The organism is Phosphitispora fastidiosa (genome assembly GCF_019008365.1).
Lineage (GTDB): Bacteria > Bacillota > Thermincolia > Thermincolales > UBA2595 > Phosphitispora > Phosphitispora fastidiosa.
On the sequence record NZ_JAHHUL010000009.1, the window covers coordinates 1 to 55,392 of the forward strand.

Consider the following 55,392-nt stretch of genomic DNA (forward strand, 5'->3'; position numbering starts at 1 on the left):
TGGGAGAGAAAACACTATGTTGGTATCGGCACAACTGACGGGAGATACTCTGTGGTTGTGCACATAGACAGTGTTGGCAAAACGGGGCTGAAAATCTGCAAGGAGGATTATGTTACTATTCACGGAGATATGTATGATGATATCTATTCTTCTCCGGATTAACCCTTATGTAATCATAAAAGAGCCCGTGGACTTGCTCCACGGGCTTAGTGTCTTCTTAAAAATTGTTAACACAGGCCTTGCGGCATTCCCAGCAGGTATAGTAATGCCAGCCGCGTGAATGGTAATATATCGCATGACTGCGGCAGGTTTTTTGGTCCACCCGGCCATCCTTAATGGCACTAACAGGACATGCTTTAATGCAGGCGTCACAAGAAGAAGGACATTGTGGCATAATGTCCTTTATGGTAATATCCGTTTCTAAAGCAATATCTGTAATGATAGAAATAAGGTGCACACGATTGCCATACTGAGGAGTCATTAATAGAGTATTCCGACCGATGGCCCCTAAGCCGGCGGCTTCAGCCACATGTTTATGAGAGAGGTCGGGACGTCCGAACATTTCATCAGGGTCCCAGTTTTCATAAGGGATATCAGCGGGAATAGGGACCGCCCTGCCTCCGGTCTGGGCTTCAATATACAGCGCCAGGTTGACTGCTATTGCTTCGAGACGAATATATTCCTGCTTCATAAAGTGGAAATAAGCAGCAGCTCTCTTTACATCTATAAGTCCCTTTGGATATTGTCTGGCAAGAGAAATAACGGATTTTGCCCCTGGGAGGGAATCCTCCGGATGAGACCCTTCCGGTGCCCCTGCCAGCCTATCTGTGGAAGTAATTCCTGCCAAATCGGCTCCTTTATATAGCGCCCAGCGCTTTATTTTTTGCTCTACTGGCATCAGATTAATCACCCGCTTCACAAGTTTGAAATCATGTCCTTTAAGATTTCGTTTGTATTATACTAACAGATAATTATAAAGTGTGTATAAACATTCATTAAAGATATTCGAAAGTTTTCTAAAATACAGTGAAGCGAGGTTTAGGACGTAAAAAGAATCGAGGCTAAGGGAAAAAATAATTGGGAAAATAGCCACTATTTGAGAGGATTGTATCAATATGTGTTGAATTACATTAAATAGTTTTTGTTACAAAATAAGGGGGGTTAATAGTGAGAAAAAGGATTAGGCTAAACTTTGCAATTTTATTGGCAATATGTAGTTTAATGTTCATCTCTGCGGAGACTGCATTTGCCGAACAGATTGCCGGCAGTTATACTGCACCCGACGGCTTGCAAATAATAAGTTACAGCCCGTCTTGGAGTGATGTTGAAAAATTAAACGACTTATATAATGAACTTCTTCTTAACGGTCACGGTGAAGAAATAAAGTTACTTAGTAAAATAGCCATCTACCCTGAAGAAAATCCCGATAACGGTGATTTTGTCGGAACATGGTATGGTGAAACTGACACGGTGAACGGTAAAGTTTATTTAAAAAACGGCTGTACTATAGAACTTTTTAATGGAGATACAAATACTACCGTTGAGAGCTTTGCTCTTAGTTTGGCTCATGAATATGGGCACCATTTTACGTATTATTATTATCTTAAGAATGAAAACAAACTTTGGGAAGATTGGCGTTCCAGTAAATTTGCGGAAGCACGTGGACTAAAAGATCATCCTTTGGTGAATGACCAGGGTGAACAACATATGTGGCTTATCCAGGAAATTGCCGCTGAAGATTATGTGCAATTATATGGATCGCCGACCGTTAAACAAAGTAATTATTATTATGATATTGCTGAAAACCTGGAGAAAAATGCCTATTTCCTTGATTATTATTTTGATGAAAGTTCTTATTATAAAACTTACAATGTACAGCCTCAGGAAAATTTCATTTTACCACTTGCCGGCAACAATAGAGATATCTATGATTATTGGACAAAGGCATCAAATGTAGTTAATACCAACAACGACCCAGATCTTACGTTTCCTCCTGAGTTTGTTGATCTTAGAATTGCGGAAGTAAATCAGACAAAAGGACTGAAACCATTGCAGTATATTTTTACATGGAGTTATGCTAACACATCGATTAAACACGAATACACCCTGGTTAAATATGAAATAGAGCAGGGTAGTGTTGTCAATGTATTTCCTGTTAAGACTACAAGAGCAAAAGAAAAGCAGCGGGCTGTTTACGGCTCGGCAGCAAATAGAAAATGGTATTATTGGCAGCCCGTTCCTCAGGCTGTAGGATATTTCGTTATATATGCAAAAGCTTCAGACAACAGAATATCTTCCTCAAAATTATTAGCCGTAGATTTTACTAACATCTATAAGCCTGATACCATTCTAATTAGTGATGACGATATGTTGAAGGGTAATTTAATCATTCCCAGAGTAAAAGTAGATGGTGAACAGATGGAGTTTTCTGTACAACCTATTGTCAAAGATGGCCGGACATTGGTTCCTATGCGTGCTATCTTTAATAAACTGGGAGCCACCGTTAATTGGGAAGAGGCCACGCAAACAGTTACAGCACATACTTATTACGCAGACGTAACTCTTCAAATTGGCAGCAAGACTGCACAAGTAAACGGAAGAGATGTTACATTAGACATTGCCCCACAGATAGTTGATGGTTCCACCCTAGTTCCTCTGCGATTCATCAGTGAGTCTCTCGGTGCTACCGTTAGGTGGAATCCTAACTTAATGCTTGCAATCATAGAAAACAAAAAAGTCCAGTAAGAATGAGGTTCATCGCACCCGTTTCCGCCTTTTGCGGACCTTTTGATCCGGGTACGTCTCTCGCTGGTTTCTCGAATCTCGCCAGGGGACTTCCGGGAATCTCTTTTCTTCAATATACCGGCCGTCAAGCAATGAATCAACCATGGATATTAGCTGCAGCATTTCTGGTGACCAGTACTTTTAATGTAAACCCAGTATAAAGCCAGACAGCCTTACCGAGCTTCTTGATTTCTCTGACAAGGGTTAAGAGTTCCTTGGCCGGAAGAATAGGGTCGCCACCAAACAGGTATGAGGAATAAGTGGCCGAGGAGGTATTTGTCTGAGAAACTAATCCCGGCCTAAGTATAGCATATATGCCCTTAACGTATGTTGGCCGGGTCTTATGCTCCCAATTTGCACTGAAAGCACCAAAAAAGCCTGTGGATTTTTTCCACAGGCTTAGTGTTTCTAAGAGTTTGGTGCGGTCGAGAGGACTTGAACCTCCACACCCCAATGGGCACTAGAACCTGAATCTAGCGCGTCTGCCAATTCCGCCACGACCGCATCTTGTATTGAGTACATTAACGATAATAGCATAAACGATAGCAAAAGTCAACTGAAAACGTTGCTTACAGACCTCATCATTTGACTGCAATTTGTGGTAATATTGGAACGTATTTTTTACCTGGGATGTGGAAAACTAAACTGCGACAAATTCAGTTTTCATTCAAATAAAGGGGGGATTGTATGGTCCGCAAGGTAGTAGGAAGAATCAGCCGTGAAATGAACCGTGAAATGGTTAACTACAGTGGTCCCAAAACTGCAAGTGGCGCCAAAAACCGCAAGTCAAGAAGGGTATCTGCACCGAGACATGAAGAACTGGGCGTTGTTTACCGGGATGATGAAGATATTTAAGAGGTAACAGTGGTATCTGAATAAAAGGTCAGCTTTAATCCCCAGGAAAGGGGCAGGCGATGTTCTCCGGTTATCATCTGGAAAACGACCTGCCCCTTCATTGCAGAATGACTTATAAAATCAAATAGATCAAAATTCCCCAAAACGCAAAACAAAACAGAACTGCCCCAATTAAACTGTAATTAAGTTTTAGCATACAGTTTCTCACCTCAGTAACAGTATTACTCAGAATTTACCAAACAATACCTGTCACTTCATTAGCAAAAATAAGATAAATTTTAAGGGCTGCTTGTGTATAAATGCAATAAAAAAAACGGCCTGATGCCGTTGTGTTCACTTTTATGGCTGGGGCGGCAGGACTCGAACCTACGAATGGCGGAGTCAAAGTCCGCTGCCTTACCAGCTTGGCTACGCCCCATTATTCAATTGACAATTGTCAATTCCAAATTGTAATATGGTGGAGGGGGCAGGATTTGAACCTGCGAAGGCTGAGCCGGCAGATTTACAGTCTGCTCCCTTTGACCGCTCGGGAACCCCTCCATTATGGCGGAGCAGACGGGAATCGAACCCGCGACCTCCGGCGTGACAGGCCGGCATCCTAGACCAGCTAGACCACTGCTCCTGACTTTTGGTGACACCGTTTTTGGCGAAGTCACAAAACATATTATAGCGAATTATATTATAGCCGTCAAGAGCAAAATCCAAGGAAACAATTAAAAAAAAAGAGTCCAGTGTTTCCACTGGACGGGGAGAGATAGAACTCACCAAAGCGGAGTATTAGTATTATGAGCATACCTGGTAAAAAATATACGCCTGTTTTAAAAATATTTGTGATTCGTTAAGTTTTTCACTAACTTCTTGATGTCACTACGATAGTAGTATATAATAAATAATAATGACTAAAAAATTTGGGGGGATTGGGATGTCGCCGGAAAATACATTAGGTCCTTTGGAAGCCGATATTATGCAGGTTGTCTGGAAACGTCAGATGGCAACAGTGCAGGATGTTTTTGAAACACTTTCGGCGGAAAGGTCAATTGCTTATAACACTGTGATGACGGTTATGTCGAGGCTTGCCCAAAAAGGGATTCTTCACAGGCAGAAACAGGGGCGGGCTTATGTATATTCACCAACCACCACTAAGGCTGAAGTTGCCAAAAGCATGCTTCAGTACGTGGTCGATAAAATTTTCGGAGGCTCCCGGGCACCCGTGTTTTCTCACTTGCTGGAGGACAAGAGCCTTAGTGACGATGAACTGGCTTACCTGAAATCAATTATAGAAGAGAAAAAGAGGGAGGATTAAAACCCCATGGATGTGGCAGCATCACTGATTTACAATAATATATTGCCCAGTATCATCTCCGGGGCAGCAGCTCTGGTTGTGGTCCTCCTGGTAATGTTTATTATTGATATCAGGGGCAGTTCCCTCAGTGCCAATCTCAGGTTTAAACTCCTGGAGCTTCCATTAATAAAGGCTTTTCTCGTTTTGTTGGGATTGAATCTTGCGGGATTGCGTGTTTCCTGGTATACAGTAGCTTTTGTTTATGGCTGGGGAGTGGCCTGTTTTGTTTATCGTTGGATAACCTATGAGAAGTTTAAGACAGAGGTTTTTCACAGCGAAAAGCTCAATGACGGGAGAACCAGGAAAATTGAGCACATGATTGAAAATATTGCCGCAAAAGTCGGTACTAAACCTCCGAAACTGGTCCTGGTAACAAATTATTACCCGTCACCTTTTGTCCTGGGGTTTCTTAATCCCATGCTTGTCCTGCCCCAGCACCTTGCCGACAACCTGAATGATGACGAGATGGAAGCATTACTGGCACATGAGGTTGCCCATATGGCTCGCTGGGATAACCTTTATATATGGCAGGCTGTTCTATTCAGGGATATCATGTTTTTCAATCCGGTAGTCCAGCTGGTTTATACTTACCTTTTAAAAGAAAAAGAAAAGAACTGTGATGATATGGCTATCAGTATCACCGGAAAACCGGTCCAGTTTGCCGAAATGCTGCTTAAGGTCCACAACTTGATGAAAGAACGGACAGCCGCTGAAACCATATTGACAAATACCATTATGCAGAGTCTGGTTGGTTCCAAATCTCTTTTCAGTGAACGTGTCGAAAGAGTCGTTCAGCTTCCCCAAGACTACTTTGAGGTGTCTCCGGGACGCCAGATGATATATTATGTTAAAATAGCGATTGTGTTTTGCGTTACAGTTGCCCTTTTCAGTGTAAATATATTTGGCTGAAAACTATAGTTGGCCTAAATTTGGCGGAAGCCAAATTTTTTTGAGGATAATTACTACAAAAGTAGTAATTATATTTCCGGAGGTGAGCAGGGTGCATTATATATTGGATAACAAATCAATTTTGCTCGGGACCATTGTTATTATTGTTTTCGGAGTATTTATTCCTATGAGTCAGGCTCCTTACTGGTTTAAAGAGACTCCGCTGATTACTTTTCAATTGATTCTGATGCCTCTGATAATTTCCTATTTATATATATTCTCCGGCTCTCATGGGTCGGACTGCACTTCGAGAAGTGAGAGTCCCTATGATTTTTTTGGCAAAGTTTTTGCAGGGTTTTTGGTGTGCTATCTTCCTTATATTTTTATCTGCTATACCGGCCTGTTGACTTTGAACTATGTGCTTTACATGAATGCCGAGTGGCATGGGATATATATGTATTCCCCGCCGGCCTTATTTGCTTTTTTCTTTTGCGGAGCAGCAGCCGTGCTGTTTGGTCTTGGGAGCGGGTACTTTTTCACTTCGTGGGCTGCCGGCCTTAAACAGGCTTGGCTGTTGGGGGCATTCATTTTCATGTTTTCGGGTCTTTTCCTGCTATTTGGGATTTTAGAAATTTCATTTACCTGGTATTTTGTACTATATATGTTCCTGGGTTTGCTTGCAGCAGATATGATCTTACTTAAGCTCACCCTGAAAAAGCTTAAATTGCCGGTTGGCGCGTAAGGCTTCACGGAAGTGGGCAAATATATTCTCTCTTTATTGCCTATACTATATTAATAATATTGAGGGAGGTATATCGTGAAAAACCTGATAAAAAGACCCATTCTTATGGGTATGGGGGCTGTTTCCATTACCAGAGAGAGGGCGGAGAAGTTTGCCCGGGAACTGGAGGAAAAGGGTGAAGTCACATCCGAAGAGGCCAGGCAGTTTGCTGATGAGCTGGTACAAAAGGGAGAACAGGAACGCGCCAATTTTAAAGACACAGTTAAAAGAGAAGTAGACAGCCTGCTTCGTACCGCCGGACTGGTTACTAAAAAGGAATTTGATCAATTGGAGAGCAGGGTTAGACAGTTGGAACTGCAGGAAATTAAGGGAGAAAAAGAAAATGGAGCTGCCGGAAGGGTGGAAAAGGATATTCACCAACAGGTATAGGCACATCGCCCGTTACCGGGAGATAGTGAACATCCTGAGTAAGCACGGTCTCGGACATTTAGTGGAAGCAGTCGGTCTCAGTAAGAGATTAAATTTTATTAACAAAAATCAGAGTGTTGACGAAATACACCTGAATACTGCCCAGCGCCTGAGGGTGGTATTCGAAGAGCTGGGACCAACTTTCATAAAGCTTGGTCAGATCCTGAGCACCAGACCGGACCTGCTGCCGCCAGATTACATAGCAGAACTGGAAATGCTTCAGGATAGGGTTCCAGCCGTGGGTTTTCTCGAAATCATAAATACCATTGAGGCAGAAACGGGATTCCCGGCAGCAGAGGTTTTTGCTTATTTAAATGAAGAACCCCTGGCTGTGGCTTCAATAGGTCAGGTGCATGAGGCCTGTCTTCATACAGGTGAGCACGCTGTAGTCAAGGTGCAGAAGTCGGGAATATACCGGGAAATAGAAACAGACCTGGAGATACTGCATGACATGGCCCGGGTTTTGGAAGCACGTACCAAATGGGGCCGCTTTTATAAGGTTGTGGATTTGGTTGATGAGTTTGCTGCCACGATAAAGGAAGAACTCGATTATAGTATTGAGGCCAGGAACGCAGAAAGACTAGCCGCTAATTGTAAGGATGACCCGGGGATTTATGTGCCCGGAGTTTACTGGGACTATTCTTCGCAACGTGTTCTGGTACTCGAGTATGTTGACGGGATTAAAATAAACTGTGAAGAAAAGCTGGCTGCAGCGGGAATTGACAGGAAGGCACTGGCCCTCAGTGTTGCCAATTCGATATTTAAGCAGCTGCTGGTGGACGGTTTTTTCCATGCTGATCCACATCCCGGAAACCTGGTTGTGGGGACTGACGGCAGGGTGATTTTTCTGGACTTTGGGATGGTCGGAAGGCTTGACGAGTGGCTGAAGGACCGCCTGGGAATGATGCTGTTAAACATTGTCAGAAAAGATGTCGGCGGTGTTGTCAGGGTTCTGTTGGAAATAGGATATGCACAGGAGAAAATTGACAAAAAGAAATTGAGACGCGATATTTACCGGCTCTTTGAAAAGTATTACAACAGGCCGCTGGGTGAGGTTAGAATAGGGGATGCCCTCCGTGAACTATTGGGGATGTCATTTGTTTACCGGATCAGGGTTCCTGTGGAACTGGTATTAATGGTCAGATCACTGGTGCTTCTGGAAGGGATTGTTGAGCGGCTGGACCCGGAGGTCAGTATTATTAACCTTGCCGAACCATTCGGAAGAAAGCTGGTGAAGGAGAAATTTTCACCGGAACACTTATCCAGAGCTGGACTTGAATACTTCCTGGAGATCTCCGGGATTTCTCTTAATCTGCCCCGGCAGGTTAGTGAACTTGTGGAGACAGCGGGGCAAGGTGACCTCAAAATTACCCTGGAACACCGGGATTTTAATAATTTCATTAAAAGACTGGTCCTGGTTGGTAACCGGATTTCCTTCAGTCTGGTGGTGGCTGCCATTATTATCGGTTCTTCCCTGATAGCCCAAAGAAGTCCCAAAACACTGTTATGGCAGATTCCTATTGCTGAGGCTGGTTTTGTTCTAGCCCTCTTTATGGGAATGTGGCTGCTAGTCTCCATCATTCGGTCAGGGAGAATCTGACGAATATTCAAGAGGCCCGCTATCGTAATATTTTTTCGGAAAATAGCATAAACAGGTGTTGTCCCAAATATATTATATTGACATGCTCTGGAGAGGGGGCAACACTTTATAATGAAGCTGCTTAAACGGGTTTTTTTGCTGGTGGTCTTTATCGGCCTGGTTTTCTGTCCTGTTGCTCAGGCTGAAACAGAGGCTGAATCAGACAGGGAAGATGAGGGGCAGCCCGGGGAGAAAACAGTTGAACATGTCATCTTTATTTCTGCGGGCGGGCTCAGCGAGGAAAGGATTAAGTCTGCCTATACACCCAGCCTGAACGGGATGGCGGCCGGAGGCTTGAAGGCTGCGGCAGTAGGAGTTTTGCCCACAAATCAGGCAGTTCTCAGAGCATCACTGTTGACTGGCGCCGCTCCTGATATTCATGGCTTCAACGAAAATAACCGGCAGATAAAAACCGGTTTATTTCCGGAAACAGTAGTCAGGTATGGCAGGAGTTCAGTATATGTCTGCCCGGGGGAATCAGTTTTCCGGGGCCTGTTCACCGGCGGTGGGGGTGTTAAGACTTATACTGTTAAGGGCGGCGGCAATAAAGATGTAATTACCCGGGCTGTTAGCGTATTTCAGAAAGAAAAACCGTATTTTATTGGTATTGAACTTCCCGGTATTGACTCTGACCTGGAAGGTCAGGGAGACAGTAAAAAAACCGCAGCCATAGTTAATGATATTGATGCGCAGTTGGGGCGACTGTTGGCAAATCTGCGGTCAATGGGAGAATTTGAAAGCAGCCTGATTATATTTACCGGAGATTATGGAGTGGATGCCGGCACTGAAGACAGCCTGACGACAAAAGAGCTGACTGTTCCGTTAGTCATGGCGGGTCCCGGGCTGCGGGCAGGGATGGAACTGCCTCCGGTAAAGATTACCGATATTGTACCGACTGTGTCCCTGCTGACAGGAATACAGGTTTCTCACGAGTGTGACGGAAATGTCATCTGGAACGCTATTGCGCCTGGAAGCAGCTTTAGTGAGCAAAATCTGATGTCAAAGAGAATTCGTGACCTGAGTGACGAAAACCTTGAAATAACAGGGATGATCTACAGACTGTCGGAAGAAAAAAGGCTTGTAAAAACTGAAAAAGAAAAGGTTAACAGGGAAAAAGCCCAAATACAGGAAACGATTGCAGCAAGGGACCGGGAAATCAAATCACTTAAATGGAAAAACATGATGCTTCGGTTAGTGGAAGGAGTAACAGTGCTGGTGATGGGTGCAGGTTATGTGGCTGAATATTATTATCTTAAGAAACGATTTCTGATGTTTTGATGATTGATTTGTGGATGTTAAGCTCCGATAGTTCCAAATAACCCCAGAGGGGTCTTTATTTTTGATTAAATGAGGTATAAAAATATTATAGTTGATTTGTGATATTATTCACTTCAATAATTTTTTTAAACACAGAAGGAATTTAGAATTTTCTGTCGAAACCCTTTTATATTCACGAATCGTAAAGAATTGTCAGTATTTAAAATTAAATGTATCCAGAAGGATTTGCATAATTTATGTAGAAAGTTTAAAAAAGTGAGAATCTTTTGAATACCCAAACAATAGGTGATTATGCAGCAAATGTACTTTATGCGCAGCAAATTATTTTAAGGATGGGGTGAAGTTATTGATAAAAATCGCAGTATCAGGAAAAGGCGGAGTAGGTAAAACAACAGTCGCATCTACACTGGCAAAGCTTCTCGCCGAGTCCCACAGAAAGGTTTATGCCGTTGATGCGGATCCTGATGCATGTCTGGCTGCCGCTGTAGGCATACCGGATGAACAGGTCCGTACCCTTAAGCCTCTTGTGGAGATGAAGGAATTAATCGATCAGAAGAGCAGTGGAGGAGGGGCCTTTTTTACATTAAATCCGGATGTTGACGATATTTTGAACGAATACAGCATCCCCATGGGTAATATTAATTTTCTCCGGATGGGTGGCATCAAGCAGGGCGGAACTGCCTGTTACTGCCGTGAGAACTCTTTTCTGCATGCCCTGATGTCCGGACTTTTATTTGACAAAGAATGTGCCGTTATCCTCGATATGGGCGCCGGGATAGAACACCTTACCAGAGGCACGGCAAGAAGTGTGGACATTATGCTGGTGGTGGTTGAACCCAGCAGAAACAGTGTTAATACCGCCCTGTTAGTTGAAAAACTGGCTGATGAGCTGGGAATCCGAAAAGTTAAATTTATCGGCAACAAGGTCAGGAATGAAAAAGAAAAGGAATTCATCCGGAAACATCTGGGAGATGACAAGATTCTTGGATTTATTCCTTTTGATGATTATATATGGGAAAGCTCCATGGAAAGCGGCCCGGCCGCAGAGTTGGGAGGAGTCCTGCTCGGGAGCATGAAAGAAATTCATGAAAAACTACTACGGGAGGTGGATTGATAGAGGGAAGTTTTAGCAGCATATGTTATTAATTGTTTCTTTCCTTTCCTTATAGACCGGGCAAGACTAGAGATAATCCGGCAGAGGGAAGAAAGAGGGGCACAAAATCATTTTAAGGAGGTTAAAGTTAATGCCAAGATTTAAAGACGCAAACCATACCTGCAAACCGTCAGATGCACCCAGGGTATTTGAACCCAAGAACGTTAAGCGTACTTCTGACCCGGCTGCTCTCGAGATGCTTGACAGGGCACAGGAACAAGGTATCATTACTGCCTTTGACCGTGCCGTTGCGCAACAGCCTCAGTGCCAGTTCGGATATAAAGGGACCTGCTGCAGGTTCTGTATGATGGGACCTTGCCGTGTAACTGCTGATACCGGACCTAAGAGCAAGGGGATTTGTGGTGCTGATGCATGGACAATCGCTGCCAGGAGTACCGGTACCATGCTTTTGACCGGCGCTGCTGCTCACTGTGAGCATGCCCGCCATATGGCCCATACAGTGCTTGAAATGGCTGAAGGCAAAGCTTCGGATTATAAGATTACAGATTCCAAGAAGCTTTATAAGGTTGCCAAGAGAGTCGGTGTGGCTACCGAAGGCAAATCTGATAATGATATTGCCAAAGAAGTTGCTAAAATGGCTCTTAATGATTTCCAAATCCTCACTGATATGGGTGAGTGTGTCTGGTGTACTTCTACTATTACTGAAGGCCGTAAGCAGAAGCTTGATGACTGCAGCATTACTCCTAACGGCATCCAGTCAGCGCTGGCAGACCTGCTTGCACAGGCACATGTCGGTCAGGACAATGACCCTGTTAACATCACCTTCAGCGCTTTAAGGGCTGCTATGGCTGACTATACAGGAATGCATATCGGTACCGACTTCTCAGATATACTCTTTGGTACTCCGGAACCGGTTGTTTCTGAAGCTAACCTTGGTGTAATTGACAAGGACAAAATCAATATCATTCTGCACGGTCATAACCCTCTGCTGAGTGAAATGATTGTTGCCGCTGCCCGTGAGCTCGAAGGTGAAGCCAAAGAGGCCGGAGCTGCCGGAATCCAGTTATCAGGTATCTGCTGTACAGGTAACGAAGTACTCATGCGCCAGGGTGTTCCCATAGCAACCTCCTTTAGTTCTCAGGAACTTGCTATTACCACAGGCGCTATTGACCTTATGGTAGTAGATGTCCAGTGCATCATGCCCGGACTGACTACAGCAGCCAAGTGTTTCCATACCAAGATTGTTACTACCCAGCCAATTGCTAAGCTTCCCGGGACCATGCATGTAGCGTTCAGCGTGGAATCAGCCATGGAAGATGCCAAAGAGATTGTCAGGGTAGCTATTGCATCATATAAAGAACGTGACGCTTCAAGAGTTTATGTGCCAGAGCTGAAGAACAAGGTTGTTGCAGGATTCAGCTTGGAAGCCCTTTACGACATATTTGGAACCGTTAATGCTGATAATCCTGTAAAGGTTCTTACCGATGCCATTCAGTCCGGCCAGATTAAAGGGGTTGCCCTGTTTGCAGGCTGCAATAACCTCAAGGGTGTTCAGGACGAAAATCATATCGGGATAGTTAAAGAAATGCTGAAAAATGATGTCTTTGTAGTTGCTACCGGTTGTGCCGCTCAGGCTTATGCTAAGTTGGGCATTCTTGACCCTGCCAACAGGGATTCTCTCTGTGGTGATGGTCTGAAGGCGTTCCTGTCACAGTTTGACGGTAAAGCCAAAGAAAATCTGCCATCAGTATTCCACATGGGATCCTGTGTTGACAATACCCGTGCCTCCGACCTGTTGATGGATATGGCAAATGAATTGGGAGTAGATACTCCGAAGGTTCCATGGGTTGCTTCAGCTCCGGAAGCTATGTCCGGTAAAGCCGTTGCTATCGGCTGCTGGTGTGTAACCCTTGGGATGCCGGTTCATGTCGGTGTTCTGCCTCCGGTTGAGGGCAGTGACCTCTTCTACAGCATCTGTACCCAGATTGCCAGTGATGTTTATGGCGGTTACTTCATATTTGAAGTTGACTACAAGGTTGCTGCAGAGAAGCTGCTGAGTGCGCTTGAATACCGCACATGGAAACTCGGTGTACACAAGAATACTGCCGAGAAATTCGAAACCGATTTATGCCAGAACTACTAATTCGTATTCCGAAATTCGAAAGGAGGAACAAGAATGTCAGAAGAACTCAACTTTGATCAGATATATGCAGATGCGGATAAAGCGATGGAAGGCAAAGAGCCTGTTAAAATGTTCAGGAGAGCTTACAAAGGCGCTATTACCGCAGTCAGTTATGCTGAAATTCTTTTAACCCGGGCTATCCAGAAACATGGTAAGAATAAAGCCGTAGGGTATCCCGATACCGCTTACTTCGTTCCTGTTATCCGCTGCATGAGCGGTGAAGAAGTAAGGACACTCGGGGACATGGTTCCAGTCCTGAACAGGATGCGCAACCAGATCACCGAGAATCTTACCTTCGAGCAGTACAGGTTAAACGGCGAATCAACCTGGTATGCTGCGGATATTATTGAGGTTATCAGATATATCGACTATAGTCCCGAGCAACCGCTCCATGTTGCCCCCTGGACCGGTTTCCTCACAGACCCGGTAGTCCGTTCCTATGGTATCAAGATGGTTGACTGGACCATTCCCGGTGAGGCCGTTATTGTGGGCCGTGCTAAGGACAGCAAGGCAGCAGCTAAAATTGTTGCTGATATGATGGGTAAAGGCTTGATGCTCTTCCTCTGTGATGAAATAATTGAGCAACTGCTGGAAGAAAACGTTAAGCTGGGTATTGATTATATTGCTTTCCCGCTGGGTAACTTTACTCAGGTTGTGCACGCTGCCAACTATGCTCTCCGGGCCGGGATGATGTTCGGTGGGATTAAGGCCGGACTCAGGGATGCTCAGAGAGATTACCAGCGTCGTCGTGTTCTCGCCTTCATTCTCTATCTGGGTGAGCATGACTTTGTTAAGGATGCTGCCTGTGCAGGCGCCATCTGGACCGGTTTCCCGGTTATTACTGACCAGCCCATGGCTGAAGATGAGCAGATTCCTGACTGGTTTATTTCCGAACCAGATTATGAAAAGATTGTTCAGGTTGCTCTCGAAGTACGTGGTATCAAGCTTACCAACATTGATATTGACATCCCCATCAACCATGGTCCTGCCTTTGAGGGTGAGACTGTCCGTAAGGGAGACATGTACTGCGAGTTTGGCGGTGGTCGTACTCCTGGTTTCGAATTGGTTGAAATGGTTGGAGACGATATCGAAGACGGTAAGATTACACTTATTGGTCCTGATATTGACACACTGGGTGAAGATGGCGGTAGACTGCCTCTCGGAATCCATGTCAGAATTTATGGACGCAAGATGCAGTCAGACTTTGAGCCTGTTCTGGAGCGCCGGATTCACTATTTCACCAACTATGGTGAGGGTATCTGGCACGTTGCTCAACGGGATTTGAACTGGCTGCGGTTTACCAAGGATGCATTTGGCAAGGGCTTCCGCATGGAGCACCTGGGAACCCTGCTTTATGCCAAGTTTAAGGCTGAATTCCCGGCAATCGTTGACCGGGTACAAATAGATCTGATTACAGATGAAGCAGAAGTAATCAAGCGCCGTGAGTTTGCCCGTGAGAAGTACAATGCGCGTGATGCCCGTCTCCGCGAGTTGACTGATGAGGGTGTTGAAGAATTCTATTCCTGCACTCTTTGCCAGTCATTTGCCCCGACTCACGTATGTGTGGTTGCTCCTGAGCGGGTAGGTCTGTGTGGCGCTGTATCCTGGCTTGATGCCAAGGCAGCATATGAGATTAACCCGCACGGCGCTAACGTACCCATACTCAAGGGTGAATGTATCGACGAGGTTAATGGTCAGTGGAAAGCCTTCAATGAGTTTATTTACCAGAACTCCCAGAGAACCGTTGAGGCGGTTAACTTCTACACCATTATGGATAACCCGATGACTTCCTGCGGATGCTTTGAGGTTATCATGACAATGGTTCCGGAAGCTAATGGTTTCATGGTGGTTAACCGGGAACACTCCGGGATGACCCCTTGTGGGATGAACTTCTCCACCCTGGCCGGTACCTGCGGCGGTGGCGCTCAGATGCCAGGATTCATGGGAATTGGTAAAGCATACTTTGGTTCCCGGAAATTCATCAAGGCAGACGGTGGTTTAGGCCGCCTGGTATGGATGCCGAAAGCCCTCAAGGAAGCGCTCCGTGACATTCTCACAGAGAGAGCAGAAGAGGACGGACTCGGCAGTGACTTCGTAGATAAGATTGCAGATGAGAGTGTCGGTGTATCCGGTGAAGAGATTCTTCCATTCCTGGAAGAAAAGGGACACCCTGCACTGGCAATGGATCCATTGATGTAATTGGTTGCAGCTTATACGCAGTATTAAGATTGGTTGATACAGCCGCAAAAAAGCGGTTGTATCAACCACATATATAAAAATACAACCAATACAGTAGGGAAAGGAGATTGGAGAATGGGTTTAACAGGATTAGAGATTTTTAAACAACTGCCCAAGAAGAACTGTAAAGAATGTGGTCAGCCGACTTGTCTGGCATTTGCCATGCAGCTGGCTGCCGGTAAGGCGGGTCTGGATGCTTGTCCTTACGTAAGTGATGCTGCTCGTGAGGCACTTGATTCGGCTTCTGCACCTCCAGTAGCGTTGGTTAAAATTGGCGTGGGCGAAAAGGCTTTCGAGCTTGGTAATGAAACCGTTATGTTCCGCCATGACAAGAGGTTTGAGCACCCCACAGGTATCGCCATCCAGGTTAGTGACAACATGAGCGCTGATGAGGTGAAAGCGAAAGTCGATAAGGTCAACAAACTGGTATTTGACCGTGTAGGTCAGGTTCATGAGGTTAACATGGTTGCTGTGGCCAATGATTCCGGTGATGCTGCCAAGTTTGCCGATACAGTTAAACTTGTCCAGGATAACACAGCATATCCGCTGTTACTTACCTCCGGTGATGCTGCAGCTATGGAAAAAGCCCTTGAAATTGCCGGCGTCAACAAGCCGGTAGTGAATGCCGCTGATGCCGGGAACTATGAGGCTATGGTGGCCTTGGCTAAAAAATATGAAGCTCCTCTCGTAGTTAAAGGTTCTGATTTGAATAGTCTTGCTGAAACCGTGGAAAAAATTGCTGCACTTGGTTACAAGAATCTTATTCTTGATTCCGGGGCTCGCGAGCTTTCCAAGGTTATTGCAGACCAGACTCAAATCAGGAGGCAGGCTCTTAAACTGTTCCGTCCGTTTGGGTATCCTACAATAGCTTTTGCCAACAATGATGATGCGGTTATGGAATCACTGTATGCTAGTACATATGTAGCTAAGTACGCCGGTATCGTTGTTGTTAACAGCGCTGAACCCGAGCATATCCTTCCGGTTATTACTCTGCGTCTGAACATCTACACCGACCCGCAGAAACCGATTGCCGTTGAGTCCAAGATTTACGAAATTCTTGATCCGGGTAAGGATGCACCTGTGCTTATTACCACAAACTTCTCACTCAGTTATTTCTGTATTGCCGGTGATACTGAAGCGGCACGTATGCCTGCTTACATTGTTCCGGTTGATACTGACGGTATTTCTGTACTTACAGCATGGGCAGCAGGTAAATTCTCACCTGAGAGCATTGCTGATACTATCAAGAAGCTTGGTATCATGGACAAAGTTAACCACAACAAGGTTATTATCCCCGGTGGTGTAGCAGTTCTGAGCGGACAAACAGCAGAGCTTACCGGTTGCGAAGTTCTCGTAGGACCTCGTGAGTCTGCCGGTATTAATAGCTTTTTCAAGCAGCAATGGAATCAGTAATTTAGTGCTTGCAGCATAATACTGATTGATATCACTGCTGGAAAAAGGAAATTACGAGATCATGAAAGGAGCGTAAGAAATGGCTGTTACTATAGCAAAAGAAAGATGGACCAGTAAAGTTGCCGAAGAGGCATATGGTTCTCAAGGTATAAAAGTTGGTGGAGAAACTACACTGCCCTTCCTGCAGTTCGAAGGTGAAATTCCAAATCGCCCTGTTACTGCTTTGGAAGTTTTTGATACAGAGCCAAAGGATTACCCTGACATGTTAAGGGAAGCCTTTGCCGATGTAATTACTGACCCTGTGGCATGGGCTAAGAAGGTTGTTGAATATGGGGCCGACATGGTTGCTTTAAGGCTGATGAGCGCTCATCCGGACTGGAACAATGCCAGCGCTCAGGATGTAGCCAAAACTGCCAAGGCAGTTGCTGATGCAATCGATGTCCCTCTGATTGTAATCGGCTGCGGCGTTGAGGAGAAGGATGGAGAAATCCTGCCTGTAGTCGCCGAGGCTCTTGAAGGTAAAAAAGCGCTTATTGGCTGTGTTACTGCCAATAACTACAAATCTATTACTGCTGCTGCTAATGGCTATGGACATTATGTAATTGCATCTTCACCGCTGGATATCAACCTTTGCAAGCAGTTGAACATCTTAATTAATGAAATGGGTCTTCCTCTTGACCGGATTGCCTTTGACCCACTGGTTGGTGCACTCGGTTACGGTATTGAGTACGCATATTCCATTATGGAACGTGCCCGTATGGGAGCCCTTACCGGTGACAAGACACTGGCTACTCCGATAGTTGCCTTCATCGGTCAGGAAGCTTGGAAGGCAAAAGAAGCTAAAGATGCAGACGCACCCGAATGGGGTCCGCAGGGTGACCGGGCTATTCTGTGGGAAGTAACCACTGCTACCACATTTGCAATAGCCGGAGCAAACATCTTTATCATGCGCCATCCAGAATCTATTAAGAAATTTAATGCATTCGTGGATGAAGCTATGAAATCCAATGCTTACTAATTAGTAAGGCAAAAACCAAATAAAGGAGGTTAGTTAGTGATGTTTGAGATTATAGGTGAAAGAATTAACGGATTATTTTACGATATCCGTGATGCAATTGCTAACAAGGACCCCAAGCCTGTCCGTGACTGGGCTGTTAAGCAGGCCGAAGCCGGTGCATTTTGGCTGGATATAAATACCGGACCTGTTGCCAAGAAATCTGAACAGGCAGAAATTATGGCTTGGCTGGTAAAAACAGCTCAGGAGGCTGTTGACCTTCCCTGCTGTATTGATACAACCAACTGGGATGCAATTGAGGAAGGCCTTAAGGTTCATAAAGGCAAGGCCCTGATCAACTCGACAACTGCTGAACAGGCTAAAATGGACGCCCTTTTCCCGATGGCTGCCAATTATAACGCCGCCATTGTCGGTTTGGCAATGAATGAAAAGGGAGTTCCCAAGAGCGCCGAAGACCGTACCGCACTGGCAATGGAACTTGTTGCCAATGCTGATGCTTACGGTATTTCTCCAGTGGATCTCTATATTGACCCATTGGTTCTGCCGGTCAATGTTGCTCAGGAGCACGGTCCGGAGTGCCTGGAAGCTCTTCGCCAGGTTAAACTTCTGTCCAATCCGTCTCCCAAGACAACTGTTGGGTTGAGTAATATTTCTCAGAAAGCCCCCAACCGTCCGCTGATTAATAAGACATTCTTGGCTATGGCTATGGTGTGCGGCCTGGATTCAGCTGTTATGGATGCATGTGATGACGATCTGGTAGATACTGCTGCTACAGCAACTATCATCCTTAACCAGTCCATCTACTGTGACTCCTACCTGAAGATTTTCAGGCAAAAGTAACAGCATTCACAAAAAGGTCTTTACACAAAACAGTTCTTGGTGTATTCTGGTGGAGAGCTTCATTTGAGGCTCTCCCCAATTAACTTCTCTATGTAGGAGGAGACTCATGGAAAATAATACTCGAATTGGCGTCTTTTTCTGTAGTTGTAATGGTAAAATTACAGAAAAGATAGACTACGGACAGATCACCTCCGAAATCAAGAAACTCCCACAGGTAGAGTATGTCAGAGACAGTCAGAACCTATGTGCTCATCTTGAAGGAGAGCTAATCTGTAAGGAAATTACCAAGAACCAGCTCAACCGGGTTGTGGTGATTGGTTGTGCCAGGGCAAAGGAAGAAGGGTTTTTTAAAGAGGTCCTGCAAAAAGCAGGGGTTAACCCCCACCTGTTGTCTATGGTCAATCTCCTTGAAGAGTGCTCCAGTGTTCATGGCAAATCTGCCCAGTCAGCGGCTAAAGCCTTAGAATTAGCTAAAATGGGCATAGCCAGGGCAGGTAAACTTGAAGAGATATCCTGTGGAGATTACTCAGTTAACCGGACTGTGCTGGTACTGGGTGGAGGGCTGGCCGGAATGGAAACGGCGCTGCAGGCAGCAGCAAGGGGACATAAAGTAATCCTTGCTGAAAAAGAAGACAAGTTAGGCGGTAGATTGGCCAGAGTTAATTCAATCATTGGTGTTGACCGCAACCCTGCCGAACTCTTGGATGAAAAAGTGAAAGCAGTAACTTCCAATCCATCCATTGAAGTGAGGACAGGAACCAGGCTCGGTGACCTTGATGGAAACATCGGGGGCTATACGGCCTGGCTGGTTAAGGGGGATTCGGAAACACCGGTTGAAGTTGGCGCAATCGTGGTTGCCACCGGGGTCCAGACAATCTACTGTCCGGTGAAATATGGTCTCAGCATTGCTGACAATGTTATCGGACAGATGAAACTGGAGCGGCTGCTTGCAGATGGAAAAGATTTTACCGGGAAAAACATTTCTCTGGTTATCGGCAAGACCACAGAGGAGTATAACCTTTCCTTTGTGATAGCAATCAAAAATGCGCTGCTTCTGCGCAAGAAATTTAATGCCACAGTAAACGTGTTCTACACAAACATCAAGGTTGGCGGCGATAACTGGGAGAAGATGTACACCGAAGCCAGAGACGTAGGGGTAAATTTCTTTAAGTTTGATGAAGGTATTGAGATAACCGCAAATAATGGTGAAATAATAATTAATTATGAGGATCCCTTCATTAGAGGTAAGATACCCGGACCGTTTACTATCACATCAGATTACATTATACTCCCCGAAGAACTGGTACCTGCTGACGGAACAGAAGACCTCGCAAAAGTCCTTCGCATTGATTTAGGACCCAAATCATTTTTCAGTATTGATAATGCTCATATTCTTCCTGAGATGACATCCAGAGACGGTATATACCTGGTAGGCAGTTGTCAGACCCCCGGTTTTGTCATTGATATTCAAATATCAGCCAGGGCAGTAGCCGAGGAAATCTTCCGTAAACTTTATGCTGATAAGGTTTCAGTTGAACTTACCCAGCCGTATGTTGATGCTTCTAAATGTGTTGTCTGCCTCACCTGTTATCGCTGTTGTCCACATGGGGCGATCACCATTGAGCATGGCGAGCAGTTTGATAACCTGTATAAATCAGCAGCTCAAATGAATCCAATGGTTTGCAGGAGATGCGGTATCTGTGCCGCTGAGTGCCCCGGCAAAGCCATCCAGCTGCCTGATTACACGGATGACCAGGTTCTTGCCCAGCTCGAAGCAATGGAGGTGTAGCCGTGAGTGCCAATGCAAACTTTCAACCAAAGATTATCGTATTTGCCTGTGAAAATTCAGGCTGGCTGGCTTCTGAACATGCGTCAGAACTGGCTTTAGGCTATCCCGAAAAAGTTGAGCTGATCAAAATTCCCTGTTCCGGGAAAATCGATGTCCTGTTTTTTATGAAGGCTCTGGAAAAGGCAGATGGTACAATTGTAATGGCCTGCCAGAAGGAGAATTGTAAGTTTATAAAAGGCAACATCAGGGCAGCTCAGAGGGTAAAGCAGACAGAGAATCTTCTAAAAGAAATCGGTGTTGAGCCGGAGCGGGTAGGTATTCATTATTTGGCGGCAAACATGGGCCACAAGTTCGTTGAAATCGTTCAGAACTTTTACGATAAAATCAGAGAGTTAGGACCAAATCCTGGGAAGGTGATAAAATGATTATTGCGGAGAGAAAACCCATTGAAGAAATTTTAGGACTCCTAAGCAAGCATCAGAAAGTGCTTGTCCTCGGATGTGGCGGTTGTGTTACCGTATGCCTGGCCGGGGGAGAAAAAGAGGTAGGGCTCCTGAGTTCCCAGTTAGCTATGGCTCGCAGTAAAGAAGAAAGACCTCTGGAGGTAGTTCAGCAGACTGTTGAGCGCCAGTGTGACTTCGAATATCTTGAAGGGATTCGCCACATTGTCAAGGATGTTGATGCAATACTGTCACTTGCTTGTGGTATTGGTATCCAGACCTGTGCCGAAGCGTTTCCCGATAAGATTGTTTGGCCCGGTGTTAACACCAAGTTCCTTGGGGTTAACCTGAATGTTGGCGAATGGGCTGAAAGATGCCAAGCCTGCGGACAATGTGTTCTGGATAAGACAGGCGGCATTTGTCCGGTTGCCAGGTGTTCAAAGAGTATTTTCAACGGTCCCTGCGGCGGTTCCCAGGACGGCAAGTGCGAGGTTTCCCCGGACACCGATTGTGCATGGGCCCTTATCCATGACCGCTTAACCCGTTTGGGTGAGGTCGATTCCCTGCGTGAGATTATGCCTGTTAAAGACTGGTCATTCAGCAGGGATGGCGGTCCTAGAAAACTGGTAAGGGAGGACTTGGAACTTGAAAGCGGGAAGTAAACTTGAAAGAATGTTAGAAAGTGGCAATTTTACCGTTACCGGTGAAATTGGACCGCCAAAAAGCTGTAATGGCGAGATAGTGCGTCATCATGCCAGAATGCTCAAAGGGTACTGTGAATCGTACAACCTGACAGATAACCAGACAGCTATTGTACGCCTTTCCAGTATTGGAGCAGGTAAGATTCTTCTTGAAGAGGATTGTGAGCCAAACATTCAGATTGTCTGCCGGGATCGGAACAGGATTGCTATCCAGAGTGACGTGCTGGGCGCCTCCGCTCTGGGAATGAAGAATATTCTGTGTCTCTCCGGTGACCACCAGAAATTTGGTAACCATCCGACATCAAAGAATGTTTATGATGTTGACTCCATTCAGTTGATTAAAATTCTTGACGGGATGCGCAATGGCTATTTCGCCAATGGGGAACAAATGAAGGATGAGCCGCCGAAGATTTTTATCGGATGTGCTGCCAACCCGTTTGCTGATCCTTTTGAATTTCGTGTCACCAGGCTGGAGAAAAAAGCCGATGCTGGAGCTGACTTTACTCAAACCCAGTGTGTTCTCGACATGGAGCGTTTTGACCGCTGGATGGAGCTTGTCAGGGCTCGGGGACTTCATAAGAGAATCAAGATTCTGGCAGGTATTACACCAATGAAATCTGTTAAGGCTGCAAAGTATATGAACAAGTATGTTGCCGGAATGATGGTATCCCAGGAATATATCGACAGGCTGGATAAAGCTGAAGATGTTAAAGCCGAAGGTGTTAATATTGCTTGTGAACAAATTGAGCACCTCAAGAAAATGGAAGGTATTGCCGGTGTTCATATTATGGCAATTGCTTGGGAAGAAATTGTTCCTGAGATTTGTAAACGGACCGGTTTGGATCCGAGACCGGAGGTATAAACCGACATGCCTTTAGTGGAGGGGAACAAATTGCAAAAACAGAAAGTTCTCGTGATAGGTGGCGGGGTTGCTGGAATGACCAGCGCCCTGGAAGCGGCGGCCAAAGGAATTGAAGTATATTTGGTCGAGAAAGCTGCCGATATCGGAGGGTGGGCATACACATACTGTTGTAAGGCAACCGAAAATTGTGCCAAGTGTTCCGCATGTCTCGTACCTCAGGCCAAAATGCATGTTGAGAAAAATCCCCTGATTACCGTTTTCTGTGGTAGTGAAGTTGTTGGGATTTCAGGTAAGTCCGGTGATTATAGCGTAAAGGTGAAAACAGGTCAGGATAAGGCAGTTGACCTGGAGGCAGGGGCAATTATCATAGCTACTGGCTTCAAACCCTTTGATGCGGCCCGCAAAGGTGAATTTGGTTATGACAGGGAAAAGAATGTGATAACCGCCCTGGAATTGGAACAGGCAATGCGTGAAAAGGGTTCGCTGGTTTCAGCATATGGCAAGGCCAAGCGTATTGGCTTTATACAATGTGTTGGCAGCAGGGATTTGGCTTTGGGCAATAACTACTGTTCAAAGGTTTGCTGTATGTATGCCTCAAAGCTGGCCAGGTTGATCCGTTCCGAACTGGCTGATGCCGAGCTGACTATTTTCTATATGGACTTCCAGACCTTTGGCCTGGGCTTTGATGAGTTTTTCCGTTCTGCAAAAGATGATGATAAGATTCAGTTTGTCAGGGGCATACCTGCAAAGATATTTGGGTTTCCCTATGACAGGTTGACAGTCAGGTATGCCAACTCTATGACCGGTGAGGCCATAGAGGATAAGTTTGACCTGATTGTGCTGTCAACTGCTATAACCCCCAGTGAGGATACTGAAGCGCTGGCACTTTTACTGAACGTGGAAACAGATGAACATGGCTTCTTTAAGAACACTGTTCTTGATCCTGTGGGAACCAAACAGACCGGTGTGTTTATTGCCGGTACCTGCCAGTCACCAAAAGATATTCCCCAGAGTATGGAACAGGCCAAGGCTGCTGCCGGAGCCGCAGTCAAGTTTCTTGCTGAATAATAAGTAGTGATCATCCGCGGATAGACGCGGATTAAACACCGGATGCGTTAATCCGCGTAATTCGTGGTTGGTCCTCGTAACCAATAAATCAGTGTTCATCACTGGTTTATTTTTTTAGGGGCACACAGACCTTGCTTCCTACGAGCAGGTTGTAGGGATCAACACCTGGATTGGCTTTCAGGATATCCTCAAGAGGGATATTCATTATTCGGGAAATTTTCCAGAAGGTATCTCCCGGTTCTATTATCCAGTATACCTGGCCCGGACATTCCTGCTTGATGGACTGCCTTTTTTTTCTCATAATTATCCTCCCGGTACATCTTATTCATTTGTTTATTTTATGGCAAAAAGAAGTAAATTGTCCGTGTGTGTTTTAATAATACCTTGACTTTATTTAGTGACAGGAGAGACTGCAGATGCCGCCAGTGTTGATTACAATGCCACTGACCCTATTGGTGTCAATTCCTGGGTGGATGTATTTTTCTGCATTTGTTCATGAACTGTCCCATTTGGTAACTTCACGGGTTATGGGGTTTAAAATAAAGGAATACCGTTTGTGGTCGGCGCCCTGGGGGGTAAGGGGTTTTGTCGATGTGGTGATTCCGGGGGGTACCAGCCGGTATTTTCTGAAAAGAGGGCTGATGCACCTGGCGGGGCCTGTCTCTCACCTCGTAATTATAGTAGTGGCAGCTGTCTGCCTGATATACTCTCAGGGTGTCATCCTGAAAACTTTTTGGTGTGCAGGGATAGTGGTAAACTGCTATCTTATGATTATGAACATTGTTCCGGCTTATTCTGACGGAAGACAGTTCCTGAACATGCTGAAAAGAAAAAAGGGTATAGAGAAATTTCGAAAATAATTATTTTGCAGGAGCAGCATGCCATGAAACAAAAAGCTTGGGGAGCTATTATCGATTTTGATGATACCCTGGTGGAGACAACCATATATTATGATCAGGCCAAAGAGCAGTTTGCCGCCAAAATGTCGGAACTTGGCTTTCCTGCCGGGGAATGCCTGGAGGTCCTGAACCGGTTTGACATCAACAATGTTCTTAAGTGCGGCGGTTTTCACAAACAGTGTTTTCCCAATGCTCTTGTGGAAACTTATGAATATTATACAAAGCTGTTTAATGTGAAGTTCTGCCGCAAGACCCGAAAATGGATGGAAGACCTCGGCTGGTGGGTATTTGAGCAGCCTGTCGAATTAATTACCGGAGCCCGGGAAACCCTGGAGAAGCTCAGCCTCGAGATCCCTCTGTTCCTGGCCACAAAGGGGGATGAGGAGATACAGACCAAACGGTTGGAAGAAAGCGGCCTGAGGGATTACTTCAGGGCTGTGTATATAGTGCCTGACAAAACCCACCAGGAGTACCTGGGGATTGCCGATAAAAACAGCATTGATCCCGGGCAGTCATGGGTAATAGGGAACAGCATGAAGGGAGATATCAATCCCGGCATTAAAAGCGGCTTTAACTGTATTCATGTATTTCACCACAATACCTGGGATTTTGAGGAGGAAGAGCCGGAAGGGGAGTTTTTCTCTGTAAACTCTATCAGAGATGTGGCAGGAATTATCTTTAAAGGATTATAATGATTAGAAACAATCTATCAATATGAGAAGGATAAGATGCGCCTGTGTCGAAGTAAGTAGGGAAATGGCCTGATATGGAGAGGTGTTCATATGAAGGTAATCTGCAGCCCCGATTCGGAGCGTCTGCTGGACATTCTTACAAGCGCCTTTTGGCATTACCGCCGGCATACGGATGAAGTTATTAATTCCGGGCGTTGGGCTAATATTGACGCTTTTTTGGAAGAACGGAAGCTGATTGATAAGGTTGTTCAGATAGCAGTTGATAACCCGGTCCCGGGGAGCAATTTTGCGGTCAGTTGTCGCGACGGGCAGGAGTTTTTGCTGGTACGAAAGGTTCTGGAGCATTATCTGTCAGAATCAAAAGCTGTTGTGAACAGCATAAATGAGCCCGGGATAGCAGGTAAATGCCGGGAAGATGTCGAGATAATCCGAAGCCATATTATGCAGGCAGTCCATTAGACAGTCCGGAAAAGCAGCGGTTAAGTATTTCACCGGACTGCTTTTTATTTTTTTCTCACAGTTGGCTCCGGAAATGACCGGGTATGAAATATGGTGAGCTATTGTACCGGTTTTCCGCAGTGCCGCCTATGAGTCTAAGCTGCCACCCACCGGCAACAAGGCAGCGTCCCCGAACTTGATGGCTCATTGGGATGTTTTCACTGGATGACCGCCTCTCGTTTTGGCGAGCCAAAACTTCCCGGCGGCCTTCGCCATCTTCGGACATGCGGGGACTCCCTGACTTGTTGCCGGTGCTTTGCAGCAAGACTCATAACGGCGGCACTGCAAGGAAAATCTTGTACAACACCTCACCATATTTCACCGTCATTTCCGAGAGCCTAAATGTGGAGAAAAAAAGTAAATACCCAAATTTTTCATATGAAGAGGAGAATCTGGAATTGAGTCGTATTTCACCTCCCGGAATGGTTGGCTCGCCTTGTATTTGTAAGGATTGTGAGGTTTAATTACAGATTTCTCTGAAGGAATTATCCAATACCGTAACGAAATGATTTGACTGACAAGAGATACGCATCTGAAGGAGAGACTTTGATGAAACTCAGGATAATCGTATTATCCAAAAGAATTATTATACTTGCAGTTATTTTTATGCTGCTTGCCGGACTGCTGCAGGCATCGGATTCGTATGCCAAATTCCAGTGGAAAAAGGAAATATTTTTACCGGGGCTGCAGGGGAAAACTGTTATTATTGACCCAGGCCATGGGGGGGCCGACCCGGGCGCGGTTTCCGGCAGGTATCGGGAGTCAGACCTGAACATGGAAACGGCCCTGGCCCTGAAAAGTCAGTTAGAGGATAATGGGATTAAAGTCAAGCTGACCCGCAATGGCAGTGAGGGTATTGTACCTAAAGAAAACATGACATATGCTGAACAGTGGGCGAACCTGCGCAAGAGAAAAGAATTTGCCGCTGAGCAGAGGGGGCATCTGCTGTTAAGTATTCATACCAACAGTCATCAGGATTCACGTGTTTCAGGGGCTATTGTTTTTTATACTGATGAAGTTTCCGCAGATCTGGCCGCCGAAATTCAGGCCCGGCTGAATACCCTTGGAACTAAGAAAAGATCGGCAGAACAGAAGAACTTTGCGGTTATCAAGGGCAATCCAATGCCCGCTGTGCTCATTGAAACAGGGTTTATTACAAATGAACATGACCGGGAAATGCTGGTTTCCTCTAAGGGTACTGTGGCCAAACTTATTTATGAAGCCCTGGACAGGTATTACCAAGAACCGGCCTTACCTCAAACGGAAACGGCTGCAAAAGGAGGTTGACGATGGTTGACGATGATTGACTATCATATCCACCCTGATTATTCCATTGATGCCGAGCCATATTCTATGGAGGAATACTGTATCAAGGCACTGGAATTGGGATTTCGGGAAATCTGTTTCACCACTCACTGTGAGTTTGACCCTCTTAGGAAAAACCTTGACTGGTTTGTCAGGTGTTGTGGCACAGTTGTGCCCATGCATCCGGTAACCTGGCTGGACCGGTACTTTAAAGATATTGCCAGGTGTGCGGGGATGTTTCTGAAGGACGGGCTTATTGTTAAAGCCGGGCTTGAGGCAGGTTTTGACCATGGCTTGGAAAGAGATATCGATGATGTTCTTTCCCAGTATCCCTTTGATTTTGTTATCGGTTCGGTACACTGCCTGGACCATATTGCTATTTCCTCAGCCGCAGAGGGCCCTGGCTACTTCAGGGGCAGGAGCCTTCAGGAGGCTGCCGATGCTTACTATGGGACACTTGCCGGAGCGATTGCCTCAGGGCTGTTTGATGTAATCGGCCACCTGGATATCTACCGGAGGCATGGCACATCATTTTATGGTGAAAAGACAGCATTGGTATTTCAAAGTTATATAGACGAAATTTTGGAGCTGATGGTGAAAAAGGGCACTGGTCTTGAAATCAACACTTCTGCGTCAAGGTACAACCAGGGCTTGTTTTATCCTGCGGAGCAGTTTTTAATAAAGGCGGTGGCAAAGGGGGTCAACAAATTTACGATTGGTTCTGATTGTCACCGGATAAGTGAACTTGGCAGAAACCTTTATCCTGCCATGGAGTCAGCAAAAAAAATTGGAATAAGATTTTCTGTCTATGAAAGGCGAAAATCAAGGCTTGCCGATGAAATATAGAGTTTTTCCACAAAGATTCGCAAAATTGAATCTTTAATATGCAGGAGGATTTTTGGTATTTTTTGTAGAACTACCTCAGAAATAACTTGTTTTTGAAAAGTTGTGACTCAAAGGGGGGCCGGTATGAAACAACTTATTCCAGATAACTTGGAACCCGGAATGGTTCTCGCAGACACGGTGTTTGCGGCAAACGGAAGAGTACTTCTTGCTGAAGGGACAAAACTTACCCGGGACTTAATCGAACGTTTGAAGGAAATGCAGATACTGACGGTTTTTATAAATGACGAAAACACAATAAGTGTTGACCCGGATGATGTTCTGATAAACCGTGTCCATTCAGAAGCCCTTCAGGTATTAGGGCATTTTTTGCCGGCTGATATTTTTGGTGAGCGCCTGGGAAGTGTTAAGGACCGTTATGATTCGCTCACGGGCATTCTGGACGAGGTTGTCAAAGACGAAAAGGTGGCTAATCTTTACCTTGACCTGAGAACAATCGATGATGATACCCTGGATCATTCCATTAATGTCTGTGTCCTTTCTCTGATTATGGGTGATGTTTTCAAGCTGAACAGGGAAAAGCTGCTTCAGCTGGGCAAGGCGGCCATGGTCCATGACATAGGCAAAAAAGCTGTTCCCCAGGATATAATTGCCAAAAGAGAAGACCGTACCCCTGAAGAAGCTAAGATATTTGAAGATCATACCAAACACGGATACCAAATCCTGCGGGAAAGTGAATTTGATGTCGGTATCGCCCGGGTAGCCCTTTACCATCATGAGAGATGGGATGGCAGCGGGTATATTAACAAAGTTGCCGGTGAGAATATTGACCTGTTCTCACGCATTGTCGCTGTTGCAGATGTGTATGATGATGTTACCAGAGGTATTTCATACAAACAAAAGTACCTGCCCCATGAAGCCATGGAATTCCTCTATGGAGCGGGGAATATCTATTTTGATGCCAGAGTGGTTAAGGCTTTTACGGGAAGCATTTTTGCCTATCCCCTGGGGAGCATAGTTAAGCTGAGTACAGGGGAAATCGGTATTGTCATAAATGTGCAAAAAACAATGGCGCCAAGGCCAATCGTCAAAGTATTCTATGACAAGGCTAATAACCGCCTGGATTACCCCAGGCAGGTGGATCTCAGTGAACAAAAAACCTTATTTATAACGAAAATATTATAGGATTTTGGTCAGTTGACCGAACGGAGGAGTAAGCCAATGAGCAAGACCAGGGACAGAAAAGGCAACATAACTGCAGCATTTGGTTCTGATTTGACACTGGAAGGAATGACAGGAGTCCCTAACCTTTTGTTAAAACACTATCAGAAAATTGGAATTACTGACAGTGAAATGATGCTGATAATCCAGCTAATGCATCTTCAGACAGCATCAAACCAGCATTTTCCCTCAGCTGATGTGTTGGAATCCTATATGTCTGGAGATAGGGCTCAGATTCAGGCTGACCTTACAAATTTAAAAGATAAGGGTATTATCAGCATTAAAAACTTTTATGATGACGAAACTGATGAAGTAATGCCATTTTACTGCTATGAACCTCTGTTTGAAAAGATATCCGAGTTTTGGGCCTGTGAAAAGGTACATACATACCAGCAGATGAAGAAGAACTTGGCCGAACAAAAGCACAAGACCGGGGCAGTCAGAAGAGAGAGAGCGGGTTCATTTGCCAAGGTCTGCAAGGGTTTTGAAAAGGAATTTGGCCGCATGCTGTCACCAATGGAAATTGAACAGGTGGACCTTTGGCTCAATGATTATAATGAACATACTGAATTGATTTTTGAAGCCCTGAGGCGAGCTATTTTGCTGGGCAAGCATAATTTCAAATACATAGACAGTATTCTGCTGGAATGGACGAAAAATAATTTAAAGACAATTGATGATGTCCTGAACTATGAGTCTAATTTCCGTCAGCGGCAGTCCAAGAAACCAATCCGCAAAAAAATAGAAAGTCCTGATAAGAGGAAAGATAAGTTCAGGCTTTTGTACCTCAGCTAATTAGGGGGAAGATCATTGAAAAAAGACCAGGATAATTGTTCCCTCTGTCAAGGCAGGGGGATTGTTATTATAGACAGTGAAACGGCCAGGCCTTGTAAGTGCATGCTGCACCGGAGCATAAGACTTAAGTTCAGGAATTCCAGGATGAGTAAGGAAATGCGGGACTACAATTTCAGCCGGTTCAGTTCAAGGTATTATTCTAAAAACCATCGGGATTCCATTAATGGGAGAACCTATTACGATAATGCTGCTGCTGCTTTTGCGGCCGCTCAGAAGTTTACCCGGGATATTAAGGAAAACATTGTTCCCGACGGTATTCTGCTGACCGGACCGGTGGGCGGCGGCAAAACATTTCTGGCCTGTGCCATAGCCAATGCCCTTCTGGACTGTGGTAAAGAGGTGTTGTTTGTGGTTGTTCCTGACCTCTTGGATCAGATCAGGGCTACCTTTGACCGCTCCTATGAGTACACTGAGCAGGATTTGATGGATACTGCCAGAAAAGTTGAGGTCCTGGTACTGGATGATATGGGGGCACATAATTATACTGACTGGACCGCCAACAAGATTTACTCGATTCTCAATTACCGGATGAATAACAGGCTGCCAACCGTCATGACTACAAACCTGGATCTGGCTGAGCTGGAGGAACACCTCGGTGAGAGGACCACTTCAAGAATAATACAAATGTGCAAGGTCTACCGGTTGTTGGTAGAGACAGATATACGCATTGTCAGGAGACATGAGAAAGAAGGAAATGCAAAGTAATTTACGAAATATTTGAACAACCCTTGAAGGAATAATTTGAAGGTGTTATAATAAGATAAAATTAGATATGATTAAATTTAACAGATAGGTGACCCGTAACAGGGTTGAAAAGGGAAGCTGGTGCAAATCCAGCACGGTCCCGCCACTGTAACAGGGAGAAACCCGCAATATATGCCACTGGGCTCATGCCCGGGAAGGCGCGGGGGACGATGAACTGGAGTCAGGAGACCTGCCTATCTTAGGTACACCGTTATACCTTCGATTGAAAGGCAGGTGGACATTGAAACAGTACTTTAGTTAACAGTACTTTTCCCAGTCTACCCAGACTGGGATTTTTAATTTTTACGGATGTATTTGTGTATATTAAGTTAGGTAAAGCCGGTTCTAACAATTTAATGAAAAAATGGAGATGAAATAATGCATATACAGGATGGATTTCTGGTCGGAAAATGGGCAGTCGCCTGGTACGGGGCAGCATCAGTCTTTGTTGCCAAAGGGGTTTATGACATAACCTGGCGTACTCAAAGGGTAATGGCATATAAGCCACTGCTGGGACTGGTCAGTGCAGCCGTGTTCTTTATATCGCTGCTGCCAATTCCGGTACCTGTTACCGGCACTTCATCCCATCCGGCTGGGACACCGGTGGCTGCTATTCTGGTCGGTCCTTTTGTCAGCATGGTCCTGGCAGTGGTGGCCCTTCTCCTGCAGGCGCTGTTTTTTGCCCATGGCGGGTTATCCACACTTGGCGCCAATGTCTTTTCCATGGGGGTTGTCGGATCCCTGACCGGCTTCGGAGTATTCTGGCTGGGCAGGAAAGCCGGGCTGTCTCTGGGAATCGCGGCATTTTTGGCCGGTGTTTTCGGAGACCTGGCAGTTTATTCAACCACTTCATTCCAATTAGCTCTGGGAATGCCGGGAATTAATGACCAGTCAATGCTTAAGGCCTTCCTGACATTTCTGGGCCTGTTTATGCCGACCCAACTTCCCTTAGCGCTGCTGGAAGGAGTGGTTACCGGAGGCATGGTCACATACATAGCCAAAGTCAGACCTGACATTCTCAAAAAACTGGGTGTGCTTCAGGAGACAGGTGAGGGGGAAAGCCAAAATGCAGAGAATCAGAGATGAAATACGGCGGAATTTGATTCCTGTCCTGACAATAATGTTTCTCCTGTTATTCCCACTATCAGTATCAGCCGGAGAAAAGTGGCAGGGGACAGATGACCTTGTTGATAGTAAAATGGAGGAGGTAACCGGTGTGTCCGCAAAGGAACCACTGGTAAACATAGAAGGCAACCTGGGGCTGTTTTTATTTGCAGTCGGAGGGTTTGCCGCCGGAGCAGTGGTGGGATACCAGTGGCACAAAATATTTGTTACAAAGGCGGGGAAGAACGATGGTTAAGGAATCTTACTTGATGGTTGATGCTTTTGCCCAGAGAGATAACACCTTTACCAGAATGGATGCCAGAGTAAAGGTACTGGTGTCAGTTTTAGCCCTTGCCGCAGTTGTCGGTCTACCGGGCTTTAAACTGCCGCTCTTCATATTTGCATTGACAGCAGCATTGATGTTGGTTATCAGAGTACCGTTTAAAATTATCGTGGGCAGGATGCTGCCACCTGTTATCCTGGGAATTGTGGTTTTCATTTTTATGGCGTTATTTCATCAGGGCAGTCAGGTCTTTAGTCTGGAGATACAGGGCTGGGAAATAAAAATTTACGGGGAAGGCCTGATTCTGGGGACTACGGTTTTGCTGAGAATTATCAGCAGTGTTTCCATCCTGTTATGTTTGAGCCTGACTACCCCTGTACATGAATTGGGATATGCCCTGATATGGTTCCGCATTCCAAGGGTAATCGTTGAGATTCTGCTGCTTACCTACCGGTATCTCTTTGTTTTATGGGATGAAGGGATGCGGATCAGGCAGGCACAGGCCATGAGGCTGGGTTATCCTGACTGGAGGAACCCGGCAGGGTGGAAGAAGGCTGTGAATTCAACCAGCACACTTATGGCAATGGTATTTATCCGGGCCTATGACCGGGCTGAAAATACCTTTTCAGCCATGCAGATAAGGGGATATAACGGAGATATCGCCGGACAGAGATACAAAAAGACTGCCTGACTGTCAATTTAGGGGGAAGCATTAATGATTATTGATGTACACCAGGTGCAGTACACATACAGTGATGGCACTAAGGCTCTGGAGGGAGTGGAGATGGAAATTCCCAGGGGGCAGTTTACCATACTCCTGGGACCCAACGGGTCGGGGAAAACTACTTTTTTTAAGGTTATCACCGGATTGCTGAAACCTGAACTCGGTGAAATTAAAATTGAAGGCAGGCCCTTCCGGGAATTTTCCAGAGAAGAATTATACAAAAGGATAGGTTTTGTGTTTCAAGACCCTAATGACCAGCTATTTGCGCCAACTGTCGGGGATGATGTGGCTTTTGGTCCGATTAACCTGAAAATGACTTCCGATGAAGTCGGTCAAAGGGTCAGGGAATCTCTGGAGATGGTAGGAATACCGCATCTGATAAATAAACCTGTGCACTACCTGAGTTACGGTCAGAAAAAAAGGGCTGCAATAGCGGGAGTCCTGGCGATGAAGCCTGATATTATTATTCTTGATGAGCCTACTGCAGGACTTGATCCGGCAGGGGTCAGGGAAATAATGGAGTTACTGGTAAAACTCAATAAAAAAGAGGGAATTACAATTTTAATGGCGACACATGATGTTGATTTGGTACCCCTGTATGCTGATAGAATTTTTATCCTTCATATGGGGCATATCCTGCTGGCAGGGACACCCGCAGAGGTTTTCAGCCGGAAGGAAACTGTCAGAAGCGCCCAGCTGCGGCTTCCCAGAGTTGCCCACCTGGCAGAGATTCTGGCTAAACGGGACCATATGGCTGTTGGCGAACTGCCTCTGACTATCGGGGAGGCCAGGAAAATGATTCTTGCTAATGTAAACGGGGATGTGAATGCCTATGGGAGATGACAGAGAACTCCGCCCGGGGATTACCACCGGTGCGAGTGCGGCTGCGGCTGCCCAGGCTGCGGTGATAATGCTGTACCGGCACGAGGTAATCGAGACCGCCCAAATAATTAATCCACAGGGCAGGGTAATTACCGTACCCATTGAAAACGTTTTTCCGGAAAAAGAATATATAACTGCTGAAGTAATCAAGGACGCCGGTGATGACCCTGATGTGACCAATGGACTCAAAATACTGGTTAAGGCCGGTAAGAGCGCAACATCGGGAGTTTCTGTCACCGGGGGCCCCGGAGTAGGGATAGTTACCAAGCCCGGCCTTCAGATACCTGTGGGAGAAGCGGCTATTAATCCTGTACCGCGGCAGATGATTACAGAAGCGGTAAGTAAATTCATCCCCGCTGGTGCAGGGGTGATTATTGAAGTCAGTGTTCCCGGCGGCGCCGCGGCAGCCAGGAAAACCCTTAATCCCAAGCTGGGGATAGAAGGCGGCATTTCGATACTGGGCACAACTGGAATAGTTGAGCCGATGTCTGAAGATGCCTTCAAAAAATCACTGGTGCCCCAGATAAGCCAGGCCATGGCTTACGGGTATACAACCATCTGCCTGACACCTGGCAGGCTTGGCGAAAAGTGGGCTGCCGGAAAGCTGGGGATCCCGGCAGAGGCAGTTGTTCAAATGAGTAATTTTGTGGGATATATGTTAAAAGAGTCTGTCAGACTGGGAATCAAAAATGTTATCCTGATCGGGCATCACAGTAAGCTTGCCAAGGTTGCGGCAGGGTGTTTTCATACTCATAATAAGGTGTCTGATGCCAGGCTGGAAACCCTGGCCGCATATGCAGGCTTACAGGGAGCAGGCCCCCGGATTATCGGAAGTGTGCTGGAAGCCAATACCTCGGAAGAGGCCCTGGAGATACTCCGGAACAATGGCTTAATGCAGGTAATGGATATGGTTGCCGCCAGAGCGGCTGCCCGGGCTATGGAGCATGTATTCGGGGAACTCCGGGTAGGTGTGGTTCTTTTCACCATGGCAGGTGAGGTCCTGGCGGCTGATGCAAACGCCTTGGAGATTGGGAGGGAAATGAAGTGGCCAATTTAATACAGGTAATTGGGGTTGGCCCCGGCCACCCGGACTACATAACTCCCGAAGCCTCCCGACTGATAAATGAAGCTGATATCCTGGTAGGCGGAGAGCGCCTGCTGGAATTATATAAAGATACCGGCAAGGAGCTATATCCGGTAAAAAACAATTTACAGGAAATGGCCGGATATATCAGGGAGCGTTACCGACACCGCAGCATTGCTGTCCTGGCATCGGGAGACCCGGCTTTTTACGGTATTTTGGAGCACCTGAAAAGAAACTTTGCAGCATCTGAATTGAAGGTTTCACCAGGTATCAGTTCGGCCCAGCTGGCCTGTGCCAGACTGGGGATATCCTGGCATGACGCTGCTTTTCACAGTGTCCATGGGCGTGGGGCAGATGGGCTTGCAGACCTGGTCCGGGTACATCCCAAGGTAATTGTCCTCACCGACCCTTCAAGGACCCCCGCAGTTATTGCCGGGATGCTGGCAGCAGAAGGGATTAAAGGGAAAAAAATTTATGTGTGTGAAAATCTCTCCTATGCTGATGAGCATATCGGAGAGTTTACCATAGAAAATGTCCCCGGAGATGTGGGAACCTCCGGTTGTGTTGTGGTGATATGTGATGAATGACAGGAGATGGAAATATAAAACCGGCGGGATACCTGATGAACTGTTTCTCAGGGGGAAGGTCCCGATGACCAAGGCCGAAATAAGATGTGTCACCATTGCCAAAGCCAGGCTTAGTGACAGCCACCTGATTTGGGATATCGGGGCGGGCACAGGTTCAATTTCTATAGAGGCAGCCCTGACATCGGAAAAGGGAACTGTATATGCAGTTGAAAAAGAAGCCGAAGCTGTGTCACTTATCAGGAAAAACAGTGAATTGTTTGGAACGGGCAATGTTGCTGTAATCCAGGGAACGGCCCCGGAAGCCATCAGCGGGCTGCCGGCGCCTGACCGGGTTTTCATCGGTGGGAGCGGAGGAAACCTGCGGGAAATAATGGAGCAGGTTTTTGAGAAGCTGTCCCGGGGCGGGCGTGTGGTCATAAATGCGGTAGTTCTGGAAACCTTTATTGAGGCTGTTAAGATAATGCAGGACTATGGCTTTACCGGTGTTGATATCACCCAGGTCAGTGTTGCTAAAGCCGCTGACCTCGGCAGGATACATATGTTTAAGAGCCATAATCCGGTATTTATAATCAGTGGGGAAAAACCTTAGTCTGACTTTGGATCAAGAACCTTAGTCTGAATTTAGACCAAAATCAAGTGCAAAGGAGTCATAACATGAGTGGCAAAATCTATGGCATCGGAGTTGGCCCCGGCGACCCGGAACTGCTCACTTTAAAGGCTTACCGGGTTTTGAAGGAGGTTGATACCCTCTGTATTCCCAAATCCAGGACCGAAAAGGACAGCCTGGCTCTGTCAATTGTCAAAAGCATAGTTGAGCGGGATTTTGAAGTTGTCGAGCTCCTGTTTCCGATGACCCATGACAAGGAAGTCCTCAGGCAGCATTGGGACCTGGCTGCTTCCCAGATGGCTGAGAAGGCGCGGGAAGGCAAAAAGGCGGCCTTCATAACTATTGGCGATCCGATGTTTTACAGTACCTATGCCTATCTTCTGGAACGGTTTAAACGGAACTATCAGGATATCGAGATTGAGACGATACCGGGGATTACGGCTTTTGCCGCATGTTCATCAATAATCAATGAACCCCTCACAGAGGCTCATGAAAAGCTGGCAGTTATTCCGGCTGCTTATGGTATTGAGTCTATCAGAAAAGCCCTGGAAGACTATGATAATGTTGTCCTGATGAAAATTAACCGCCTGTATGATGAGGTTACCGGTCTGCTGAAAGAGACGGGTCTGTTGGGTAAGGCGGTATATATCAGCCGGGCCGGATATGCAGACCAGTTTTATACCACAGATATCGAAAGTATGATGGGTAAGGAAAAAGATTATATGTCAATAATGATTATCAGGAAGGCGGGGTGGAAAGGCCTGTGACACAAGTATATTTTATCGGAGCCGGGGCGGGGGACCCGGAACTGATTACATTAAAAGGAATTAAGGCCATTGAAAAAGCTGATATCGTAATATATGCCGGTTCTCTGGTAAATCCCGAGATACTCAAGTATGCCAGGGAAGGAGCTGAAGTACATAACAGCGCCTCCATGGATCTGGAAGAGGTACTTGAGGTGATGCAGCAGGGGGTTTCCCAGGGTAAACTGATTGCCCGGGTGCATACCGGTGACCCGGCCATTTATGGGGCTATCCAGGAACAGATGGATGCCTTGACTGGGATGGGTATATCCTTCGAAGTTATCCCGGGAGTCAGTTCTTTTCTGGCTGCCGCGGCTGCGCTCCGGCAGGAGTACACCCTGCCGGATGTGACCCAGACCGTGATTTTAACCCGTATGGAAGGACGCACCCCGGTGCCTGAAAAGGAAAAACTGGCCCAACTGGCCCGGCATGGCGCTACAATGTGTATATTCCTCAGTGTTCATGCAATTAGTGATGTGGTGGCCCAGCTTCGGGAGGGCTATGCGGAGGATACCCCCATTGCCGTAGTCCAGAAGGCTTCATGGCCGGATGAAAAAGTTGTCCGGGGGACTCTTGCCGATATCGCGGAAAAGGTCAGGGAAGCGGGGATTTCCAAGACCGCGATGATAGTAGTCAGTAATGTTTTTCGCGGCCAGTACGAAAAATCCAAGCTTTACGACCCGGGCTTTTCCCATGGCTACCGGGAGGGAAAGAGTTGAAAGTTGCAGTAGTTGCGGTAACCAGAGATGGTGCCGAACTGGCCCGGAAAATTGCCGGGCTGCTTGATGAGGCAGGCGAATATGAGACAGTCCTTTACCTTCCCGGCAGGTTTTCACTGCTGAGAATAACGGGTAAAAGACAGCCTTACCGTAAACCCCTTAAGGAGCTTTTTGGAGAGCTGTTTGGAAGGTATGACGGGATACTCTGTATCATGGCTCTGGGAATTGTTGTCCGCCTGTCAGCTCCGCACATCAGGGATAAAAGGTCAGACCCGGCAGTAGTGGTTATGGATGAACTGGGTAACAACGTTATCAGTGTCCTTTCCGGCCACCTGGGAGGGGCTAATGCACTAACACTGCAGACAGCACAACTGCTTGGCGCAAATCCCGTAATTACAACAGCAACCGATGTTCAGGGACTGCCGGCTATTGAGATGGTGGCGGCGGAGAACGGTCTTGTCGCCGAACCTTTAGACCTGGTTAAGACAATAAATGCAGCAATTGTCAATAAACAGCAGATTGTGATTTATACAGAGTTCCCGATAGATATAGCGCCAACCGAAAATATTACGGTAAGGGATTTCGCTGAATATTCACCATCACGCAGGGAAGAAAACCGGGTAGTCTTGGTGACTAACCGGGCAGCTGCAAGCTTCCCGGAGGGGACCCTCTTCCTGAGACCCCAGAATGTCTGCATAGGAATTGGCTGCCGGAAGGGTGTCAGCTCTGCCGAAGTCAGGCAGGCTATCCTGCAGGCTCTTGAGGAGACCGGTCGGGCTCTGACAGCGGTGAAATTACTTGCCAGTATAGATATTAAAAGTGAGGAACAGGGACTCCTGGAGGCAGCCGGTGAAATGGACCTGCCAACAGAATTTTACGGGAGGCCGGAGCTTCAGGAGGTTCACCGGGCTCGTGCCAGTGAACTGAGCTTTTCAGAATTTGTAGATCAAAAGATAGGAGTTGGTGGCGTATGCGAACCGGCGGCGATATTGGGCGCGGGGCAAGCTTCGGTGATACTGATGCCAAAAAAGAAGTTCGGGAAAGTGACCATCGCAATGGCAGAGGGAGATTGGCCGTTGTCGGAATAGGACCCGGAGACAGGGAGCAGATGAGCCTGAGGGCTTACAATGTGATTAAACAGGCAGAGGTCATCATAGGGTATAAGACATATATTGATCTGATTGGTGACCTTACAGAAGGAAAGGAAGTCATTTCTTCAGGAATGACCCGTGAAGTTGAGAGATGCCAACTGGCGATAGAAATGGCTGCTGCCGGAAGGTATGTCGTTATGATTAGCAGTGGTGATCCCGGCATTTACGGGATGGCAGGGATAACGCTGGAACTGGTGGAAAAACAGGAAATGGCTGACAGGTTTGATGTTGAGATTGTTCCTGGCATTACCAGCGCCAATGCGGCTGCTGCATCCTTGGGGGCTGCCCTGATGCATGACTTTACGGTTATCAGCTTAAGTGACCTGCTGACCCCGTGGGAACTGATTGAGAAAAGGCTGGAAGCAGCGGCTGCTGGTGATTTTGTAACCATTTTGTATAACCCCATGAGTAAAAAAAGGACTGAACAGATAAAGCAGGCCCGGGAGATATTCCTCAAATTCAGATCGCCGGCCACTCCAGTAGGTATTGTGCGTAATGCCAAGCGTTCCGGCGAAGATGTCACCAGGACCGACCTGGAGCACTTCCTGGAAAACCCTATTGATATGTTTACAGTTGTCCTGATAGGAAACAGCCAAACATACCATACCGATAATTTTATGATAACTCCGAGGGGATATGAAGTATGATTCTAATCCTGGAGGGATATGAGATATGATTCTGGTTCTGGGCGGCACCCTGGAAGGCCGTGGAATCGCCGCAGTTCTGGCAGCTGAAGGATTTAAGGTTGTGGCTACTGTTGTTTCGGGATATGGCGCTGAGGTAATCCCGCGTGATCTGCCTGTTGAGGTTCTTGTTACGCAGCTTGATGCAGTGGAACTGGAACGGCTGGTAGCTGAAAAAGGGATAAAACTAATTGTTGATGCGACTCATCCATATGCCCGGGTAATTACAGATACCGCTTGGGAGGTATCCCGAAAAAGAAACATTCCTTATATAAGGTTTGAGAGGCCGCCTGTTACCGAAGAGATCAGGGGAGATTCTGTTTTCCGGGCAGCCGGCTATGAAGAGGCGGCAGGACTTGCAGTAAGCAAAGGGAATACCGTTTTCCTGACCATCGGCAGCCGTAACCTGGAACCGTTTATCCGGGCCGGCAGGGCTAGCCGGAAGCGGATTATAGCCAGGGTTCTCCCAGATGCCGGGGTATTGCAGCAGTGTGCTGCACTGCAGATTCCTGCGAAGGACATTGTCGCCGTACAGGGGCCTTTCAGCCTGGAATTGAACCAGGCAATGTTCCGGGAGTACGGTGCAGAAGTCTTGGTAACCAAGGACAGCGGGCGCACCGGGGGAACCGATACAAAAATTGCAGCTGCCCTGGGCCTTGAAATTCCGGTTATCATTGTGGCTCGTCCCGATTACGGGGAGATTCCGGTAACCGGCAGGGTAGAAACGGTCCTGGAGAACGCCAGGAAATATGTCGGGTAGTAAATATTTTGTTGGAGGATAGAAAATGAAGACAGGTATCATTATTTTGGGACATGGCAGCAAGGCGCCCCAGGCTCTGGAACTGCTGAAAAAGTACGGAGAGATGGTTAAGTCTCAATCCACTTATGACATCGTGGAAATTGCCTCACTCCAGTTTAATCAGCCTGATCTGCCTGAGGCAATTAATCAAGCCGCAGGGGCCGGGGCAGATAAAATCATCGTTGTACCGTTTTTCCTTTATAAAGGCATTCATATGCAGGAAGACATTCCTAAAGTGCTCAGCCGGGAAAAGGAAAAGTATGACGGGCTGGAGATTGTTCTGGCCAATCACCTGGGAACAGACAACCGGCTTGTGGAAATCGTTATTGACAGAATTGAGGAGGTTTCATAGCGTGGAATTTATTAAAGACCCCAAGGCTATCGAAGATACCAGTATGGACATTATCGAACAAGCTGTGCCTTGGATCAGGGAGCTTTCTCAGGGAGAAAGGCAAATTGTCAGAAGGATAGTTCATACTACCGGGGACCCGGAAATTGCCGAACTGGTGAAGATACATCCTGATGCTGTTGCCTCAGGACTTCAGGCTATGAGGGAAGGGAAGACGATCTTTACCGATGTCCAGATGCTGCGTTCCGGTATCAGTCCGGTTAAGCTGGAACAGTTCGGTATTGAAACCATGTGCCTGATTAAGGATCCGGAAGTTGCTGCTGAAGCCAAACGGACCGGTAAAACCAGGGCTATGATAGCAATGGCCAAGGCTGCTCCGAAGCTTGATGGCGGAATCATTGCCATCGGGAATGCACCTACTGCACTCTTTGAGTTATGTGAGATGATCCAGAGGGGTGAACTGAGACCGGCCCTTGTAGTGGGAACTCCGGTGGGCTTTGTCGGCGCCAAGGAGTCCAAGGAAGTCCTTGTGGAAACCCCCGTTCCCTACATCACTGTCACCGGAACCAGGGGTGGCAGCACTATTGCGGTAGCTGCACTGAATGCGCTGCTTAAGCTTGCATGATAAAGAAACTAAAGAAACTATAAAGAAAATATAAAGAAACCAAAAAGAAACCAATAGGATGAGTTGCAGATGTCAAAATATAAATTAATAGCAGCAGACCTTGATGGGACACTGCTTGATGAGACCTATCGGATAATGCCGGAGCTTTTGGCAGCAATAGATGCTGCCAGGTCACTGGGAACGGAACTGGCTGTGGCTACCGGCAGGCTTTATCCCTCTGCACTGCCCTTTGCCAGGGAGCTGAAGGTTACCCTTCCTGTTATTGCTTCAAATGGGGCTGTGGTCAGAGACCCGGTCACAGATGAGCTGATATCACAGGTTACCCTTGACCGGGATTTGGCTATTGAGGCATTAAACCTGACTGAAAATGGCACGGCCCAGAGATTTGTAAATGTGCATGATGCCTTTTATACCGATGCGGCTGAAAAGGCATCACGTAAATATTCTGAGGCCCTGAAGATAAATTTTGTGAGAAGGGTTCCCCTGCGGGATGTGATAACAACTGACCCGATTATGGTGGTTATCCGGGACAGTGAGAGTGAAATTTCCCGCTTAACCCGCATCCTGGCCGAGCATTTCGGGGATAAGGTCTACATGGCCAATTCCAAGCCATTTTTTATTGACATTAACAATCCTGCGGCTTCCAAGGGCGCGGCCCTCAAAGACCTGTGCCACAGGCTTGACATAGCGCCTGAAGAGGTAATTGCTGTCGGTGACGGTTGGAATGACCGGGAAATGTTTCAGGCAGCAGGTCTGGGAGCGGCAGTCTCCAATGCCCCTGAATCTCTCAGAAAGCATGCGGACTATGTTTGTGAAAATCCTTCATTTCAGGGAGTGATAGAGGTCATCAGACGGTTTGTGTTGGAGGCTTAACCGGTTCTGAATTTCCCTGCAATGTGGTTCAAATTCACTGCAACTTCAAGCAACTCTTTGGACCGGACTGCGATATCGTTAGTTAATGTATTGATATTTTCGTTAACGGCTGATATGGTGTCGGCGATGTGCTGGTTTTCCCGGGAAACCTTGGCTACATCATTGAAAGTGACTGATACCTTATTACTTTCATTTAACATGTATTTTGCGGTTTCAGTATTATTTTCAGAAGCGGCGACAACCTCATCAACAGCAACTCTGAGCTCCTGATTGCCGGTTACCAACTTTGTAATGGAATCACAAATAGTATCTACCGCATCATAGGATTGCTGCACACTTCTTCTGATTTGTTCCAGTGATGAAAAGGCTTTATCAGTTGTAGCAACACCAGATTCCACAGCAGAATAACCCTTTTCCATAGCAAGATAGGCCCGGTCGATACCACCCTGTATCCCTGAGGTCAATTGACTGATTTCTTTACTGGCTGAAGCGGAACGGTCGGCCAGGTTTTTTATTTCTGCAGCCACTACGGCAAATCCCTGACCGTATTTTCCAGCGCGGGCGGCCTCAATGGAAGCGTTCAGGGTTAACAGATCTGTCTGGGAGGATATCTCTTCAATGGTATGACTCATATCAGCTATTACTGAGGAATAACTGCGCAGGTTGTTTATCTCTTCCAGAGTTTTGGTTACCAGCTGTTTTATTTCGGACATCTGGCTTTTGGTCTCCAATACAGCTTTGTGACCTTCCTTACCTTTGTATAAGGTTTCCTGAGCAGTATCTGTTAACTGTTGGGCAACTTTTTTTGTTATTTTCATTACCATATCAATATTGGCCATCAACTCATTAACCTTATCGGCTGTAACAGCTGTACTGACAATACAGCTATTAATTTTGCCTGTCAGTTCTTCCAGACTCCCCATGGATTTATCGATATTAAGCACTTGTTCCAGGCTGCCCCGAACTAATGATTCACTGATACCGGATACCTCCTGGGTGCTGGCAGCTGCCTGTTTTGCGGAATTAGAAAAGTTTTCACAAAGAGATGCAAGTTCATGGCTTCCTTTAACCATCTGAAGAACAGCGTCCTTGGTATTTTTGGCCATATCGGTTAATCCTTCTCCTAATTGCCCCACAATATCCGCACCATTTATGTCGATTGTTTCCGTCAGGTCTCCTTGCGCTATTTTTCTTGCCTGACTGGACATTACAGTAATAGGCTTTAACAGGGTCTTAAAAGCAATCAGGTAGTTTACTACCCCGACAATAAGGCCTGCCAGTAAACAGCCTATTATAAAAAATAGTTTACGTTCCGGTATCCAATTAACAAAGAAGCCTGCGTAAACCGGAAAAATAATCCCCATAACAATCCCTATGCCTACCATTTTCCAGAACATATTAGCCATTGTATTGGCAAAAAACTTATTTTTCGTCACAACCAAACGCCTCCAGAAGTAATTGGAGATATTCCCATTTTGTACTTCTTTCGACATTTATCTTCTTGTTCCTGCAATACTAAGCTTTTTGTTATTTGCAGGATTTAGCTCAGCGTCTGCGAACCCCCGGCGTCGGAGACATTATTGATTTCTGCACTTCAGGAGAATCGGCGTCTTCAGGCACGGCTGCAGGCTGCACACTGCCGGCTGCAGGATTAGTGGCGGCACCTTCAGAGGTGTTTCCGGCAGCAGGTACAGGAGCGGCGCTGCCGGTATTGACACTTGCAGAGGTATTATCAGTGTTGAGGTCAACTCCTGCCGGGACCAGGTATACCTTTCCGACCTCCTGGTAGAGGACTAGTTTCTGGGCAGCCGGTATTGAGGTTTCAATAACGGCAACGACCGGTTGCGCCTCTCTGCCCTTGCCATTGGGGGCATTGGTGTCGGCATTTTGAACTTCCCTGATCAGCAGGCCGGACAAAAGCCCGTCCTGATCTGGGCCGACAACCGTATTTTCAGGCCTGTTGCGGTTGTCTGAAGGGATGAAGACAAGGGCATTGACGATAACACCGGGTTTAATATTGCTTCCTGCAGACATGGCCTGGTCGGTCTTAACTCCCACCAGGATTTTTTTGTCTTTCAGGGCCAGGGCCTTTCCAAAAGGGTTGCTTTCCGCGTTGTTTATCCTGGATTTTCTGATAATATCACCCTGGCCTATCCCAAGGCTGCCGGAATACCATTCCTGTTCACCCAGAAAAGCCGGGTCTGTTACGGCATCATCGGGAACTGAAGAGATGACTGCCTCGGCGGTCTGGTATTTTCCAATCAGATTGTATGGGGGGATATCTTCAGCGGCAACCACCACATTAACCAGGCGGGTGTGTTTGTTTATATAGGCGCTGTTTACCAGGAAGGTTACGCCTGCCACAGTTACCCCGGTGAACAAGATGATTAGTACCTTCAGCCATTTTTTCAAGATTCTGACCTCCTGTATCTTTTTGTGTTTTACTTCATTGGTTGTCTCTGGAAATGACCGTGGCAGCTTAGACTCATAGGCGGCAGTGCGGAAAACCGGTACAACAACCCACCATATGCCATTCCCGGTCATTTCCAGGGACTACTTATATGTAGAGCGGTGGAACACAGTCTTTTTAACCCTGATGGGAATTCCGCCGGAATCAAAGAGCTTGGGTGAGATTACGGTTACCCTGGTTGAAACCTGTCCCTCCAGATAAGGTCTTGTCCCGGCATGATGCGGGTCGGTATCCTGGTTGACTGAGATTAGGAACTGGGTGTTTTTCAGAATATCATTTTCGAGATTTGTATCAAGGCCAAGGTTGTCACGGAAATAGGCTAAAGCAGTATCACGGGCAGAAACGGAATCAATATTAATTCGGCCCAGGTAAGCATCTTCCGGATTTATGCCGGCGGTTATGGCTGCATCCAGGGCCTGTTCAGTCACTTTGGCCAGTTTATCATAGGTGATATATACCATTCCCAGGTCCAGGATGATGATGCTGATAAGGAGTGCTCCCAGCATAGCCCATAGTGTTTTCATTCCGACACCTCCTACTGGCGCACATATTCCTGTGCCAGGCCGGTAAGTCTGATTCTGACAGGAACAATAAAGGCATGGTTGAGGGGTCTTAAGGAGCGCACTTCATAAGTTGTGGAGATATCCAGAGATACCTGGTCCCCTCTCTGGACCGGAGGTGACTGACTTTTGGGTGTGGCAAAATTCACATTCACCCGATTGGGCGGCAGGCCCAGTTTGTCCAGCATGTCATGAAAAAATGCCTGTGTGCCGCTATCCCAGCCGTTTTCTATTTTCATCAGGTTAATGGTCTCTGAGGCGGCTGTACGCATTTTCTGGGAAGTGGCATAGATGCCAAAGAAGTCAACTCCCATATAGAGAACCATGGCGACTATCAGCATGATAACAGGAAGGATCAGTGCCGATTCGCCTTTCTGGCTGCGAACCAGAGACCTCAGCCTGTTATACAATTGATTCAATCCTGGCTTGGACTGACGACCAAAATGGTCCGAGCCAGTCGGTAATAGCCCCATGCAGCACCACCACAATAGCCACAGTCAGCAGTGTGGCCAGGATCCAGCCAACCATACCCTCACCTTTTTCATTTGTCAAAAAATCCTTCAGGTATTGCCAAAATATCTGCCGATACATACACTATTCCTCCTTTGAAAATAAAATTTTATTTATTCGCAGGCTAACCCTGCTAATGTTCAGTTCCTTATAGTTCCTATTTCTGGTATAGCTCCGGAAATGACCGCAGCATGTGGTGAGATGTTGTACAAGATTTTCCTTGTACTGCCGCCGTTATGAGTCTGGCTGCAAAGCACCGGCAGCAAGGCAGGGAGTCCCCGCATGTCCGAAGATGGCGAAGGCCGCCGGGAAGTTTTGGCTCGCCAAAACGAGAGGCGGCCATCAGTGAGAAAAGCTTAATGAGCCATCGAGTTCGGGGACGCTGCCTTGTTGCCGGGGGCTGGCAGCTTAGACTCATAGGCGGCAGTGCGGAAAATTGGTACAATGCCTCACCATATGCGATTCCCGGTCATTTCCCGGAGCCCACCTAAATAATCCGGTTAATCTCACTGAACAGTTTCATAGTCGTTAGTCCAAATGCAACCATAGCATGAAAAATCATGATTGCCTTCAACAGAACTGTCTTTTCCGGTTTGCTTCTGGTAAGTTCCTCCAGGGCCAGTCTTCTTAAGTCTCTGATATCCTGCTCTATATGGATAAAGTAGTTTTCGGACTGTTCGTATCCGCTTTCGATACCTACCTTTACCGCAGCCACAAACTTGATCATTACAGGCATGCCAAAGGCAGCGGCAAACTCATCAAGGGCCAGTGCAGGTTTCATAATCTGCATATCATTGATGAGCTTGTCCAGGATGGCACTCAGGCGGGGACCAGAATTTTCCCGCACTGTTCTGAGGGCGGAGATGTAATCTTTTCCGCTGGCCAGACTAATGCGCATTTTATCAATAAGTTCGGGAATGTTTCTGACGATTTCATTCTGCCATTGACGGAAACGATGTTTTACTCTCTGGGCCTGACCTATAATGATAAGCACTACTCCTATGGGATAAAGCAGTATATATCCGGTAAACCCGGTCAACAGGGGAATGACCAGAAGCACGGAAGCAGCTAAAAGTGCGGTCAGGATGTGGTCTGCATAAACTCTCTCAGGTCTCTTTTTTTCTCCCATTAGAGTGAGCATTTTTTTCAGGTCATAGCCCAGGAGTTTCTCGATATCTGTGAACCTTTCTAATCCGGCTAAGAAATCAGTTATCCAGGTAATAATCCTGCCGTCTTTTTTTCTCTGCAGCTCGCGTTCACTCAGTACAATCTCACCGGCCTTGAGGATAGCCCGCCTGACTGTCCGATCACCGGCGGAGATGCGGGTGAGAAGGCTGGCGGTAAAAATGAACACCAGGACCGGCAGCAGATATGACCAGATGATTGCTATAGTTCTCACCTTCCTTTTATTTTTTTAAGATAGAATATCCTTTATATTAAAGCCTGCGTGTCGGCTCTGGAAATGACCGGAGCAGATGGTGAGGTGTTGTACAAGATTTTCCTTGCACTGCCGCCGTTATGAGTCTGGCTGCAAAGCACCGGCAGCAAGGCAGGGAGTCCCCGCATGTCCGAAGATGGCGAAGGCCGCCGGGAAGTTTTGGCTCGCCAAAACGAGAGGCGGCCATCAGTGAGAAAAGCTTAATGAGCCATCGAGTTCGGGGACGCTGCCTTGTTGCCGGGGGCTGGCAGCTTAGACTCATAGGCGGCAGTGCGGAAAATTGGTACAATGCCTCACTATATGCGATTCCCGGTCATTTCCGAGAGCCAGCATTCCCTACAGTTCGTCAAGCCTAAGGCTGAGATATTCTTCCCCTTTGATAAGGACAAACAGGGTAGACACCAGATAGGAAAACATCAGGATTTTACCGGGAACAGTATCCAGGTAAACATTAGCGTTTCCGGTATTCATAAAAGAGAGAATTGCCGGAAAGGCCCAGGATGCCAGGACAATATAAATGAGTTCTTTTTTCTTTTTGGCGCTGGTAATTTCCAGGATTTCTATTGCTTTGATGTCATTTTCAATGGCTTCTACGGCCTTTTCCATAGCCCGGAGGGCTTCAGAGGAATAGCCCTCATGATGGGCAATCAGAAGGGTTTCCACCACGATGTCAAATTTCCTGAAGGCAACCCGTGCCTTCAGATTTTCCAGCGCCTGCTGTATTCCCATTCCTACCCCGGCATCTTTGAGGAAATCGATTGCCAGAGTCTTCATAGGTTCGGAAACATCGTTTTGGAGTACCTCAAAGGCTCTGACAATACTATGGTGGTCCACAAGTCTGGCCGTGAGGATACGGCCAAAGTCCGGGATAGCTGTCAGCAGCGCAGTCTGCTGGCGCTTGCGATACCTGCGGATCATAAAACGCGGCAGGTAATATCCGGCCAGAATTCCGGCTAAAATTATCAGCGGATTTTTAAAAGCTGCGGAGAGCAGTACTCCGGTGGTAACCGCAAATATTACTATTCCCCAGAATTCCCGTGATGTAATATTCCAGCCTGCCGTGCCGGCATAAGCGCTGATGTTCTGGTATCCCATCAGGCGGTTCAGCCTGTGCCTGACATTCAATTTGTTGTCGTTACTTTTCTTTATAAAAAGCCAGTAAACCAGCCCTAGCCAGCATAGCGCCAAAACAGGCGGCAGTAGCAGCATATAATCACCTCCGAAAGGATTTTCTCTGCCGAGCTGCTTATCCTCATCAGGTTTGCGGGAGGCTCAGCCATTTAATAATATTACTTTCGGGAATCAGGTTGTTCCGCCATTTTCCGGCCAGGGTTGCTGAGATTACTCCTGTCCTTTGGTGCACTCCGGTCACCCGACCGCCTTTTTCACCGGTTTTTTGCCACTGGAAGAGCGGGTTGACTAACGGTTTTTTGGCGCCGTCATACCCGACCAGTTCACAGATCTCGGTAATTATTCTCTGGGTTCTGATTTTTTGCTGGAATATAATCAGGTCCACATTATCTGCCAGCTGAGCGGCGATAACGTCATCATTGTATCCGTCACCTGCCAGCTGGACAATCCTAATAGCGGCATGACGGGCTGAACTGCAGTGGATGGTCATGAAAAGGGCGTGCCCTGTGTTCATGGCTTCATGGGCCTGCCTGGCAGCATCGCTGAAGCGGACTTCACCGATGATTATTTTAAAAGGGCGCATGCGCAGGCTAACACCGGTCAGCTTTGCAATATCATACCTCCTGGAGGGCTTTTCATGGTGTTTGGTTTCCAGGGCCACTATATTCCGGTATTCCCTGTAAGCCCTTTTGTGACGCAGCATCATCTCAGGTGAGTCTTCTATGGTAATTATCCGTTCGTGCTGGTCCAGGTAGAGAGGCAGCCTGATCAGGGTAGTTGTTTTCCCGGAATTGGTGGAGCCGCCGATAATAATGTTACTTCCACCGGGAACGGCATCTCGTAAAAAGCTGATTATTTCCGGGCTCAGGGAACCGCTTTCAATCAAATGCTCATCTGTAAGGATGTCGGGGGAGAATTTCCGGATTGAAACGGCAGGTCCGTTGCTGGAAATACCTCCTTTGTCCCTGCCCAGGACGGCACAGATTCGAAAACCCTCAAACTGTGAGTCAATGTGAGGTTCGTTAGCGGTCAGGCTTTTGCCCATGGGCAGCAGCATTTTGTCAATTACCCGGTAGAGGTGGTCTTCATCCCTGAAGGCGAGGTCGGGACGGTACACTTCTTCACCGTCCATTTCCAGATAAATATCGAAGGGTCCATTTATTTCAATGTTAGATACTGATGGATCATCAAGGGCAACCTGTACCGGTCCGAGATAGACAATTTCATTTTGCAGCGCCTGGACCGTTTTTTCCAGGGGTATGCCCGGAATATGCAGATCGTTATTTTCCCTGATATAGTCTGCAATAATTAGCATTAATTCCTGACGGCTCTCCCGGGACATCAGTGATTTGGCGAAAAGATGTGAATGGCTTTCCCGGAGGTAGAACCTGACCTGGTCTGCGGTCTTGAAAAAAGCCTCCGCATAAGGGATATCATGCTCACCGGAGGGTTCCGGAGCGGGCGGCCTGTGTTCATAAGGCTTAAAAGGGACAAGGGTCATGTCGCGGCCACCTGCTTCCGATGCAGAACAGGGGAGGTTCCCGGCTTTTCCGATACAACAAGATCGGCTAGTTTGGCAACAGGAAGCACAGGACATTCCAGCACCTCGCTGATTTCCGCCAGATACCTGCTGTCTAAGGAAGATGCAACAAAGGTATTTGCAGCAATATCGTAACCTTCGATAAGCCGTTTTTTGTTTAAAAGTGTCCAGGCAATATCAGAGGGCCGCTCAACAACCAGAATAATTACGTCTGCCAGCCTGAGTGCATAGAAGGTCATTGGTGAGGCCAGTACTCCCTGACAGTCAAAAATGACAACCTGATACTCGTTTTTGCGGGCTTGGGTGACACAAAATTCGGGAAAATTCTGCAGTGTGTCGGGAGCGCTGATTTTATGCACCACGGGGTGATCCGGGAGGGCATAGGGATTTGCTCCCAGAAGAGCCAGGTTTTGCCCGGTGTGGATACAAAAATCTATGGGGCTGCTTCCATTCCGTTCATATTCCAGGAGAGCGGCGTCAACATGCCTGCTCCGGTCCATCAGGCCGGATTCGATAGCAAGATGAGGGATTCCCAGGCAGGGGAGTTCCACCAGAAATGTGCCTGTAAAGGCAGATATGCTTTTAGCAAGTGAAAGGCTGACGATTGAGGTATTGTTTCCTCCCGGGCTCCAGACAGCCAGGGTTTGTCTCCTGACTTCCGGAGGGGAAGATGGATGATTGCGGAAAAACAAGGATAAAACACCTCCAAAGGGTAAAAATATAAAAACAGTACAATAATGGTAAACCAGAAGGTATTTTTAATTATATACAATATATGGTAAAAAGCGTGTCGAAAGGTGTCATGGGTGATAAATAATTTTTAAAATTTTTAAAATAATTTTTACTAACAGGTTTTGAGATGCTAAAATATACTAAGCAGGGGTTTAGTTTGTCAGGAGGGATTTATAAGTGCTGTTGGTGATTTTAATTGCCTTTCCATTTGTTTTATTCCTCGGCGGCGCCTATGTTATGGATTATGCCATGCCGCTGGGGGTGCTTTATGCGCTTAATTTTGCCCTGATTTCGGTGGTATTATGGTCTGTAGCCAACCAAGTGACCAAAGTACATACCCAGAGGCTTGAAATTTCGGAAAGTAATTTGAAGCTTTCAAGGAAGCAGCTTTACTTCACTTTTCCGGCAATTAGGGTGACAGAATTGGAGATTCCTCTGGAGCTTGTAAGAGGAATCAGCCTGCAGTCGACCCGTGCCGGGTATCTGATGACTACGCGTTTTGCACAAGAGGATAAGATTATGGGGGTAGACTTTGATATCAATCCGCTAAGGGTGGTAAACCGTGATATTATTAACAGGGTTTTGGAGCTTGTTGAAGGTGTTAAAACAGATGATGTTACGCAAAATACTCTGCTGGAATATGACCAAAAATTATTGTCATGGAAGAGCAACTATATGTTGTCATTTTTTGTTATCGGTGTAGCCTTGGTTATTTTTTTCTTTATAAGTCTTTACCTGGGTATTAGCCGGTAACAGGGCATGGGGTGTTTGCTTGTGATGGTGACCAGGAAGTTAGTTGTTGAACAATTAGAAAAAGTGTTTGCAGGTAAGGCTTCCAGAGAGGATACCGGATGGTGGGCTTATGATCTGATGCTGGAAGAAGGGCTTGAATATGAACCGGGATATGGACGGCTGCTGGAAGATGTGCTCAGGTCGCTGCACTATTTTCACGATACCGAACCATATATGGTTCAGTTCTATCCCGAAACGGAAGAACTGCTTTATTATCTGAAATGTCTCCGGGGCGACGAATTTTACCAGAGGTCCAGGGTAGTTCACTGGCGGGTTTAGGGGAATTTGGCTGTAAAACATAATTTGTCAGGCGGTGACAGCAAATGAGGGCTTTTGATATCGGTCAGGTGATTTTTAAACTGCTTCATGAAACAGGCAGAACTGACGCAATTCAACTAACTCCCGGGCAGGTTATCAGCATTATGGTAAAAGAAGTCAGGGACGGCATGGCGGTGCTGTCTTATCAGGGCAAGGAGCTAATTGCCCGTCTGGAATCGGAAGTGCCGCCGGGGGTTAATATTAAGTGCCTGGTTGAGGGGGAGAAAAACGGGCGGATTGTCCTTAAACTGCTGGACAGCAGTCAGGGGAATGCTGAATTTCTAAGTAAGGTTCTTAGGGATTTGGGACTAAAAGTTAATGAAGCCAATATCCGTCTGGTTACTGAAATGATTAGGCAGGAAATGCCCCTGACCCCGGAAACTGTAAGGAAACTCGCGGCATTCTCAGGCTCGCAGGGTATTCCGGAAGGTGACATGAGGGTTCCTGTATTTATGCAGCAAAACGGGATACCGCTGAACCGGGAAATGTACCGGTTTACCAGGGAGCTGCTGACAGATATCAAGTTCCTGTCAGAGGAACTGCTGCAGATGTCAGTTTACAACCAGAAGCTGGCTGCAGGAACCGGTCCCGGGACCGGTTCGGGAACCCAACTTGCCAGGCTTGCCGAAGCCTTGCATCAGGTTCTCAGAAGTCTGATGTTAAATGCTGCAGACGGTCCGGAGACCATTGCGGCAAAGCTGGCTGATATATTTTCCCTTCAGGCCGGTCGTTCCGGAAATTCAGCCGGCAGCCGGCCGGGACCGGCGGAACTGCAGCATCTGCTGCCGCAGAATCAACCGGGCGCCGGTCAAAGCAGCGTTCAGCAACCGGGGACAGTGCAGTTGGGGACAGTGCAGCCGGGGACAGCACAAACCGGGGCAGCGCAGAGTGGCGCAGCACAGAGTGGAGCGTCACAGTCAGGCACGCTGCAGCCCGGGACGGCACAAGCTGAAACGGTGCAAAGCGGGACAACACAGTCAGGGACTGTCCACACAGGGGCGATTCCAGCAGGGACGGCACAGCCTCGGACGGCCCAAAGTGGAATGCCGCAGTCAGCGCCGGCCCAGGCAGAGACAACGCCAACTGGTATGCCGCAAAGTGCGGCACCACAGGGTGAAACGGCGTCAAGCGGAATAATGCCAAGCGCAACAATGCCAAGCAGTGCGGCGCCTGGCGGAACAACACAGATTGGAAAGGCGCCAAATGAGGCGGCAGGTCAAGGTGGGGTTCCGGGTGGACTGCCGGATTCAGGCACAGCAACAGAGCGCGTTTATACCCAGATACTGATGGCGCTAAGGGAGGCCGGGAATCAGGGGCAAAAAGCGCTGATTACATCACTGGCAGAAAAGATATCAGAGCTGTTAAGTGAAAAAGGCGGTCCTGAACATAGCGAATTCCTGCAGCTGACCAAGAGTATTACCGACAGGCTGGATTTTATCAGGGATTTTAATAGCAGGGTAGAGGTGAACAGGGATAATACCCTGCTGATGTATTCTACCATTAACTTTGAAGATAAACAGGAACCCCTGAGGCTGCTGGTCAACTACCGTTATGATAAGAAAAACCGGAAGAAGGATTTTACGTCGTGCAGGGTGGAAGTCAAGCTGAATACTCTTAGTATGGGGTTGGTCAGGTGTGAAATACAGGTTGCTGAAAGGAGCCTTACCCTTGGTTTTGTGACTCGGGATGAGCAATCCTGTAATACCATCGATAAGTTAAAAGGCATCCTGGCCAGGCGTTTAGAGGATATGAGCTATGCCGTAAGAATGCTTGACAGTGTGGTTGATAAGCAGGAACCCGACCTGTTTTTGCAGGATGATACCGATATGTCAGGGATGTTCCAGGTTAATCTGAGGGTTTGAAATTGATGGGAAGAGATTAAGCAGATGGCGGTAATCCTGAAAGGGGAAGGGATAATATGGAGAGGCCTAAAATGCCTGAAGACAAGGAGAAAAAGGCCATAGCGCTGGGATATGACAGGGAAACCATGAATGCGCCGCGCGTGTTGGCTGCCGGGCAGGGTTATATTGCCAGGAAAATAATGGAAATGGCGAAGGAGAATAATATCCCGGTGGAGCAGGACCCCGTTTTGGCTGAGGCTTTATCGTATCTGGACCCGGGTGAGGAGATACCGCCGGAACTATACCAGGTGGTTGCCGAGGTGCTTGCCTTTATAATGGAAGCAGATAAGAGATATAAAAAAGGCTGTTAATGCAACAGCCTTTTTGGTTTCTTAAATATCTTCTTCTTCCAGTATTTTAGACTCAGTCTTGATCGACTCCATTTGTTCCTCAAGGTCTTTTGCTGCTACCGATATCATTAGTTCCTTCACTTTTCCGGCCTGTTGAGCCTTTTCGATGGTTTCCCGGAAAACCTCCCCGTCTTGTTCTATGATAATGTTTCCGGCATCATCGGTGAGAGTTTTGGCCGCTCTTAGGCCCAGGATAGAATTTATTTCATCTTCGGACAGAGGATTTTCCGGTTCGTTTTTGATTACCTGCAGCCGGTCCATCCATTTTTCATATGAGTTTTTAAGGAAAGCCTTTTTCTCAGACAAAACCTCGCCTGTCTTGGAAATGAGTTCCTTGCCTTTACCGGTGCTATTTGCGGCAGCTCCTTTAATATTTTCACCGGCGGTTTTGGAAAGCTCCAGTGATTTACTGCGGGTTTTTTCCCATAATTTCTCAAAATCGTCTTTCCAGTGTTCCAGGTCGCCCTTCCACTGGCCGAGGTCGTCTTTCCACTGGTCAATATTATCAGTAAGACCGGGTTCTTCTTTTTGAATTGCTTCCGTGACATTGCTTACGGCAATGATGACATCTTTTCCAATGCTTTCAATACTGGAAGCGGGAATACTGGCGCGTCCCTTGAAGAGGGTTTTAATGGTTCCACCTGTAAGAATATATTTTTCGACTTTTCCGGTTGCGGTGTCAAAATAGAAATCATCAATTGTGCCGACTAGCTGGCCTTCTGGAGTGATAATACGCATGTTATACATATCGCACTCTTCGGCCAGTTTTTTCAGTGCCGGCAGGCTGTCAAGTGTCACTACCTGGCTGCTGCGCTCAATGGTAACGGCATAGTTTCCAAAGGATTTGACTGAGTCAAACTCAAGGACTTTTTCTCCCTTAAACCAGCCCTTAACACTCATAGAAAGGCCGGCCACAACACCACCGTCAGGGTTTACAATAACCCGCGCGATGCTGCCCAGTTCTTCGCCCTGCAGGGAGATAACGGGTCTGCCAATTAAATTCTGGGTCTTCATAAGCCCGGATATTTTTTCGCTCATAAGCTGACACCCCCTTTTTTCTTTATTTTACCATATGTCAAGGTTGTTTTAAACTGCCAATTACCAATGGCGTTTGCTAAAAAAAGCATCCCTTCCACATGGGAAGAGATGCTTTTGCCGGTAAATCAGGATATCGTTAGTGGGTCTCCACGTCCTTAGCTCCGTAATTACGCAGAACTCCGGCCGCAGATTCGATCTTGTTGTCATCAGTTTTAACGGCAGCGATAATATTACCTTCTTTGACTTTCCCTTCATAATACTTGCCGCGCTCTTCGGGAATTCCCCAGTCGGTCAGGCCGCCGGCGATGCCGCCTGTGGCAGCTCCGGAAAGCAGTCCTGCAATAGGACCGGCAGCAATGATGGGGCCAAGCCCGGGAATTGCCAGGGCGCCTGCTCCTATGGCCAGACCGGCTATACCGCCAAGAACTCCGCCGGTTGTGGTCCCGTCTGTGATGGAGTCACCGCCGAACATTTCCGAATTCCTGTCTGTACGGCCTCCACCGCCTTCGTCTTTGGCAACAATTGAGATCTCGTTTTCAAAACCCTTGTTCCTCAGGTCAGACACAGCTTTTTCAGCCTGATCCCGTGAATTGAACACACCAATAACTGTTTTAGACATCACGT

The 55,392-nt window shown here is 46.9% G+C and carries 62 protein-coding genes, 4 tRNA genes and 1 riboswitch; of the genes, 47 read left to right on the plus strand and 19 right to left on the minus strand.

Annotation, left to right across the window (positions count from 1 at the left end):
* Positions 1-217: 217 nt before the first annotated feature.
* A complete protein-coding gene (locus Ga0451573_RS09550) occupies positions 218-898 on the minus strand; it encodes an epoxyqueuosine reductase (RefSeq protein WP_231683715.1) in 681 nt (226 codons plus the stop codon).
* Positions 899-1,167: 269 nt separating this feature from the next.
* On the opposite strand from Ga0451573_RS09550, the gene Ga0451573_RS20065 reads away from it, so the two are divergent.
* Positions 1,168-2,745 carry a stalk domain-containing protein gene (locus Ga0451573_RS20065; protein ID WP_231683716.1) on the plus strand — a complete coding sequence of 526 codons (1,578 nt, stop codon included), beginning with the start codon at positions 1,168-1,170 and terminating at the stop codon, positions 2,743-2,745.
* 136 nt (positions 2,746-2,881) lie between these two features.
* Here the strand turns inward: Ga0451573_RS20065 and Ga0451573_RS20290 are convergent, their stop codons facing one another.
* Positions 2,882-3,238, minus strand: coding sequence for a 4Fe-4S cluster-binding domain-containing protein (locus tag Ga0451573_RS20290; protein WP_353740073.1), 357 nt, complete (start codon positions 3,236-3,238; stop codon positions 2,882-2,884).
* Positions 3,202-3,288, minus strand: a tRNA-Leu gene (locus Ga0451573_RS09560). Before Ga0451573_RS09560 ends, Ga0451573_RS20290 begins: the two co-directional genes overlap by 37 nt.
* Positions 3,289-3,471: 183 nt before the next feature.
* On the opposite strand from Ga0451573_RS09560, the gene Ga0451573_RS09565 reads away from it, so the two are divergent.
* Entirely contained in the window at positions 3,472-3,639 is a 168-nt protein-coding gene (locus tag Ga0451573_RS09565; protein WP_231683717.1) for a hypothetical protein, read from the plus strand.
* A 342-nt stretch (positions 3,640-3,981) separates the two neighbouring features.
* On the opposite strand, the gene Ga0451573_RS09570 is transcribed toward Ga0451573_RS09565, so the two are convergent.
* The 3 genes from Ga0451573_RS09570 to Ga0451573_RS09580 form a co-directional block, all read right to left on the minus strand.
* Positions 3,982-4,057 (minus strand) — tRNA-Gln (locus Ga0451573_RS09570).
* Between the two features lie 37 nt (positions 4,058-4,094).
* Positions 4,095-4,179: transfer RNA gene (locus Ga0451573_RS09575), tRNA-Tyr, on the minus strand.
* A 4-nt stretch (positions 4,180-4,183) separates the two neighbouring features.
* Positions 4,184-4,261, minus strand: a tRNA-Asp gene (locus Ga0451573_RS09580).
* 300 nt (positions 4,262-4,561) lie between these two features.
* Between Ga0451573_RS09580 and Ga0451573_RS09585 the strand changes: the two genes are divergently transcribed.
* The 17 genes from Ga0451573_RS09585 (at position 4,562) to Ga0451573_RS09665 (ending at position 23,658) form a co-directional block, all read left to right on the plus strand.
* Positions 4,562-4,942 (plus strand): BlaI/MecI/CopY family transcriptional regulator, encoded by a 381-nt coding sequence (locus tag Ga0451573_RS09585; RefSeq protein WP_231683718.1) that lies wholly within the window; start codon positions 4,562-4,564, stop codon positions 4,940-4,942.
* Between the two features lie 6 nt (positions 4,943-4,948).
* The gene (locus Ga0451573_RS09590) at positions 4,949-5,890 is read left to right on the plus strand and encodes a M56 family metallopeptidase (RefSeq protein ID WP_231683719.1); all 942 of its coding nucleotides are present in this window, start codon (positions 4,949-4,951) and stop codon (positions 5,888-5,890) included.
* A 91-nt stretch (positions 5,891-5,981) separates the two neighbouring features.
* Complete coding sequence (locus Ga0451573_RS09595; RefSeq protein ID WP_231683720.1) at positions 5,982-6,611, plus strand: hypothetical protein; 630 nt, start codon at positions 5,982-5,984, stop codon at positions 6,609-6,611.
* 75 nt (positions 6,612-6,686) lie between these two features.
* Positions 6,687-7,040: a phasin family protein gene (locus Ga0451573_RS09600; protein WP_231683722.1), complete on the plus strand. Its 354-nt coding sequence runs from the start codon at positions 6,687-6,689 to the stop codon at positions 7,038-7,040.
* A complete protein-coding gene (locus Ga0451573_RS09605) occupies positions 6,994-8,679 on the plus strand; it encodes an ABC1 kinase family protein (RefSeq protein ID WP_231683724.1) in 1,686 nt (561 codons plus the stop codon). The genes Ga0451573_RS09600 and Ga0451573_RS09605 overlap by 47 nt, the downstream gene beginning before the upstream one ends.
* Positions 8,680-8,790: 111 nt before the next feature.
* Entirely contained in the window at positions 8,791-9,996 is a 1,206-nt protein-coding gene (locus Ga0451573_RS09610; protein ID WP_231683726.1) for an alkaline phosphatase family protein, read from the plus strand.
* 349 nt (positions 9,997-10,345) lie between these two features.
* Positions 10,346-11,110 carry an ATP-binding protein gene (locus tag Ga0451573_RS09615; protein ID WP_231683899.1) on the plus strand — a complete coding sequence of 255 codons (765 nt, stop codon included), beginning with the start codon at positions 10,346-10,348 and terminating at the stop codon, positions 11,108-11,110.
* 130 nt (positions 11,111-11,240) lie between these two features.
* Positions 11,241-13,253: an anaerobic carbon-monoxide dehydrogenase catalytic subunit gene (cooS, locus tag Ga0451573_RS09620; protein WP_231683727.1), complete on the plus strand. Its 2,013-nt coding sequence runs from the start codon at positions 11,241-11,243 to the stop codon at positions 13,251-13,253.
* A 33-nt stretch (positions 13,254-13,286) separates the two neighbouring features.
* Positions 13,287-15,491, plus strand: coding sequence for an acetyl-CoA decarbonylase/synthase complex subunit alpha/beta (acsB, locus tag Ga0451573_RS09625; protein ID WP_231683729.1), 2,205 nt, complete (start codon positions 13,287-13,289; stop codon positions 15,489-15,491).
* Positions 15,492-15,605: 114 nt separating this feature from the next.
* Entirely contained in the window at positions 15,606-16,943 is a 1,338-nt protein-coding gene (gene acsC / locus Ga0451573_RS09630; RefSeq protein ID WP_231683731.1) for an acetyl-CoA decarbonylase/synthase complex subunit gamma, read from the plus strand.
* Positions 16,944-17,022: 79 nt separating this feature from the next.
* Complete coding sequence (locus tag Ga0451573_RS09635) at positions 17,023-17,961, plus strand: acetyl-CoA decarbonylase/synthase complex subunit delta (protein ID WP_231683733.1); 939 nt, start codon at positions 17,023-17,025, stop codon at positions 17,959-17,961.
* A 39-nt stretch (positions 17,962-18,000) separates the two neighbouring features.
* Positions 18,001-18,798, plus strand: a complete 798-nt coding sequence (locus tag Ga0451573_RS09640; protein WP_231683901.1) for a methyltetrahydrofolate cobalamin methyltransferase — start codon at positions 18,001-18,003, stop codon at positions 18,796-18,798.
* A gap of 106 nt (positions 18,799-18,904) precedes the next feature.
* Positions 18,905-20,587, plus strand: coding sequence for a CoB--CoM heterodisulfide reductase iron-sulfur subunit A family protein (locus Ga0451573_RS09645; RefSeq protein WP_269438201.1), 1,683 nt, complete (start codon positions 18,905-18,907; stop codon positions 20,585-20,587).
* 2 nt (positions 20,588-20,589) lie between these two features.
* Positions 20,590-21,012, plus strand: coding sequence for a hydrogenase iron-sulfur subunit (locus Ga0451573_RS09650; RefSeq protein ID WP_231683734.1), 423 nt, complete (start codon positions 20,590-20,592; stop codon positions 21,010-21,012).
* Positions 21,009-21,689, plus strand: coding sequence for a methylenetetrahydrofolate reductase C-terminal domain-containing protein (locus tag Ga0451573_RS09655; protein ID WP_231683736.1), 681 nt, complete (start codon positions 21,009-21,011; stop codon positions 21,687-21,689). The genes Ga0451573_RS09650 and Ga0451573_RS09655 overlap by 4 nt, the downstream gene beginning before the upstream one ends.
* Entirely contained in the window at positions 21,673-22,590 is a 918-nt protein-coding gene (locus Ga0451573_RS09660; protein WP_231683737.1) for a methylenetetrahydrofolate reductase, read from the plus strand. Before Ga0451573_RS09655 ends, Ga0451573_RS09660 begins: the two co-directional genes overlap by 17 nt.
* A gap of 30 nt (positions 22,591-22,620) precedes the next feature.
* Positions 22,621-23,658: a CoB--CoM heterodisulfide reductase iron-sulfur subunit A family protein gene (locus tag Ga0451573_RS09665; protein ID WP_231683738.1), complete on the plus strand. Its 1,038-nt coding sequence runs from the start codon at positions 22,621-22,623 to the stop codon at positions 23,656-23,658.
* 106 nt (positions 23,659-23,764) lie between these two features.
* Here the strand turns inward: Ga0451573_RS09665 and Ga0451573_RS09670 are convergent, their stop codons facing one another.
* A complete protein-coding gene (locus Ga0451573_RS09670; protein ID WP_231683739.1) occupies positions 23,765-23,959 on the minus strand; it encodes a LysM peptidoglycan-binding domain-containing protein in 195 nt (64 codons plus the stop codon).
* Between the two features lie 115 nt (positions 23,960-24,074).
* Here Ga0451573_RS09670 and Ga0451573_RS09675 point away from each other — a divergent pair, with 115 nt between their 5' ends.
* The 3 genes from Ga0451573_RS09675 to Ga0451573_RS09685 all read left to right on the plus strand — a co-directional run bounded on the left by Ga0451573_RS09675 (position 24,075) and on the right by Ga0451573_RS09685 (position 25,708).
* Entirely contained in the window at positions 24,075-24,518 is a 444-nt protein-coding gene (locus Ga0451573_RS09675; RefSeq protein WP_231683740.1) for a zinc metalloprotease, read from the plus strand.
* A 23-nt stretch (positions 24,519-24,541) separates the two neighbouring features.
* Positions 24,542-25,249: an HAD family hydrolase gene (locus Ga0451573_RS09680; protein WP_231683742.1), complete on the plus strand. Its 708-nt coding sequence runs from the start codon at positions 24,542-24,544 to the stop codon at positions 25,247-25,249.
* Positions 25,250-25,339: 90 nt separating this feature from the next.
* The gene (locus Ga0451573_RS09685; protein ID WP_231683744.1) at positions 25,340-25,708 is read left to right on the plus strand and encodes a hypothetical protein; all 369 of its coding nucleotides are present in this window, start codon (positions 25,340-25,342) and stop codon (positions 25,706-25,708) included.
* 55 nt (positions 25,709-25,763) lie between these two features.
* Here Ga0451573_RS09685 and Ga0451573_RS09690 read toward each other — a convergent pair whose 3' ends face one another.
* Positions 25,764-25,973 carry a hypothetical protein gene (locus tag Ga0451573_RS09690; protein WP_231683745.1) on the minus strand — a complete coding sequence of 70 codons (210 nt, stop codon included), beginning with the start codon at positions 25,971-25,973 and terminating at the stop codon, positions 25,764-25,766.
* Positions 25,974-26,296: 323 nt separating this feature from the next.
* Here Ga0451573_RS09690 and Ga0451573_RS09695 point away from each other — a divergent pair, with 323 nt between their 5' ends.
* From Ga0451573_RS09695 to Ga0451573_RS09790, 20 genes are all read left to right on the plus strand, one after another.
* The gene (locus tag Ga0451573_RS09695; RefSeq protein ID WP_231683746.1) at positions 26,297-27,034 is read left to right on the plus strand and encodes an N-acetylmuramoyl-L-alanine amidase family protein; all 738 of its coding nucleotides are present in this window, start codon (positions 26,297-26,299) and stop codon (positions 27,032-27,034) included.
* Positions 27,035-27,046: 12 nt separating this feature from the next.
* A complete protein-coding gene (locus Ga0451573_RS09700; protein WP_231683902.1) occupies positions 27,047-27,898 on the plus strand; it encodes a histidinol-phosphatase in 852 nt (283 codons plus the stop codon).
* Between the two features lie 123 nt (positions 27,899-28,021).
* Entirely contained in the window at positions 28,022-29,080 is a 1,059-nt protein-coding gene (locus tag Ga0451573_RS09705; protein WP_231683747.1) for an HD-GYP domain-containing protein, read from the plus strand.
* A 36-nt stretch (positions 29,081-29,116) separates the two neighbouring features.
* Positions 29,117-29,911 carry a DnaD domain protein gene (locus Ga0451573_RS09710; RefSeq protein ID WP_231683753.1) on the plus strand — a complete coding sequence of 265 codons (795 nt, stop codon included), beginning with the start codon at positions 29,117-29,119 and terminating at the stop codon, positions 29,909-29,911.
* A 15-nt stretch (positions 29,912-29,926) separates the two neighbouring features.
* Positions 29,927-30,676, plus strand: a complete 750-nt coding sequence (locus Ga0451573_RS09715; protein ID WP_231683755.1) for an ATP-binding protein — start codon at positions 29,927-29,929, stop codon at positions 30,674-30,676.
* Positions 30,677-30,745: 69 nt separating this feature from the next.
* A riboswitch (cobalamin riboswitch) is annotated at positions 30,746-30,927 on the plus strand.
* Between the two features lie 166 nt (positions 30,928-31,093).
* Entirely contained in the window at positions 31,094-31,801 is a 708-nt protein-coding gene (locus Ga0451573_RS09720; RefSeq protein WP_231683757.1) for an energy-coupling factor ABC transporter permease, read from the plus strand.
* Positions 31,782-32,075, plus strand: a complete 294-nt coding sequence (locus Ga0451573_RS09725; RefSeq protein ID WP_231683759.1) for a hypothetical protein — start codon at positions 31,782-31,784, stop codon at positions 32,073-32,075. Before Ga0451573_RS09720 ends, Ga0451573_RS09725 begins: the two co-directional genes overlap by 20 nt.
* Entirely contained in the window at positions 32,068-32,793 is a 726-nt protein-coding gene (cbiQ, locus tag Ga0451573_RS09730) for a cobalt ECF transporter T component CbiQ (protein WP_231683760.1), read from the plus strand. The genes Ga0451573_RS09725 and cbiQ overlap by 8 nt, the downstream gene beginning before the upstream one ends.
* 24 nt (positions 32,794-32,817) lie before the next feature.
* Positions 32,818-33,669, plus strand: coding sequence for an energy-coupling factor ABC transporter ATP-binding protein (locus Ga0451573_RS09735; RefSeq protein ID WP_231683762.1), 852 nt, complete (start codon positions 32,818-32,820; stop codon positions 33,667-33,669).
* Entirely contained in the window at positions 33,659-34,765 is a 1,107-nt protein-coding gene (gene cbiD, locus Ga0451573_RS09740) for a cobalt-precorrin-5B (C(1))-methyltransferase CbiD (protein WP_231683763.1), read from the plus strand. Before Ga0451573_RS09735 ends, cbiD begins: the two co-directional genes overlap by 11 nt.
* Positions 34,753-35,379 carry a precorrin-6y C5,15-methyltransferase (decarboxylating) subunit CbiE gene (gene cbiE / locus Ga0451573_RS09745; RefSeq protein ID WP_231683765.1) on the plus strand — a complete coding sequence of 209 codons (627 nt, stop codon included), beginning with the start codon at positions 34,753-34,755 and terminating at the stop codon, positions 35,377-35,379. Before cbiD ends, cbiE begins: the two co-directional genes overlap by 13 nt.
* Positions 35,372-35,968, plus strand: coding sequence for a precorrin-6Y C5,15-methyltransferase (decarboxylating) subunit CbiT (cbiT, locus tag Ga0451573_RS09750; RefSeq protein WP_231683767.1), 597 nt, complete (start codon positions 35,372-35,374; stop codon positions 35,966-35,968). Before cbiE ends, cbiT begins: the two co-directional genes overlap by 8 nt.
* A 65-nt stretch (positions 35,969-36,033) precedes the next feature.
* Complete coding sequence (gene cobI, locus Ga0451573_RS09755) at positions 36,034-36,753, plus strand: precorrin-2 C(20)-methyltransferase (RefSeq protein ID WP_231683769.1); 720 nt, start codon at positions 36,034-36,036, stop codon at positions 36,751-36,753.
* Positions 36,750-37,508, plus strand: coding sequence for a precorrin-4 C(11)-methyltransferase (gene cobM, locus Ga0451573_RS09760; protein WP_231683771.1), 759 nt, complete (start codon positions 36,750-36,752; stop codon positions 37,506-37,508). The genes cobI and cobM overlap by 4 nt, the downstream gene beginning before the upstream one ends.
* A complete protein-coding gene (locus Ga0451573_RS09765; protein ID WP_231683772.1) occupies positions 37,505-38,596 on the plus strand; it encodes a cobalt-precorrin 5A hydrolase in 1,092 nt (363 codons plus the stop codon). Before cobM ends, Ga0451573_RS09765 begins: the two co-directional genes overlap by 4 nt.
* Positions 38,597-38,616: 20 nt before the next feature.
* The gene (gene cobJ / locus Ga0451573_RS09770) at positions 38,617-39,306 is read left to right on the plus strand and encodes a precorrin-3B C(17)-methyltransferase (RefSeq protein WP_231683903.1); all 690 of its coding nucleotides are present in this window, start codon (positions 38,617-38,619) and stop codon (positions 39,304-39,306) included.
* Between the two features lie 25 nt (positions 39,307-39,331).
* Positions 39,332-40,102, plus strand: coding sequence for a precorrin-6A reductase (cobK, locus tag Ga0451573_RS09775; RefSeq protein ID WP_231683774.1), 771 nt, complete (start codon positions 39,332-39,334; stop codon positions 40,100-40,102).
* A 25-nt stretch (positions 40,103-40,127) separates the two neighbouring features.
* Entirely contained in the window at positions 40,128-40,493 is a 366-nt protein-coding gene (locus Ga0451573_RS09780; protein WP_231683776.1) for a sirohydrochlorin chelatase, read from the plus strand.
* A 1-nt stretch (position 40,494) separates the two neighbouring features.
* On the plus strand, positions 40,495-41,115 hold the full coding sequence (locus tag Ga0451573_RS09785) for a precorrin-8X methylmutase (protein WP_231683777.1): 621 nt from the start codon (positions 40,495-40,497) through the stop codon (positions 41,113-41,115).
* Positions 41,116-41,184: 69 nt separating this feature from the next.
* Positions 41,185-41,988 carry an HAD family hydrolase gene (locus tag Ga0451573_RS09790; RefSeq protein WP_231683779.1) on the plus strand — a complete coding sequence of 268 codons (804 nt, stop codon included), beginning with the start codon at positions 41,185-41,187 and terminating at the stop codon, positions 41,986-41,988.
* Here the strand turns inward: Ga0451573_RS09790 and Ga0451573_RS09795 are convergent.
* From Ga0451573_RS09795 to Ga0451573_RS09815, 5 genes are all read right to left on the minus strand, one after another.
* Positions 41,985-43,424 (minus strand): methyl-accepting chemotaxis protein, encoded by a 1,440-nt coding sequence (locus Ga0451573_RS09795; protein WP_231683781.1) that lies wholly within the window; start codon positions 43,422-43,424, stop codon positions 41,985-41,987. The genes Ga0451573_RS09790 and Ga0451573_RS09795 overlap by 4 nt on opposite strands.
* Before the next feature lie 109 nt (positions 43,425-43,533).
* A complete protein-coding gene (locus Ga0451573_RS09800; protein WP_231683782.1) occupies positions 43,534-44,400 on the minus strand; it encodes a CpaB family protein in 867 nt (288 codons plus the stop codon).
* 141 nt (positions 44,401-44,541) lie between these two features.
* On the minus strand, positions 44,542-44,982 hold the full coding sequence (locus tag Ga0451573_RS09805) for a hypothetical protein (protein WP_231683784.1): 441 nt from the start codon (positions 44,980-44,982) through the stop codon (positions 44,542-44,544).
* A gap of 11 nt (positions 44,983-44,993) precedes the next feature.
* Entirely contained in the window at positions 44,994-45,428 is a 435-nt protein-coding gene (locus Ga0451573_RS09810) for a DUF4320 family protein (protein WP_231683790.1), read from the minus strand.
* On the minus strand, positions 45,421-45,609 hold the full coding sequence (locus Ga0451573_RS09815; protein WP_231683792.1) for a hypothetical protein: 189 nt from the start codon (positions 45,607-45,609) through the stop codon (positions 45,421-45,423). Before Ga0451573_RS09815 ends, Ga0451573_RS09810 begins: the two co-directional genes overlap by 8 nt.
* Positions 45,610-45,887: 278 nt before the next feature.
* Between Ga0451573_RS09815 and Ga0451573_RS19795 the strand changes: the two genes are divergently transcribed.
* Entirely contained in the window at positions 45,888-46,019 is a 132-nt protein-coding gene (locus Ga0451573_RS19795; RefSeq protein WP_269438202.1) for a hypothetical protein, read from the plus strand.
* Here Ga0451573_RS19795 and Ga0451573_RS09820 read toward each other — a convergent pair.
* The 4 genes from Ga0451573_RS09820 to Ga0451573_RS09835 form a co-directional block, all read right to left on the minus strand.
* Entirely contained in the window at positions 46,016-46,927 is a 912-nt protein-coding gene (locus Ga0451573_RS09820; RefSeq protein WP_231683793.1) for a hypothetical protein, read from the minus strand. The two genes, Ga0451573_RS19795 and Ga0451573_RS09820, sit on opposite strands and share 4 nt — an antisense overlap.
* A gap of 375 nt (positions 46,928-47,302) precedes the next feature.
* A complete protein-coding gene (locus Ga0451573_RS09825; protein ID WP_231683794.1) occupies positions 47,303-48,175 on the minus strand; it encodes a type II secretion system F family protein in 873 nt (290 codons plus the stop codon).
* Between the two features lie 46 nt (positions 48,176-48,221).
* Positions 48,222-49,598 carry a TadA family conjugal transfer-associated ATPase gene (locus tag Ga0451573_RS09830; RefSeq protein ID WP_231683795.1) on the minus strand — a complete coding sequence of 459 codons (1,377 nt, stop codon included), beginning with the start codon at positions 49,596-49,598 and terminating at the stop codon, positions 48,222-48,224.
* Positions 49,595-50,329 (minus strand): hypothetical protein, encoded by a 735-nt coding sequence (locus Ga0451573_RS09835; protein WP_231683796.1) that lies wholly within the window; start codon positions 50,327-50,329, stop codon positions 49,595-49,597. Before Ga0451573_RS09835 ends, Ga0451573_RS09830 begins: the two co-directional genes overlap by 4 nt.
* 217 nt (positions 50,330-50,546) lie before the next feature.
* Between Ga0451573_RS09835 and Ga0451573_RS09840 the strand changes: the two genes are divergently transcribed.
* Genes Ga0451573_RS09840 through Ga0451573_RS09855 form a run of 4 tightly spaced genes read left to right on the plus strand, consistent with a single transcriptional unit; the run spans position 50,547 to position 53,691 of the window.
* A complete protein-coding gene (locus Ga0451573_RS09840) occupies positions 50,547-51,122 on the plus strand; it encodes a hypothetical protein (protein ID WP_231683797.1) in 576 nt (191 codons plus the stop codon).
* 21 nt (positions 51,123-51,143) lie between these two features.
* Positions 51,144-51,440 (plus strand): hypothetical protein, encoded by a 297-nt coding sequence (locus Ga0451573_RS09845; RefSeq protein WP_231683798.1) that lies wholly within the window; start codon positions 51,144-51,146, stop codon positions 51,438-51,440.
* A 44-nt stretch (positions 51,441-51,484) separates the two neighbouring features.
* Positions 51,485-53,341 carry a hypothetical protein gene (locus Ga0451573_RS09850; RefSeq protein ID WP_231683799.1) on the plus strand — a complete coding sequence of 619 codons (1,857 nt, stop codon included), beginning with the start codon at positions 51,485-51,487 and terminating at the stop codon, positions 53,339-53,341.
* Between the two features lie 56 nt (positions 53,342-53,397).
* Positions 53,398-53,691, plus strand: a complete 294-nt coding sequence (locus tag Ga0451573_RS09855; RefSeq protein ID WP_231683800.1) for an EscU/YscU/HrcU family type III secretion system export apparatus switch protein — start codon at positions 53,398-53,400, stop codon at positions 53,689-53,691.
* A 21-nt stretch (positions 53,692-53,712) separates the two neighbouring features.
* Here Ga0451573_RS09855 and Ga0451573_RS09860 read toward each other — a convergent pair whose 3' ends face one another.
* Together Ga0451573_RS09860 and Ga0451573_RS09865 are read right to left on the minus strand one after the other, a co-directional pair.
* On the minus strand, positions 53,713-54,768 hold the full coding sequence (locus Ga0451573_RS09860) for a PRC-barrel domain-containing protein (RefSeq protein WP_231683801.1): 1,056 nt from the start codon (positions 54,766-54,768) through the stop codon (positions 53,713-53,715).
* Between the two features lie 136 nt (positions 54,769-54,904).
* The gene (locus tag Ga0451573_RS09865) at positions 54,905-55,387 is read right to left on the minus strand and encodes a general stress protein (RefSeq protein WP_231683802.1); all 483 of its coding nucleotides are present in this window, start codon (positions 55,385-55,387) and stop codon (positions 54,905-54,907) included.
* Between the last annotated feature and the right edge of the window lie 5 nt (positions 55,388-55,392).

What these genes read in the sequence shown, in the direction of transcription:
- Ga0451573_RS09675 (WP_231683740.1), top strand. Translation starts at nt 24,075, where the DNA reads ATGCCGCCAGTGTTGATTACAATGCCACTGACCCTATTGGTGTCAATT.
- Ga0451573_RS09865 (WP_231683802.1), bottom strand. Translation starts at nt 55,387, where the DNA reads ATGTCTAAAACAGTTATTGGTGTGTTCAATTCACGGGATCAGGCTGAA.
- Ga0451573_RS09685 (WP_231683744.1), top strand. Translation starts at nt 25,340, where the DNA reads ATGAAGGTAATCTGCAGCCCCGATTCGGAGCGTCTGCTGGACATTCTT.
- Ga0451573_RS09690 (WP_231683745.1), bottom strand. Translation starts at nt 25,973, where the DNA reads ATGTCCGAAGATGGCGAAGGCCGCCGGGAAGTTTTGGCTCGCCAAAAC.
- Ga0451573_RS09610 (WP_231683726.1), top strand. Translation starts at nt 8,791, where the DNA reads ATGAAGCTGCTTAAACGGGTTTTTTTGCTGGTGGTCTTTATCGGCCTG.
- acsB (WP_231683729.1), top strand. Translation starts at nt 13,287, where the DNA reads ATGTCAGAAGAACTCAACTTTGATCAGATATATGCAGATGCGGATAAA.
- cobI (WP_231683769.1), top strand. Translation starts at nt 36,034, where the DNA reads ATGAGTGGCAAAATCTATGGCATCGGAGTTGGCCCCGGCGACCCGGAA.
- Ga0451573_RS09670 (WP_231683739.1), bottom strand. Translation starts at nt 23,959, where the DNA reads ATGAGAAAAAAAAGGCAGTCCATCAAGCAGGAATGTCCGGGCCAGGTA.
- Ga0451573_RS09640 (WP_231683901.1), top strand. Translation starts at nt 18,001, where the DNA reads ATGTTTGAGATTATAGGTGAAAGAATTAACGGATTATTTTACGATATC.
- cbiT (WP_231683767.1), top strand. Translation starts at nt 35,372, where the DNA reads ATGAATGACAGGAGATGGAAATATAAAACCGGCGGGATACCTGATGAA.
- Ga0451573_RS09825 (WP_231683794.1), bottom strand. Translation starts at nt 48,175, where the DNA reads ATGCTGCTACTGCCGCCTGTTTTGGCGCTATGCTGGCTAGGGCTGGTT.
- Ga0451573_RS09590 (WP_231683719.1), top strand. Translation starts at nt 4,949, where the DNA reads ATGGATGTGGCAGCATCACTGATTTACAATAATATATTGCCCAGTATC.
- Ga0451573_RS09855 (WP_231683800.1), top strand. Translation starts at nt 53,398, where the DNA reads ATGGAGAGGCCTAAAATGCCTGAAGACAAGGAGAAAAAGGCCATAGCG.
- cooS (WP_231683727.1), top strand. Translation starts at nt 11,241, where the DNA reads ATGCCAAGATTTAAAGACGCAAACCATACCTGCAAACCGTCAGATGCA.
- Ga0451573_RS09790 (WP_231683779.1), top strand. Translation starts at nt 41,185, where the DNA reads ATGTCAAAATATAAATTAATAGCAGCAGACCTTGATGGGACACTGCTT.
- Ga0451573_RS09645 (WP_269438201.1), top strand. Translation starts at nt 18,905, where the DNA reads ATGGAAAATAATACTCGAATTGGCGTCTTTTTCTGTAGTTGTAATGGT.
- Ga0451573_RS09635 (WP_231683733.1), top strand. Translation starts at nt 17,023, where the DNA reads ATGGCTGTTACTATAGCAAAAGAAAGATGGACCAGTAAAGTTGCCGAA.
- Ga0451573_RS09550 (WP_231683715.1), bottom strand. Translation starts at nt 898, where the DNA reads ATGCCAGTAGAGCAAAAAATAAAGCGCTGGGCGCTATATAAAGGAGCC.
- cobJ (WP_231683903.1), top strand. Translation starts at nt 38,617, where the DNA reads ATGAGCCTGAGGGCTTACAATGTGATTAAACAGGCAGAGGTCATCATA.
- Ga0451573_RS09720 (WP_231683757.1), top strand. Translation starts at nt 31,094, where the DNA reads ATGCATATACAGGATGGATTTCTGGTCGGAAAATGGGCAGTCGCCTGG.
- Ga0451573_RS09805 (WP_231683784.1), bottom strand. Translation starts at nt 44,982, where the DNA reads ATGAAAACACTATGGGCTATGCTGGGAGCACTCCTTATCAGCATCATC.
- Ga0451573_RS19795 (WP_269438202.1), top strand. Translation starts at nt 45,888, where the DNA reads ATGAGCCATCGAGTTCGGGGACGCTGCCTTGTTGCCGGGGGCTGGCAG.
- Ga0451573_RS09695 (WP_231683746.1), top strand. Translation starts at nt 26,297, where the DNA reads ATGAAACTCAGGATAATCGTATTATCCAAAAGAATTATTATACTTGCA.
- Ga0451573_RS09850 (WP_231683799.1), top strand. Translation starts at nt 51,485, where the DNA reads ATGAGGGCTTTTGATATCGGTCAGGTGATTTTTAAACTGCTTCATGAA.
- Ga0451573_RS09735 (WP_231683762.1), top strand. Translation starts at nt 32,818, where the DNA reads ATGATTATTGATGTACACCAGGTGCAGTACACATACAGTGATGGCACT.
- Ga0451573_RS09860 (WP_231683801.1), bottom strand. Translation starts at nt 54,768, where the DNA reads ATGAGCGAAAAAATATCCGGGCTTATGAAGACCCAGAATTTAATTGGC.
- Ga0451573_RS09565 (WP_231683717.1), top strand. Translation starts at nt 3,472, where the DNA reads ATGGTCCGCAAGGTAGTAGGAAGAATCAGCCGTGAAATGAACCGTGAA.
- Ga0451573_RS09605 (WP_231683724.1), top strand. Translation starts at nt 6,994, where the DNA reads ATGGAGCTGCCGGAAGGGTGGAAAAGGATATTCACCAACAGGTATAGG.
- Ga0451573_RS09725 (WP_231683759.1), top strand. Translation starts at nt 31,782, where the DNA reads ATGCAGAGAATCAGAGATGAAATACGGCGGAATTTGATTCCTGTCCTG.
- Ga0451573_RS09700 (WP_231683902.1), top strand. Translation starts at nt 27,047, where the DNA reads ATGATTGACTATCATATCCACCCTGATTATTCCATTGATGCCGAGCCA.
- cbiD (WP_231683763.1), top strand. Translation starts at nt 33,659, where the DNA reads ATGGGAGATGACAGAGAACTCCGCCCGGGGATTACCACCGGTGCGAGT.
- cobK (WP_231683774.1), top strand. Translation starts at nt 39,332, where the DNA reads ATGATTCTGGTTCTGGGCGGCACCCTGGAAGGCCGTGGAATCGCCGCA.
- Ga0451573_RS09780 (WP_231683776.1), top strand. Translation starts at nt 40,128, where the DNA reads ATGAAGACAGGTATCATTATTTTGGGACATGGCAGCAAGGCGCCCCAG.
- Ga0451573_RS09585 (WP_231683718.1), top strand. Translation starts at nt 4,562, where the DNA reads ATGTCGCCGGAAAATACATTAGGTCCTTTGGAAGCCGATATTATGCAG.
- Ga0451573_RS09680 (WP_231683742.1), top strand. Translation starts at nt 24,542, where the DNA reads ATGAAACAAAAAGCTTGGGGAGCTATTATCGATTTTGATGATACCCTG.
- Ga0451573_RS09830 (WP_231683795.1), bottom strand. Translation starts at nt 49,598, where the DNA reads ATGACCCTTGTCCCTTTTAAGCCTTATGAACACAGGCCGCCCGCTCCG.
- Ga0451573_RS09815 (WP_231683792.1), bottom strand. Translation starts at nt 45,609, where the DNA reads ATGTATCGGCAGATATTTTGGCAATACCTGAAGGATTTTTTGACAAAT.
- Ga0451573_RS09710 (WP_231683753.1), top strand. Translation starts at nt 29,117, where the DNA reads ATGAGCAAGACCAGGGACAGAAAAGGCAACATAACTGCAGCATTTGGT.
- acsC (WP_231683731.1), top strand. Translation starts at nt 15,606, where the DNA reads ATGGGTTTAACAGGATTAGAGATTTTTAAACAACTGCCCAAGAAGAAC.
- cbiQ (WP_231683760.1), top strand. Translation starts at nt 32,068, where the DNA reads ATGGTTAAGGAATCTTACTTGATGGTTGATGCTTTTGCCCAGAGAGAT.
- Ga0451573_RS09655 (WP_231683736.1), top strand. Translation starts at nt 21,009, where the DNA reads ATGATTATTGCGGAGAGAAAACCCATTGAAGAAATTTTAGGACTCCTA.
- Ga0451573_RS09705 (WP_231683747.1), top strand. Translation starts at nt 28,022, where the DNA reads ATGAAACAACTTATTCCAGATAACTTGGAACCCGGAATGGTTCTCGCA.